This is a genomic window from Aquamicrobium sp., assembly GCF_023954335.1.
GTDB lineage: Bacteria > Pseudomonadota > Alphaproteobacteria > Rhizobiales > Rhizobiaceae > Aerobium.
The window spans coordinates 1-55,586 of record NZ_JAMLIE010000006.1 but is presented as its reverse complement, the minus strand read 5'-3'; the positions used below and the strand labels follow the sequence as shown (position 1 = coordinate 55,586).

General features: G+C 68.0%; 58 protein-coding genes and 1 pseudogene (1 of these 59 running past the window's edge). 49 read left to right on the top strand and 10 right to left on the bottom strand.

Annotated elements, in window-relative coordinates; genetic code table 11:
• The 5 genes in view from M9945_RS21595 to M9945_RS21575 are tightly spaced (each overlapping or abutting the next) and all read left to right on the top strand, a layout consistent with a single transcriptional unit that may run on beyond the window.
• Positions 1-589, top strand: the 3' portion of a protein-coding gene (locus M9945_RS21595) for a branched-chain amino acid ABC transporter permease (protein WP_367928581.1). 311 nt of this gene lie to the left of the window's left edge; only the last 589 of its 900 coding nucleotides appear in the window; its start codon lies off the left edge, out of view; the stop codon is at positions 587-589.
• Complete coding sequence (locus M9945_RS21590; RefSeq protein ID WP_367946181.1) at positions 589-1,542, top strand: branched-chain amino acid ABC transporter permease; 954 nt, start codon at positions 589-591, stop codon at positions 1,540-1,542. Before M9945_RS21595 ends, M9945_RS21590 begins: the two co-directional genes overlap by 1 nt.
• Positions 1,539-2,351: an ABC transporter ATP-binding protein gene (locus M9945_RS21585; protein ID WP_367946180.1), complete on the top strand. Its 813-nt coding sequence runs from the start codon at positions 1,539-1,541 to the stop codon at positions 2,349-2,351. Before M9945_RS21590 ends, M9945_RS21585 begins: the two co-directional genes overlap by 4 nt.
• Positions 2,338-3,078, top strand: coding sequence for an ABC transporter ATP-binding protein (locus M9945_RS21580; RefSeq protein ID WP_367946179.1), 741 nt, complete (start codon positions 2,338-2,340; stop codon positions 3,076-3,078). Before M9945_RS21585 ends, M9945_RS21580 begins: the two co-directional genes overlap by 14 nt.
• Positions 3,075-4,499 (top strand): amidohydrolase family protein, encoded by a 1,425-nt coding sequence (locus tag M9945_RS21575; protein WP_367946178.1) that lies wholly within the window; start codon positions 3,075-3,077, stop codon positions 4,497-4,499. The genes M9945_RS21580 and M9945_RS21575 overlap by 4 nt, the downstream gene beginning before the upstream one ends.
• 37 nt (positions 4,500-4,536) lie before the next feature.
• On the opposite strand, the gene M9945_RS21570 is transcribed toward M9945_RS21575, so the two are convergent.
• Genes M9945_RS21570 through M9945_RS21550 form a run of 5 tightly spaced genes read right to left on the bottom strand, consistent with a single transcriptional unit; the run spans position 4,537 to position 10,334 of the window.
• Positions 4,537-5,121, bottom strand: coding sequence for a maleylpyruvate isomerase N-terminal domain-containing protein (locus M9945_RS21570; RefSeq protein ID WP_367946177.1), 585 nt, complete (start codon positions 5,119-5,121; stop codon positions 4,537-4,539).
• Entirely contained in the window at positions 5,118-6,197 is a 1,080-nt protein-coding gene (locus M9945_RS21565; RefSeq protein ID WP_367946176.1) for a cupin domain-containing protein, read from the bottom strand. Before M9945_RS21565 ends, M9945_RS21570 begins: the two co-directional genes overlap by 4 nt.
• Positions 6,198-6,221: 24 nt before the next feature.
• Entirely contained in the window at positions 6,222-6,869 is a 648-nt protein-coding gene (gene maiA / locus M9945_RS21560) for a maleylacetoacetate isomerase (protein WP_367946175.1), read from the bottom strand.
• The gene (locus tag M9945_RS21555) at positions 6,866-7,561 is read right to left on the bottom strand and encodes a fumarylacetoacetate hydrolase family protein (RefSeq protein WP_367946174.1); all 696 of its coding nucleotides are present in this window, start codon (positions 7,559-7,561) and stop codon (positions 6,866-6,868) included. The genes maiA and M9945_RS21555 overlap by 4 nt, the downstream gene beginning before the upstream one ends.
• Positions 7,562-7,604: 43 nt before the next feature.
• Entirely contained in the window at positions 7,605-10,334 is a 2,730-nt protein-coding gene (locus M9945_RS21550) for a benzoate-CoA ligase family protein (protein WP_367946173.1), read from the bottom strand.
• 266 nt (positions 10,335-10,600) lie between these two features.
• Between M9945_RS21550 and M9945_RS21545 the strand changes: the two genes are divergently transcribed.
• Complete coding sequence (locus M9945_RS21545; protein ID WP_367946172.1) at positions 10,601-10,834, top strand: hypothetical protein; 234 nt, start codon at positions 10,601-10,603, stop codon at positions 10,832-10,834.
• Complete coding sequence (locus tag M9945_RS21540; protein ID WP_367946171.1) at positions 10,818-11,636, top strand: IclR family transcriptional regulator; 819 nt, start codon at positions 10,818-10,820, stop codon at positions 11,634-11,636. The genes M9945_RS21545 and M9945_RS21540 overlap by 17 nt, the downstream gene beginning before the upstream one ends.
• A 13-nt stretch (positions 11,637-11,649) precedes the next feature.
• Here the strand turns inward: M9945_RS21540 and M9945_RS21535 are convergent, their stop codons facing one another.
• Positions 11,650-11,823 carry a hypothetical protein gene (locus M9945_RS21535; protein WP_367946170.1) on the bottom strand — a complete coding sequence of 58 codons (174 nt, stop codon included), beginning with the start codon at positions 11,821-11,823 and terminating at the stop codon, positions 11,650-11,652.
• A gap of 110 nt (positions 11,824-11,933) precedes the next feature.
• Entirely contained in the window at positions 11,934-12,572 is a 639-nt protein-coding gene (locus M9945_RS21530; RefSeq protein ID WP_367946169.1) for a TetR/AcrR family transcriptional regulator, read from the bottom strand.
• Positions 12,573-12,865: 293 nt separating this feature from the next.
• Between M9945_RS21530 and M9945_RS21525 the strand changes: the two genes are divergently transcribed.
• The 17 genes from M9945_RS21525 (at position 12,866) to M9945_RS21445 (ending at position 30,172) form a co-directional block, all read left to right on the top strand.
• On the top strand, positions 12,866-13,360 hold the full coding sequence (locus tag M9945_RS21525) for a MaoC/PaaZ C-terminal domain-containing protein (RefSeq protein WP_367928557.1): 495 nt from the start codon (positions 12,866-12,868) through the stop codon (positions 13,358-13,360).
• 267 nt (positions 13,361-13,627) lie between these two features.
• Positions 13,628-14,563, top strand: a complete 936-nt coding sequence (locus M9945_RS21520) for a branched-chain amino acid ABC transporter permease (RefSeq protein ID WP_367928556.1) — start codon at positions 13,628-13,630, stop codon at positions 14,561-14,563.
• Position 14,564: 1 nt separating this feature from the next.
• Positions 14,565-16,313, top strand: a complete 1,749-nt coding sequence (locus tag M9945_RS21515) for an ATP-binding cassette domain-containing protein (protein WP_367928555.1) — start codon at positions 14,565-14,567, stop codon at positions 16,311-16,313.
• Complete coding sequence (locus tag M9945_RS21510) at positions 16,300-17,013, top strand: ABC transporter ATP-binding protein (RefSeq protein WP_367946168.1); 714 nt, start codon at positions 16,300-16,302, stop codon at positions 17,011-17,013. The genes M9945_RS21515 and M9945_RS21510 overlap by 14 nt, the downstream gene beginning before the upstream one ends.
• 32 nt (positions 17,014-17,045) lie before the next feature.
• Positions 17,046-18,257 (top strand): ABC transporter substrate-binding protein, encoded by a 1,212-nt coding sequence (locus M9945_RS21505; RefSeq protein WP_367946167.1) that lies wholly within the window; start codon positions 17,046-17,048, stop codon positions 18,255-18,257.
• Between the two features lie 283 nt (positions 18,258-18,540).
• Positions 18,541-19,722, top strand: coding sequence for an acyl-CoA dehydrogenase family protein (locus M9945_RS21500; RefSeq protein WP_367928552.1), 1,182 nt, complete (start codon positions 18,541-18,543; stop codon positions 19,720-19,722).
• Positions 19,719-20,543: a polysaccharide deacetylase gene (locus M9945_RS21495; protein WP_367928551.1), complete on the top strand. Its 825-nt coding sequence runs from the start codon at positions 19,719-19,721 to the stop codon at positions 20,541-20,543. Before M9945_RS21500 ends, M9945_RS21495 begins: the two co-directional genes overlap by 4 nt.
• A gap of 14 nt (positions 20,544-20,557) precedes the next feature.
• On the top strand, positions 20,558-21,478 hold the full coding sequence (locus M9945_RS21490) for a MaoC/PaaZ C-terminal domain-containing protein (protein ID WP_367928550.1): 921 nt from the start codon (positions 20,558-20,560) through the stop codon (positions 21,476-21,478).
• Positions 21,475-22,980 (top strand): class I adenylate-forming enzyme family protein, encoded by a 1,506-nt coding sequence (locus M9945_RS21485; RefSeq protein ID WP_367928549.1) that lies wholly within the window; start codon positions 21,475-21,477, stop codon positions 22,978-22,980. The genes M9945_RS21490 and M9945_RS21485 overlap by 4 nt, the downstream gene beginning before the upstream one ends.
• Before the next feature lie 10 nt (positions 22,981-22,990).
• On the top strand, positions 22,991-23,272 hold the full coding sequence (locus M9945_RS21480) for a hypothetical protein (RefSeq protein WP_367928548.1): 282 nt from the start codon (positions 22,991-22,993) through the stop codon (positions 23,270-23,272).
• A gap of 3 nt (positions 23,273-23,275) precedes the next feature.
• On the top strand, positions 23,276-24,436 hold the full coding sequence (locus M9945_RS21475; RefSeq protein ID WP_367928649.1) for an amidase: 1,161 nt from the start codon (positions 23,276-23,278) through the stop codon (positions 24,434-24,436).
• The gene (locus M9945_RS21470) at positions 24,433-25,443 is read left to right on the top strand and encodes an NAD(P)H-dependent flavin oxidoreductase (protein ID WP_367928547.1); all 1,011 of its coding nucleotides are present in this window, start codon (positions 24,433-24,435) and stop codon (positions 25,441-25,443) included. Before M9945_RS21475 ends, M9945_RS21470 begins: the two co-directional genes overlap by 4 nt.
• A gap of 23 nt (positions 25,444-25,466) precedes the next feature.
• A complete protein-coding gene (locus tag M9945_RS21465) occupies positions 25,467-26,150 on the top strand; it encodes a nitroreductase (protein WP_367928546.1) in 684 nt (227 codons plus the stop codon).
• Positions 26,151-26,181: 31 nt separating this feature from the next.
• Positions 26,182-27,672, top strand: a complete 1,491-nt coding sequence (locus tag M9945_RS21460) for a class I adenylate-forming enzyme family protein (RefSeq protein WP_367928545.1) — start codon at positions 26,182-26,184, stop codon at positions 27,670-27,672.
• A 4-nt stretch (positions 27,673-27,676) separates the two neighbouring features.
• Entirely contained in the window at positions 27,677-28,456 is a 780-nt protein-coding gene (locus M9945_RS21455; RefSeq protein WP_367928544.1) for an enoyl-CoA hydratase/isomerase family protein, read from the top strand.
• A 3-nt stretch (positions 28,457-28,459) separates the two neighbouring features.
• Entirely contained in the window at positions 28,460-29,146 is a 687-nt protein-coding gene (locus tag M9945_RS21450; protein WP_367928543.1) for an enoyl-CoA hydratase/isomerase family protein, read from the top strand.
• Between the two features lie 210 nt (positions 29,147-29,356).
• Positions 29,357-30,172, top strand: a complete 816-nt coding sequence (locus M9945_RS21445; RefSeq protein WP_367928542.1) for a citryl-CoA lyase — start codon at positions 29,357-29,359, stop codon at positions 30,170-30,172.
• Positions 30,173-30,225: 53 nt separating this feature from the next.
• Here M9945_RS21445 and M9945_RS21440 read toward each other — a convergent pair whose 3' ends face one another.
• Positions 30,226-31,335: a nitronate monooxygenase gene (locus M9945_RS21440; protein WP_367946166.1), complete on the bottom strand. Its 1,110-nt coding sequence runs from the start codon at positions 31,333-31,335 to the stop codon at positions 30,226-30,228.
• A 154-nt stretch (positions 31,336-31,489) separates the two neighbouring features.
• Here M9945_RS21440 and M9945_RS21435 point away from each other — a divergent pair, with 154 nt between their 5' ends.
• Positions 31,490-31,909, top strand: a complete 420-nt coding sequence (locus M9945_RS21435; protein WP_367928539.1) for an acyl-CoA thioesterase — start codon at positions 31,490-31,492, stop codon at positions 31,907-31,909.
• A gap of 109 nt (positions 31,910-32,018) precedes the next feature.
• Complete coding sequence (locus M9945_RS21430) at positions 32,019-33,836, top strand: DEAD/DEAH box helicase (RefSeq protein WP_367928538.1); 1,818 nt, start codon at positions 32,019-32,021, stop codon at positions 33,834-33,836.
• Between the two features lie 126 nt (positions 33,837-33,962).
• On the opposite strand, the gene M9945_RS21425 is transcribed toward M9945_RS21430, so the two are convergent.
• Positions 33,963-34,769 (bottom strand): IclR family transcriptional regulator, encoded by an 807-nt coding sequence (locus tag M9945_RS21425; protein WP_367946165.1) that lies wholly within the window; start codon positions 34,767-34,769, stop codon positions 33,963-33,965.
• Positions 34,770-34,914: 145 nt separating this feature from the next.
• Here M9945_RS21425 and M9945_RS21420 point away from each other — a divergent pair, with 145 nt between their 5' ends.
• The 5 genes from M9945_RS21420 (at position 34,915) to M9945_RS21400 (ending at position 38,940) form a co-directional block, all read left to right on the top strand.
• Complete coding sequence (locus M9945_RS21420; RefSeq protein ID WP_367946164.1) at positions 34,915-35,664, top strand: ABC transporter substrate-binding protein; 750 nt, start codon at positions 34,915-34,917, stop codon at positions 35,662-35,664.
• A 78-nt stretch (positions 35,665-35,742) separates the two neighbouring features.
• On the top strand, positions 35,743-36,648 hold the full coding sequence (locus M9945_RS21415; RefSeq protein ID WP_367946163.1) for a dihydrodipicolinate synthase family protein: 906 nt from the start codon (positions 35,743-35,745) through the stop codon (positions 36,646-36,648).
• An 11-nt stretch (positions 36,649-36,659) separates the two neighbouring features.
• Complete coding sequence (locus M9945_RS21410; protein ID WP_367946162.1) at positions 36,660-37,373, top strand: amino acid ABC transporter permease; 714 nt, start codon at positions 36,660-36,662, stop codon at positions 37,371-37,373.
• Positions 37,370-38,164 (top strand): amino acid ABC transporter ATP-binding protein, encoded by a 795-nt coding sequence (locus M9945_RS21405; protein ID WP_367946161.1) that lies wholly within the window; start codon positions 37,370-37,372, stop codon positions 38,162-38,164. Before M9945_RS21410 ends, M9945_RS21405 begins: the two co-directional genes overlap by 4 nt.
• Before the next feature lie 5 nt (positions 38,165-38,169).
• Entirely contained in the window at positions 38,170-38,940 is a 771-nt protein-coding gene (locus M9945_RS21400) for an NAD(P)-binding domain-containing protein (protein WP_367946160.1), read from the top strand.
• Positions 38,941-38,981: 41 nt separating this feature from the next.
• Here the strand turns inward: M9945_RS21400 and M9945_RS21395 are convergent, their stop codons facing one another.
• Entirely contained in the window at positions 38,982-39,767 is a 786-nt protein-coding gene (locus M9945_RS21395) for a DeoR/GlpR family DNA-binding transcription regulator (RefSeq protein ID WP_367946159.1), read from the bottom strand.
• 168 nt (positions 39,768-39,935) lie between these two features.
• Here M9945_RS21395 and M9945_RS21390 point away from each other — a divergent pair, with 168 nt between their 5' ends.
• The 18 genes and pseudogenes from M9945_RS21390 to M9945_RS21305 form a co-directional block, all read left to right on the top strand.
• A complete protein-coding gene (locus M9945_RS21390; RefSeq protein ID WP_367946158.1) occupies positions 39,936-41,216 on the top strand; it encodes an aspartate aminotransferase family protein in 1,281 nt (426 codons plus the stop codon).
• A 10-nt stretch (positions 41,217-41,226) separates the two neighbouring features.
• Positions 41,227-42,795: an aldehyde dehydrogenase family protein gene (locus M9945_RS21385; protein ID WP_367946157.1), complete on the top strand. Its 1,569-nt coding sequence runs from the start codon at positions 41,227-41,229 to the stop codon at positions 42,793-42,795.
• Positions 42,792-43,406, top strand: a complete 615-nt coding sequence (locus M9945_RS21380; protein WP_367946156.1) for a BMC domain-containing protein — start codon at positions 42,792-42,794, stop codon at positions 43,404-43,406. Before M9945_RS21385 ends, M9945_RS21380 begins: the two co-directional genes overlap by 4 nt.
• The gene (locus M9945_RS21375; protein WP_367946155.1) at positions 43,403-43,882 is read left to right on the top strand and encodes a hypothetical protein; all 480 of its coding nucleotides are present in this window, start codon (positions 43,403-43,405) and stop codon (positions 43,880-43,882) included. Before M9945_RS21380 ends, M9945_RS21375 begins: the two co-directional genes overlap by 4 nt.
• Positions 43,879-44,148, top strand: a complete 270-nt coding sequence (locus M9945_RS21370) for a EutN/CcmL family microcompartment protein (RefSeq protein WP_367946154.1) — start codon at positions 43,879-43,881, stop codon at positions 44,146-44,148. The genes M9945_RS21375 and M9945_RS21370 overlap by 4 nt, the downstream gene beginning before the upstream one ends.
• 13 nt (positions 44,149-44,161) lie before the next feature.
• A complete protein-coding gene (locus M9945_RS21365) occupies positions 44,162-44,443 on the top strand; it encodes a BMC domain-containing protein (protein WP_354151595.1) in 282 nt (93 codons plus the stop codon).
• Between the two features lie 37 nt (positions 44,444-44,480).
• A complete protein-coding gene (locus M9945_RS21360) occupies positions 44,481-45,101 on the top strand; it encodes a microcompartment protein (protein WP_367946153.1) in 621 nt (206 codons plus the stop codon).
• A 5-nt stretch (positions 45,102-45,106) separates the two neighbouring features.
• Positions 45,107-45,589: a hypothetical protein gene (locus M9945_RS21355; protein ID WP_367946152.1), complete on the top strand. Its 483-nt coding sequence runs from the start codon at positions 45,107-45,109 to the stop codon at positions 45,587-45,589.
• Positions 45,590-45,656: 67 nt separating this feature from the next.
• Positions 45,657-46,457, top strand: coding sequence for an ABC transporter ATP-binding protein (locus M9945_RS21350; RefSeq protein ID WP_367946151.1), 801 nt, complete (start codon positions 45,657-45,659; stop codon positions 46,455-46,457).
• Positions 46,454-47,170, top strand: coding sequence for an ABC transporter ATP-binding protein (locus M9945_RS21345; protein WP_367946150.1), 717 nt, complete (start codon positions 46,454-46,456; stop codon positions 47,168-47,170). Before M9945_RS21350 ends, M9945_RS21345 begins: the two co-directional genes overlap by 4 nt.
• Positions 47,171-47,173: 3 nt before the next feature.
• A complete protein-coding gene (locus tag M9945_RS21340; protein WP_367946149.1) occupies positions 47,174-48,058 on the top strand; it encodes a branched-chain amino acid ABC transporter permease in 885 nt (294 codons plus the stop codon).
• 70 nt (positions 48,059-48,128) lie between these two features.
• A complete protein-coding gene (locus M9945_RS21335) occupies positions 48,129-49,160 on the top strand; it encodes a branched-chain amino acid ABC transporter permease (RefSeq protein WP_367946148.1) in 1,032 nt (343 codons plus the stop codon).
• Positions 49,161-49,177: 17 nt separating this feature from the next.
• Positions 49,178-50,599 (top strand): amidase family protein, encoded by a 1,422-nt coding sequence (locus M9945_RS21330; protein ID WP_367946147.1) that lies wholly within the window; start codon positions 49,178-49,180, stop codon positions 50,597-50,599.
• 32 nt (positions 50,600-50,631) lie between these two features.
• Positions 50,632-51,567 (top strand): phosphotransferase family protein, encoded by a 936-nt coding sequence (locus M9945_RS21325; protein WP_367946146.1) that lies wholly within the window; start codon positions 50,632-50,634, stop codon positions 51,565-51,567.
• A gap of 13 nt (positions 51,568-51,580) precedes the next feature.
• Positions 51,581-52,504, top strand: a complete 924-nt coding sequence (locus M9945_RS21320) for a phosphotransferase (RefSeq protein WP_367946145.1) — start codon at positions 51,581-51,583, stop codon at positions 52,502-52,504.
• A 277-nt stretch (positions 52,505-52,781) separates the two neighbouring features.
• On the top strand, positions 52,782-54,092 hold the full coding sequence (ugpB, locus tag M9945_RS21315) for a sn-glycerol-3-phosphate ABC transporter substrate-binding protein UgpB (RefSeq protein ID WP_367946144.1): 1,311 nt from the start codon (positions 52,782-52,784) through the stop codon (positions 54,090-54,092).
• A 71-nt stretch (positions 54,093-54,163) separates the two neighbouring features.
• Positions 54,164-55,045: a sn-glycerol-3-phosphate ABC transporter permease UgpA gene (ugpA, locus tag M9945_RS21310; RefSeq protein ID WP_367946143.1), complete on the top strand. Its 882-nt coding sequence runs from the start codon at positions 54,164-54,166 to the stop codon at positions 55,043-55,045.
• Positions 55,045-55,586 (top strand): annotated as a pseudogene (locus M9945_RS21305) (glycerol-3-phosphate transporter); the annotation flags it as partial. The gene ugpA and the pseudogene M9945_RS21305, both read left to right, overlap by 1 nt.

The window sequence follows — 55,586 nt, the reverse complement described above, 5'->3', positions numbered from 1 at the left end:
CAGCCTTCTCGGCGTGCTGCTGGTTCTGATGGAGGTCGGCGCGCGCTTCGGTGGCACCGAGGCGCTGCCGACGGAGCCGCCCTTCGGCTTCCGCCGGGTCGAGTTCGGCCCGTTCGCCGGGACGCCCCAGAGCTTCTTCACCATCGCGCTGACGCTGATGGTCTTCGCGGCAGTCTGGTTCTTCTTCGAGCGTACGCTGTGGGGCCGGGCCTTCGAGGCCGTCGCCATCGACCGGCAGGCGGCGCAATTGATGGGGGTCGACCTGCGGATCGTCACCGTCGCCGCCTTCGCTTCGTCGGCCGTCGTCGCCGGCCTTGTCGGCGTGCTCATCAGCGGCAGCACCGGGGCGTTCTATCAGATCGGCATGCCGCTCACGGTGCAGGGTTTCACGGCGCTGGTGATCGGCGGGGTCGGCCGGGTGGACGGCGCGCTGATCGGCGGCATCCTCCTCGGGCTGATCGAGGCCTTCGTCATGCGCTACCTGCCGGTTCCCTCGGCGCTGGCGCTGGCGGTGCCGCTGGTCCTGCTGCTGGCCTTCCTCGTCGCGCGCCCGACCGGACTGCTCGCCAACAAGGGAGGGCACCATTGATGCAGTCGCGCCTGCTTTTCCTTGCCCTGGTGGTCGCGCTCTGCGTGGTCGGTTTCTACCTCAATTCCTATCAGGCTGACATCTACCGCAAGCTCCTGCTGTGGATCGCGCTGGGGATCGGGTTCAACTTCCTGTTCGGCATCTGCGGCCAGGTCGCGTTCTCGCATTTCGCCTTCTACGGCCTCGGCGCCTACTGGATCGTGATCGCGCTGTTCCAGTTCCACCTGCCGCTGCCGGTCGCCGTCCTGATCGGCATCGTGCTTGCCGGCGTGGTCGCGCTGCTGATCGCCATCCCCTCGACCCGGCTGGAGGGGCCGTATCTCGCCCTCGCGACGCTGGCGCTGGCCCAGCTCTTCCATCTCGGGATCGTGTCGGGGCGCGACTTCACCGGCGGCGACACCGGCGTCGGCGGCTACCGGCTGCCCGACATCCTCGGCTTCCAGGTGACGGGACCGTGGTACACGGCCTGCCTCGTGCTGCTGTGCGCGGGCACCTATGTCCTGCTCAACCGCATCGACAGGTCCTGGTTCGGCCGGGCGTGCCGCGCGGTGCGCGACAACCAGGCCGCGGCGCAGGCCATGGGCGTCAACGTGCCGCTCACCAAGGTCATCGCCTTCACCCTGACAAGCGTGCTGGCGAGCGTGGCCGGCTTCTTCTACGCCTTCGTGGACAATCTGGTCGCACCGGGCGCGTTCAGCCTCGAGAACATGTTCATCCTGCTGTTCATGATCATCGTCGGCGGCTCGGGCCGGCAGCTCGGCGCGGTGATCGGGGTGATCATCCTCTATGCGGCCCCGTTCTTCATCGAGCCGCTGATCGGGCATTTCCACTTCATGGCCTTCGGTGCGCTGGTCGTGGTGCTGATCATCTTCCAGCCCAAGGGGCTCGTCGCGTTGCTCGACACGGCGCTGGCCCGGGTGAACGGCGTCGCGAAGAAGGGGGCACAGCCATGAGCAACCCGACCCCGCTCCTGTCCGTGCGCGGGCTGACCAAGCGGTTCGGCGGCCTGACGGCCGTCTCCGACCTCGATTTCGACCTCGAGCCCGGCGAGATCCTCGCCATCATCGGGCCGAACGGCGCCGGGAAGTCGACCACCTTCAACCTGATCTGCGGCGCGATGCCGCCGACGGCGGGGACGGTGACGCTGGAAGGCCGCCGGATCGACGGATTGCAGCCGAACCGCATCGCCGAGCTCGGCATCTACCGTACCTTCCAGCACAACATGCCCTTCAAGGGCATGTCGGTGACCGACAACATCCTCGTCGGCCGCCACGCCCGGCGCGCCTCCAGCCTCTGGAGCGTCCTGCTCGGGCGCGCGAGCGTCGCCGAGGCCGAGCGGGCCGCGCGCGACAAGGTGCTGGACATCGCGCGCTTCGTCGGCATCGACACCCTGCTCGACGCGGACGTGACGACGCTGTCCTTCGGGCAGGGGCGTCTTCTGGAGATCGCCCGCGCGCTCGCCGGGGAGCCGAAGATCCTGCTGCTCGATGAGCCGGCGGCCGGGCTGACGCTCTCGGAATGCGCGCGCCTGTTCGATCTCATCAAGGATGTCGCGCGGCAGGGGATTTCGGTCCTGCTGATCGAGCACGACATGCATTTCCTGCTGCCGCTGACGGACAGGATCGTCGTGCTGAACTTCGGCGGCAAGATCGCGGAAGGCACGTCGAGCGAGGTGCGCGCCAACCCGGCCGTGGTCGACGCCTATCTCGGCAAGCTCGGCGCGGCGAGCGAGAATGTGGGGGCGTTCCATGCTTCGCGTTGAAGACCTGAGCGCCGGATACGGCGCGGCGTCGGTTCTCAAATCCGTCTCGCTCGATGTCGCGCAGGGCGAGGTCGTGGCGCTGCTCGGCCCCAACGGGGCCGGCAAGTCCACCCTGATGAGCTGCATCATCGGCCTCCTGACGCCGTCGGCGGGCACGATCACCATCGACGGCCATGTCGTGAACCGCGAGCCGACCTACCAGACCATAAAGCGCGGCGTCGCGCTGGTGCCGGAGGGGCGTCGCGTTTTCGGGCCGTTCACGGTGCGCGACAATCTCAGGATGGGCTCGCTGCGGCTGCGCACCAGCGGGGCCGTCAGCTTCGACGAGCGTCTCGACTACGTCTACGGCCTGTTCCCGCGGCTGAAGGAACGGCAGGGCCAGATGGCGGGGACGTTGTCGGGCGGCGAGCAGCAGATGCTGGCGATCGGACGCGCCCTGATGTCCAACCCGCGCCTTCTGCTGCTGGACGAGCCGTTTCTCGGCCTCGCGCCCAAGGTGGTCGACGAAATCCGCGCCGCCGTCGAAGCCCTGCGCGCGGCGGGATTGACCCTGCTCCTGGTCGAGCAGAAGCTCGACATCGCGCTCGGCATCGCCTCGCGCGCCTATGTGCTCATCAAAGGCAGGGTGGGGCTCAGCACGACGTCGCAGGAGCTGCTCGCGCGCGACGATCTCTCCGATCTCTACTTCTCGCTGGCGAGCCAGTCCGACACGATGGAGGAGGCATGATGTCCCGGCGGCAGATCATACGCGGCGCGTCGCTGCTGACGATGGACGCCGGTCTTGGCGAGATCGAAAGCGCCGACGTCCTGATCGAGGACGGCCGGATCGCGTCCATCGGAGCCGTCGCGGCAGAGGACGCCGAGATCATCGACGGCCGCGGCAGGATCCTGATGCCGGGCATGATCGACGGCCACAGGCACCTGTGGCAGGACATGGCCAAGAACTACCGCTTCGGCAACTTCATGTTCGAGACCAATGTCCGTTTCGGGCCGGTCTTCTCGGCCGAGGATTTCCACCTCGCCAACCTGATCGGGGGGCTCACCGCGCTCGACGCCGGCGTGACCACGGTGGTCGATTTCTGCCACCTCGTGGAGGATTACGAGCAGGCGCATGCCGCGGCGCTCGGCACCAGGGCCTCGGGCGTCGCCGGCTTCTTCTGCCCCCAGCTCCTGCCGCGGAGGCGCAGCTACGGCCCGGGATCGTCCATTCCCGCCGAGGAAGCCTGGGCCCAGACGATGGGCCCCGCCGATCCCGCCCTAGTCGACGACCTGCTGCGCGTGCGGACGGAGCTGTTCGCGGCTTCCGACGATCCGCTCCAGTTCGGCCTGTGCCTCACCGCCTTCGAATTCTCGCCCCGCCGTCCGCAGGACGTGTTGGCAGAGTTCGATCATGCGAAGCGCTTCGAGGTCTCGCTGCTGACCCAGCATCTCCTCGGCACGACCGGGGCATGGCGGATGGGGCTCGACCGCGAGTACCGCATCATTCCCGAGCTGGCGCGCGCGGGATTGATCGGCCCGGGCTATCTTGCCGCGCACGGCACCGGCCTGAGCGACGAGGAGCTGAAGATGATCGCCGATGCCGGCGGCGCGCTGGTCTCGACGGTGATGGGCGAGGCGGGCTATGCCCATCCGCCCGCGCATGCCCGCTTTCGCATGGCGGGCGGCGCGGCGGCCATCGGCGCCGACGGCACCGGGCGCGACACGCACGACTATTTCCAGCACATCCGCGCCGCGAAGCACACGCTGTTCCGGGACGAGCGCAACTTCATGCTCGGGCACAGCCTGCCGCCGGAGGTCCATCTCGGCCTCGCGACCATCGAAGGCGCGCGCGCCCTCGGCCTCGACGGGCAGATCGGCTCGATCAGCGTCGGCAAGCGCGCCGACCTCGTCCTCCTGCGCTGCGACCGTAGCTTCTTCCCGCGCATCGGCACGCTGGCCTCACGCGTGTTCGGCTATTCCAGCATCGAGGACGTCGAGAGCGTCTGGGTGGCGGGGCGCAGGGTCAAGGCGGACGGCAAGCTCGTCGGCCACGACTGGAACGATCTCTATGCGCTCTCGGCCAAGGCCTGGGAGCGTATCGAGAAGGACGCGCTCAGCATCACCTTCACCGGCGAGATGCGGCCCACCTTCCCGGCGAAGGATAGCTGAGCGGGAGCGGGCGAGAGCCCGCGCCCGGACCTTCCCATCACCGCTCGCGCGGGCCTGCCACGGCCGCGCGCAATTCGGCCGGCACGTCCGCAAGGCGCGCGCCGGCGCGCAGGTCGAGCGCCGCCGTCCACAGCGAGACGGCGCGGGCGCGGGGCAGGTCGCGGATCACGATCCCTGTGCCGGCGGCGTCGGCGACCCGCGCATCCCATGCGGCGTCCGGCAGGTCGCGCCATTCGACGTCGAGATGAACCGTCGAATGGAAGATCAGGTTGCGCAGGGCCGCCGGCGGCAGCGTCGCGCCGAGCGCGACGGCATCGGGGTCGGCCGCGGCATGGACCGGGAGCCGCCCGCCCTCCGCTTGGCCCTGCCGCACCGAGGCGAGGATTTCCGCCTGCGCGCGGGCGGCGAGCCCGACGCCGGCGACGACATGGGCGCGGGTGACGCCGGCTGCGGGCGCGGCCAGCGCCCTGTCGTCGATGCCGTTGAGTATCCTCGCGAAATAGGCGGTCGCGCCGCGCGCCAGCGCCAGATCGGCCGCCGGCGCGTTGGCGGCGTCGTAGCGGGCGCCAGCGCCCTGCCGCGCCCGCAGCGCCGCCCGCGCGGCATCGAGCGGGTCGCTCACGGCTCGCGCCCCTCGACCAGCACGCGGGCGAAGTTCAGCCTCTCGATGATCGGCGCGTCGGAGAAGCGGAACAGGTCGAACTGGGTTTCGGCCTGAAGGGACCACGGGACCCAGGACGGGACGACGAAGATGTCGCCGATGTCCAGCCGATGGGTCGTGCCGTCGAGCACCACCGAGCCGCGGCCCTCGAACACCTGGAACACCGAGGCGCCGACCTCGCGGCGCACCGGCGTCTCGGTTCCCGCGCGCAGGCGGTGGAACTCGCAGCGGATCGTCGACATCACGTCGCCGCCGGTGGTCGGGTTGACGTAGCGGATGGCGGCGTGGCCCTGTTCCACCGTGGCCGGCTGGCCCTCGTCCTCGAGCAGGAGCTGCTCGGTCAGGGCGCGGTCGGTGTGTTCCCACCGATAGGCGCCGATGGGCGAGGAGGGCGTGTCGCGCAGCCCCGAAAGCGGGCGCAATCCCGGATGGCACCACAGGCGTTCGCCGCGCGAATAGCGCGGCGTCGCGTAGTCCGTCACCCGGTCCGATCCGAACTCGAAGAACCCGACGTCGTTCTGGTAGCTGAACGGAATGTCCAGCCCGTCGATCCACGCCATCGGATGGTCGGTGTCGTTGTGGTGGCCATGGAAATGCCAGCCCGGCGTCAGCAGCAGGTCGCCCCGGCTCATCCGCACCGGGTCGCCGTTGACCACGGTCCAGACGCCGTCTCCCTCGACCACGAAGCGGAACGCGTTCTGGGAATGGCGGTGTTCCGGCGCGGTCTCGCGCGGGCCGAGATACTGGATCGCGCACCACAGGGTCGGCGTGATGTAGGTGTGCCCGCCGAGGCCGGGATTGGCGAGCCCGAGCGCCCGGCGCTCCCCGCCGCGCCCGACCGGAACCAGCTCGCCCGACTTGCGTGCCAGCGGCAGCAGGTCGGCCCATTTCCAGATATGGGGCAGCGCCCGCGGCGTCGGGTGCTGCGGCATCAGCCCGCCGATCTGCGTCCAGAGCGGCTTGATGTTCTGGGCTTCGAAGCCGGCATAGAGCGCGCGCAGCTCCGGCGTGTCCTCGGGTTGCATTGCATTGTCCATCGGCAACTCCTGAATCCGGGCGGCCTAGACCGCGTCGGGCTGGTTGGGCGGGGCGGCGTCACGAAAGGCCGGGATGGCGTCCAGCGCGGCGAAGATGCGCGCGATGGTCGGCCAGCCGGCGGTCTCGATGGAAAAGCGGCGGTTGTTCCAGACCTGGGCGTAGAGGCACAGGTCGGCCATGCCCGGCGCGTCGCCATGGCAGAAGGCGCCGGTCGCGGCGTCGCCCGCCAGCCGGGTCTCCAGCGCGTCGAAGGTGGTGCGCACCCAGTGGGTGAACCACTCCTTCTGGGCGTCCTCGTCCGCGCCGAACTGCTCGGCGAGCCGCCCCAGCACGCGCAAATTGTTCAGCGGATGGATCTCGCAGGCGATCATCTGCGCCAGCGAGCGCACCCGGGCGCGCCCGTCGGCGTCGGCCGGCAGCAAAGCGGGCTGCGGCCGGGTCTCGTCCAGCCACTCGATGATCGCCAGCGACTGGGTCAGGACGGTGCCGTCCTCGCGCTCCAGCGCCGGGACCAGCCCGGCCGGGTTCAGCGCCAGGAAATCGGGCCGCCGGGTGTCGCCGCGCCGCAACTGGTAGGCGACGTAATCGTACTCCAGCCCCTTGAGGTTCAGCGCGGCGCGCAGCCGCGCCGAGGTCGAGGAGCGGAAGAAATTATGCAGCCGCGGCGTCATTCGCGCGCCCCGATGGTGGTGGTGATCTCGCCCAGCCCGACGATGTGGACGGTGCAGACATCGCCCGGCGCCAGCGCGCCGACGCCTTCGGGCGTCCCGGTCATGATCAGGTCGCCGGGCCTGATCTCGACCGAGCGCGACAGGATCGAGATCACCTCGGGCACCGACCAGATCATCTTGGCGAGGTCGGAATCCTGCCGGACGGCACCGTTGACGCTCAGCCGTATCGTGCCTTCCAGCACGTGGCCGACCGCGGCCACCGGATGCACCGGGCCGATCACCGCCGACCGGTCGAACGCCTTGCCCCAGTCCCATGGGCGACCCTGCTCGCGGGCGGCAAGCTGGAGGTCGCGGCGCGTCAGGTCGTTGCCGATGGCGTAGCCCCAGACGTGGCCGAGCGCATCGGTTGCGGCGATGTCGCGCCCGCCCTTGCCGATGGCGACGACGAGCTCGCCCTCGTAATGGAAGTTCGAGGTCTCGGGCGGATAGGCGACGGTCTCGCCGTCATCCACCACCGCGTCGGCCGGCTTGGTGAAGAAGAAGGGCGGCTCGCGGTCCGGGTCGCGGCCCATCTCGCGGGCGTGGGCGGCGTAGTTGCGCCCGACGCAGAAGATGCGGCGCACCGGAAAGCGGTCTGTCGAACCGGCGACGGCTACGGTCGGGGTCGGCGGCGCGGCGAATACGAGGGTCATCTTCAGGCGTCTCCTTGGGGCGAGAGCGGCACGTTCATCGATGTCAGCCGCCTTTCAGCAGCGCCTGACGGTCGATCTTGCCGGTGCCCGTCTTGGGCAGCTCGGCGACATATTCGACGATGCGCGGATATTTGTGCGGCGTCAGGCGGGACTTGACGAAGGCCTGCAACCGGCGGGTCTGCTCCTCAGTGGCGTCCTCGCCGTCGCGCAGGCGGATCACCGCCTTGAGCGTCATGCGGCGGTCGGCGAGCTGGACGCCCAGCACGGCGCACTCATGCACCTGCGGGTGCTCGTTGAGGCATTTCTCCACCTCGAGAGGCCAGACCCATTGCCCGGACACCTTGATCAGGTCGTCGGCCCGGCCCTGGAAATAATAGTAGCCGTCCTTCTCGATGAAGCGGTCCCCGGTGTTCAGCCAGTCGCCGCGCATCGTCTCGCGGGTCTTGTCCGGGCGGTTCCAGTAGAGCGGCGCCGAGGAGTGGCCACGCACATGCATGATCCCTTCCTCGCCCGGCCCGACCGCCTTGCCGTCCGCGCCCTCCAGGCGGATCTCGTAGCCGGGCACGCGCGCGCCGGCGGCACCGATGCGGTGATCGTCATGCCGGTTGGAGAGGTAAATGTGCAGCGCCTCGGTCGAGCCGAGCCCCTCGGTCGGACCATGGCCGACCAGCGCCTTCCACGCGTCATAGACGTCCTGCGACAATATCTCGGCCGCCGACATCGACAGGCGCAGCGAGCTCAGGTCGCGCGCCTCGACGCCCGGATGGCGGGTCAGCGCGGTATAGAGCGTCGGCAGGCCGAAGAAGACCGTGGGGCGCCAGGTCTCGATGGCGTCCAGCACCGGCTCGGGTCGCGGCTGGCCGGGCAGCAGGAGCGATGAGGCGCCGACCGAGAAGGGGAAGATCAGCGAGTTCCCGAACCCGTAGGCGAAGAAGATCTTCGGCACCGAAAAGCACATGTCGTCCGGCCGCAGGCCGAGGATGTGCCGGCCGAACGAAGCCTGGATATAGGCCGCGTCGTGGTGCAGGTGCACGATGCCCTTGGGCCGGCCTGTCGAGCCGGACGAGTACATCCAGAACGCCATGTCGAACGGGGTGGTGTCGGCCACCTCCAGCGTGTCGGGCTGGCCGGCGAGAAAGGCCGCGGCCTCGACCTGTCCGGCGCGGGCCGGACCGTTGACCACGATCACCTGCTCGAGCGCCGTGTTCGCCAGCGCCTCGGGGCCGAACTGGTCGGCCAGATCCGCCTCGCACAGGGCAAAGCGCGCGCCGGTGTCCTGAAGGAAGAAGTTCAGATCGTCGGGCCGGCTCTGAATGTTCAGCAGCACCGGCACGAAACCCGCCCGCACCGCGCCGAAGAACGCCGCCGGATAGACCGGCGTATCGTCGAGGAAGAACGGAATCCGCTCGCCGCGCCGCAATCCCGCCGCCTTGAAGGCGTTGCCCCAGCGGGCCGCCTCGGCGATCAGCGCGGCATAGGTCAGCCGGCCGGCCGGGCCGGTGACGGCGGTGGCTTCGGGATTGCGGGCGAGGTTGTCCCACAGGATGGCGGAGCAATTGGGATGGGCGACGGGGTCGAAGCCGATCTCGGCCGCGCCGGGGGCGTCGTCGCCGACGGGGTCGACGATCGCGGCGGGCGAAGCCGCCTTGAAGGCGTCGTAGCGGCCCATGAATTGCGGCGCGATGCCGCGCAGCCGGTCCATGTCCATCCGCCCCGAACGCGTCATGTAGTCGAAGGCGAAATCAAGCGGCGGCAGGGCGAGCTTGGCCGCGAAGTCCTCGTACCAGCGGGCGGAGGTGTTGGCGGCGTCGACGATCTTGCGCGCGACCGGCAGCCGCTCGGCCTGCCAGACCCGCAGCGCCTCGTCGATGTCGTCATGCACGCCGAGCGCGCGGACGAGCGCGATCGCGTCCTCCAGCGCCAGCCGCGTTCCCGAGCCGATGGAGAAATGCGCGGTGTGCGCCGCATCGCCGAGGATCACGTGCCGGCCGGCGGCCCACCTGCCGCACCACAGCCGCGGAAACTGGCGCCAGCTCGACTTGTTGGTGATCAGCGGAGCGCCGTCCAGCACGTCGGAAAATATCTCGCCGCAGAGGCGCGCGCTCTCGGTCTCGTCCAGCCGGTCGAAGCCCCAGGCGTTGAACGTCGCGTCGTCGCATTCGACGATGAACGTGCTGCGGTCCGGCGCGAAGCGGTAGTGGTGGGCGTTGAGCGCGCCCCTGTCGGTCCGGACGAAGGTCTGGGTCAGGGTGTCGAAGCTGCGCTCCGCGCCGAACCAGGCGAAATGGTTGCTGAAGTGGTCCAGCGTCGGCGCGAACGCCTCCGGGTTCGACTGGCGCACCAAAGAGTTCAGCCCGTCGGCGCCGATGACGAGGTCTGCTTCCAGCTCCGACAGGTCGTCGATCCGGGTGTCGAAGCGGATTTCGACGCCGAGCTCCTCGGCGCGCTCGCGCAGGATCTCGATCAGGTCCAACCGCCCGATGGCCGAGAAGCCGACGCCGTCGAGGACGACCTGCCCGTCGGGATGGTTGAGCGTCATGTTCCGCCACCGCTCCATGCGCGGCACGACGAGGGCGTGGGTCTCGGGATCGTCGGCACGCAGGAAATCCAGCGCCTGGTCGGAAAACACCACGCCGAAGCCGAAGGTGGCGCCCCTGGGGTTCTGTTCCGTCACCCTGATCTTCAGCCCGGGCCGGGCAAGGCGCAGCAGGATCGCCGTGTAGAGGCCCGCGGGGCCTGCGCCGACAATCTCGACGCTGGTCAGATCGGGCATCGCATTCCTCCCTTGCCTGCTCGACAGCAACAGCCGTGATCGATACATACCTTTTTCATATGTCGCAATACTTATCGTGTAATAGAAAACTGGAAACCATGCACGCCCTAACGGTCAATGTCAGTTTCGGGGATTGCGATCCGGCAGGGATCGTATTTTATCCGAATTTTTTCAAATGGATGGATCATGCGTTCCACGGCTGACTGCGCCGCTTCGGCGGCCATTCCACCTTGTGCGCGACGCTGCAATCTGTCGGAATCGGCTTGATGGACGCCAGCATGCGGTTCCAGTCGCCGGCGCGGGACGGGGATGAAGTCCGGGTCGCGCTGGAGGCGGCCGAATGGGCGCCGAAAACCCTGACCCTGACCTATCGCCTGACCTGCGGGGCGCGGCCGGTGGCGTTGGGGCGGGAGGTCCGGGGGCTGTTCACCCGGACGGAAACTGGTATTCAGGCCGCAGACATGATGGCGTTGAGAGACCTGATTGCCCAGCGATCCTGACAATCCGCAAAAGCGCGTGTCCGGCGCCAGCTCCATCGACGCGGCGCTGCATCTCCTTTTGGCGATGTCGGCCTATCGCGAGCCGGTCGCCCTGTCCGAGCTTGCCCGCGGTTGCGGCATGCCGCCGAGCAAGGCCCATCGCTATCTCGCGGCGTTCATGGCGGCCGGCCTCGTCGAGCAGACCGGGCGGTCCGGGCGCTATTTCCTCGGCAAGATGGCGATGCAGATCGGGCTGGCCGCCATCGCGCGCCACGATTTCGTCAATGCCGCCGCCGATTCCCTTGCCGAACTGTGCGCCGACACCGGGCTGACGGCGCTGCTTTCGGTGTGGGGCAACAACGGGGCGACCGTGGTGCGCTGGGAGCGCGCCGCTTCTCCGACCGTCACCTCGATGGGGCTGGGCACGACGCTGCCGCTCCTGACCTCGGCCACCGGGCGCGCGTTTCTCGCCTGGGCGCCGCCCAACACGGTGCTGGCCCTGCGCGAGAGCGAGGTGCGCCGGATCAAGCGCAATCCGCAGCTCCAGATGGATTTCGACGTCAGCGCGCAGGGCATCGCCGCGATGATCGAAGGCATCCGCAAGGACGGCTTCGCCTCGGTCGACGGCCGGTTCATCCCGGGCCTGGTCGCTGCCGCCGCGCCGATCCTCGACTGGCAGGGCGAGGCGCAGGCGGTGGTGACGCTGGTCGGCACCGACCCGTGCCTGACCAATCCCGGCTCTGGAAAGCTCGAGGCGCTGATGGCCTATTGCCGCGAGCGCTCGATCGTCGCCCAAGGCGAGGGGTCTTCCGGCCAGCGGTGAGCCCGGCTTGCCGTCAGCCGGCCTGCTCGAGCAGCCAGGCCCGGAACGAGCGGAACGAGGAATAGGTCATGCGGTCGGCCGGATAGACGAAATAATATCCGCGCGGGGTGCGGAACTTCTCGCCATAGGCGATGACGAGCTGGCCGGTGTTGGGGCGCTTCGATGGGTGCCGCTCGCAGCGCCGCACGCTCAGGGCGATCAGGAAGCGGTTGCTTGTCGTCTTCGGCGATCTCCGAGGTGGAAGTCGAGGTCTTTGTCCGTCACGCTTCCTGCTTTGCGATCACGAGAGAGCGGGTATCACCCGCTCCTGGGCGCCTTGCAGGATCGTCCGACCAGCAGGCCGCCGAGCAGGAGCGCGACGTTGGCTTCGCTGACTTCCTCGATGGTCATCTTGCCGGTGTCGCGGAACCAGACGCGCAGGAAGTTGGACGCCCCGATGATGCCGCCGACGACGACGTAGGGGGGCATGGATTTGAAGACGCCCTTTTCGACGCCCTCGAGATAGACGTTTCTCAGGATGTTGTCGAAATGCTGCTTCCATTCGTAGAGCAGCTTCTGCTGCTCCCTGGTGAGTTCGCCCTCGTCGCGGAAGTAGATCGTCGTCCAGGCCCGGTTCTGCAGGACGTTGATGCCGTACTGGCGCGTCATCGCGGCGAGCTTGTCGGCCGGGGCGAGGTCCGTGCGGGTGTACAGCTCCTTCATCTGCCCGTCCCAGGCGGCGTGGATGCGCTCGAATATCTCCCACAGCAGCTGGTTCTTGTTCTTGAAGTAGTAGTAGACGACCGACTTCGTGTAGCCGAGGTTGTTGGCGATGTCGTCGATCGACACCGCGCGGATGCCCCGTTCCGCAAACAGGCGTTCGGCGGAGTTGAGAATCTCTTCCTGGACATAAGCCTGCTTCCGAGCCTTGAGTTCCTCGCGGACGGTTCGGGCCATGGAAACACCTCCTCTCTCTCGGCATTCGGCTCAAATGACGCATCGCTCCCCTCGGCGAGGCCGCCTCGTGTGGGGCCGGCCGCCGCGGGCCACGCTGCGAAAACATGCGCAATCTCAGGCTCTTTTGCCCGAGAAGATGGCTGGAGTACACAACTATCCGCGCTGCTTGACAAAATTGACCAATGAGTACAATAACGTTCTTATAGGTATCTTACGGCGCAGCAGCCGACCGCCCGGCGAAGGCGGCGGAGCGCGCGCGGGGAAGTTCGCAGGGACCGGATAGGAAAGCATCCATGGCAGCATTGATCGATCGCGCGGCACTTGGCGTCGGGCCGTCCGCACTGTTTTTCGAGGACCTGGTCGAGGGCCGGGAATGGGTGACGCCGCGGCGCACGATCACCGAGACGGACATCGTGATGTTCGCCGGCATGACCGGCGACTTCAACCCGGTCCATACCGACGAGGAGTTCGCCAGGACGACGCCGTTCGGCGGGCGGGTGCTGCACGGCCCGGCCGTCTTCGCCATCGCCACCGGGCTCGAGTTCCGCCTCGGCATCAAGGAGGGAACCGCGCTCGCCTTCCTCGGGATGGAGTGGAACCTGAAGGCGCCGGTGCGCATCGGCGACACGATCCACGTGTTCCAGAAAGTCCAGTCCGCGCGCCCGACGCGCAATCCCGAGCGCGGGATCGTCAATTTCTGGGTCGAGGTCCGCAATCAGGACGGAGACGTGTGCCAGGAAGGGGTGTGGAAGGTGATGTTCCGCACCCTGCCGCAGCCGGCTGGCTGATTTCCCGTCCTGCCGGCGCGCGTTGCGCGCGGGTGGGCCGCATGCGGGCAGGGCGGCTTAGCAGGCATGCTCCCGGACGACTTCCGGGGCGCTAGCCCCGTGCCACCCGTGCCGGAAATGCTTCTGCCGCCGCGGATCGAAGACGCCTTGCATGCAGATTTCGGATGACAGTCGCGTGCAAATATTATACTCTTCGGTATGCAAAAAGAATAATAAGTAAAAAAATATACCGATACGCATGGATGCGCCCCAGGGAGGGTTGTCGGGATGCTTGAAACGATACTGCAGGTCTTGACCGCCGGGCTGACGCTCGGCTGCCTGCTGGGGCTGATGTGCATGGGGCTGAGCATGATCTTCGGGGTCATGCGCATCATCAATTTCGCGCAGGGCGACTTCCTGATGATCGGCGCCTACACCGCGCTGTTCGTCACGACGCTGGTCCTCGGGCGCAGCGCATTCGGCCCGGCCACTCCCTTCGTCGCCACGCTGATGATCACGCCGCTGATGCTCGTCGTCGGTTACGGCATCTATCGCGTGTTCCTCGCGGACCTGACCGAGCGGCCCGGAATGTCCGACGACGTGCGCCACAGCGCGCAGCTGATGATCACGCTCGGCCTGTCGCTCATCCTCCAGAACGGCGGGCTGATGCTGCTCGGCACCGAGCCGCAGGCGGTCTACACCAGATGGTCCTCGCAGGCCTGGATCGTCGAGCTGAGCGGCGGCGACATCCTGTGGTTCTTCAACAAGGCGCGCACGGTTTCGGCGCTGATCGCGCTCGCCATTGTCGCCATCGTCCTCGTCATCATGAACCGCACGACGCTCGGCCGGGCGGTGCGCGCGGCGGCCGACGATCCGCAGGCCGCGCGATACTGCGGCATCTCGATCCGCACGGTCTATTGCATCGTCTTCGCGCTGGGCACGCTGGTGACCGCGCTGGCCGGCAGCATGATGGCCTCGTTCTATCCCTTCCAGCCCTTCATCGGCGGCGAGTTCGTCCTGATCATGTATGCCGGCGTCGTCCTCGGCGGCATGGGCTCGCTCGGCGGCGCGTTCTGGGGCGGGCTGATCATGGGCTCGCTGCAGCAGCTCTCCACGCTTGTCCTGCCGCAGCAGCTTCAGAATGCGACGATCTTCGTGGTGTTCCTGCTGCTCCTGATCCTGCGTCCGAACGGAATCTTCGGCCGCAACACGGAGCGCGCGTGACATGTGGAAACCGGTTTCCCGCCAGCTCGCCACCATCGGCATCATCGCCGTCCTTTATCTGGCATTCGCGGCCAGCGTGTCGAACGCGTACTACCAGACCATCCTGTCGAGCATCCCGATCTGGGCCTGCCTCGCCGTCGCCTGGAACCTGTTCTCCGGCTATACCGGGCTGACCTCTTTCGGGCATTCGGCGTTCTTCGGCCTCGGCGCCTTCGTCATCACCGTGCTGCAAATCCAGTTCGGCATCACACCCTGGGTCGGCCTCGGCATCGCGCTGGCGCTGGGCGCGGGCGCGGCGGTCCTCATCGGCATCCCGACATTCAGGCTGCGCGGGCATTATTTCGCCCTGGCGATGCTCGCCTATCCGCTGTGCCTGATGTACGTCTTCGAATGGCTCGGCTACACCGAGCTGTCGATCCCGATCCGGCGCGACAACCCCGTCGCCTTCATGCAATTCGCCCAGCCCTACGCCTATACGGTGCTCACCACCGTCGCGGTGGCGGCCTGCCTGGTGATCTCCGTCTTCGTCGAGCGCTCGCGCTGGGGCCTGATGCTCCAGGCCATCAAGCAGGACGAGATGGCGGCGCGCGCCGCCGGGATCAATCCGTTCGGCTGGAAGATGGTGATGCTGATGATCTCGGGCGCGCTCGCTTCGTTCGCCGGCGCGCTCTACGTCTCGGTCCTGCTCGTTACCACGCCGCGCGAGGTGTTCGGGGTGTTCGTCTCGGCCTCGGCGATCATCTTCACCATGTTCGGCGGCGTCGGCTCGATCTGGGGGCCGCTGATCGGCGTCGCGGTGCTGGTGCCGCTGGGCGAGACGCTGCATGCCGAGCTCGGGCACCATTTCCCCGGCCTCAACGGCATGGTCTACGGCCTCGCCATCATCCTCGTCATGCGCTGGATGCCCGAGGGCGTGTTCTGGCGGATCTACGATCGCCGGCGCAAAGGCGCGGCGAAGGAAGGGGCGCCGGCGTCGCAGGCCGCCGCCGCGCCCGTCGCGCAGCCCGAAATCGCCGGCGCGGCGCTCGAGGTGAAGGGCCTCAACCGCGCCTTCGGTCCGATCGTCGTTGCCAAGGATTTCAACTTCCGCATCGAGGCGGGCTCGATCACCGGCATCGTCGGCCCGAACGGCGCCGGTAAGACCACGCTGTTCAACATGATCAACGGCTACCTGACGCCCGACAGCGGCGACATCCTGTTCGACGGGCAAAGCCTCATCGGGCTGCCGGTGCACAAGCGCGCCGAGCGTGGTTTCGGCCGCACCTTCCAGGTGGCCCGCGTCTATTCGCGCCTTTCCGTCTTCGACAACGTCCTCGCCGGGGCGGCGGCCGCCACGCAGGACATGGACGAGGCGCGCAGCCGCGCCCTGTGGGCGTGCGAGGTCGCCGAGCTCGGCGGCAAGCTCGACGCGGCCGCGTCCGGCGTCTCGGCCTATGACGTGCGGCTGATCGAGATCGCCCGCGCGCTCGCCGCCCGGCCGCGCCTGCTGCTGCTCGACGAGACGCTTGCCGGCCTCTCCACCGACGAGGCGTTCGAGGTGGTGCGGGTCGTGCGCAAGCTCAACCGGCTGGGCATCACCATCGTCATCATCGAGCACACCATGGCCGCCATGGTCGACCTCGTGGAGCGGATGGTCGTGCTCGACCGCGGCATCGTCATCGCCGACGGCAAGCCGCGCGAGGTGCTGAAGGACAAGGGCGTGATCACGGCCTATCTCGGACCGAAGTGGACAGAACGTGCTGAAGGTTGACAACATCACGGTACGCTATGGCGGGCTGACGGCGCTGCGCGACGTTACCCTCGAACTCGACGAGGGCGGGTTCGTCGCCCTGGTCGGCGCCAACGGCGCGGGCAAGTCGAGCCTGTTCAAGGCGCTGCTGGGGACGGCGCCGCTCGCCGCGGGCCGGATCATGTTCGACGGCCGGGACCTTGCCGGCCTGCAGACCCACGAGCGCGCCCGGCTGGGCATCGGTCATGTCCCCGAGGGGCGGCATGTCTTCAAGAACATGTCCGTGTCCAAGAATCTCATGTGCGGCTTCTTCGCCGCCAGCCGCACGGTCGACAGGCAGCGCAGCCTCGACTTCGTGTTCTCGCTGTTTCCCCGGCTCGCCGAGCGCCGCGAGCAGCTTGCCGGCACGCTGTCCGGCGGCGAGCAGCAGATGGTGGCGATCGGTCGGGCGCTGACCGGCAACCCGCGGCTTCTGCTGCTGGACGAGCCCTCGATGGGGCTGGCGCCGGCCATCGTCGACGAGATCTTCGCCTGCATCGGCAGGCTGCACGACGAGCAGAGCATGTCGGTTCTCCTGGTCGAGCAGCGGGTGGGCGAAGCGCTGGAACTCTGCGACCGCGCCTACGTCCTGCAAAGCGGTGTCGTCACCGCCGAAGGCGCAGCCGAGGAGCTGACCCGTATGGGCCATATCAGCCGCGCCTATTCCGGCGGGCTGGAGTGACTGCGAAGTGAACATGATCAACAGGAGGTTCCATGTTTAAGAAGCTTATCGCGACGGCCCTGGTCGGAGCCGCTGCTCTCGGGTCCGCACCGGCCCAGGCAGCCGACGACATCCCGGTCGCCGTCATCGCGCCGCTGACCGGGCCGTGGGCCCGCACCGGCAAGATCCTCGCCAACGGCGCGCAGCTGGCGGTCGACGACATCAACGCGGCCGGCGGCATCAAGGCGCTCGGCGGGGCCAAGCTGCGCCTCGTCGTCGGCGATGCGGGCGACAGCCCCGACAAGGCGCGCAACGCCGCCCAGCGCCTGCTGGCCGACGAGCCGAACCTCGTCGCCGGGTCGGGCGCCTGGGCCTCGCACCTGACGCTCGCCGTGACCGAGGTCACCGAGCGCGCGAACCTGCCCTGGTTCACGCTGTCCTTCTCGGACCAGATCACCAGCCGCGGCTTCAAGTACATCTTCCAGATGTCGCCTCCCGGCCCGGCGCAGGCCGACATGATCCTGCCGGTGGTGATGGACATGGCCAAGGCGGCCGGCGACGCGCCCAAGACGGTCGGCGTCATCACCGACAACACCCCGGCGCCGACCTCGATCCTCAACAAGATGCGCGAGGAAGGGTTCAAGGCCAACGGGCTGGAGCTCGTCGCCGACGAGATCTTCACCCCGCCGCTGAGCGATGCGACGTCGATGGTCCAGCAGGTGCGGCGCGCGCGGCCGGACTGGCTGTTCATGCCGCCGACCGTCCTGCAGGACAACGTGCTGCTGCTGCAGAAGCTCAACGAGCTGGGGATGAGCCGGGATCAGCTGCCGGTCGTCGGCTCCGGCGCGCAGCTCGCCGTGCCCGAGGCGCTGAACGTCGCCGAGGCGGAAGAGCTCGAAGGGCTGATGTCGGTCCTGGTCTCCTGGCCGGCGGCCGAGCACGCCGACATCGTCAAGCGCTATTCCGAGCGGTTCAACGAGCCGTGGATGACGCAGGACGCCATCGCCGCCTATGGCGACATGATGGTGATTAAGGAGGCGCTGGAGGCCGCCGGCGCGGCCGACCGCGTCAAGGTCGCCGAGGCGGTCCGCAACATGGACGTCACCGGCGGCATCGGCAGCTTCTACGGCGGCAACACGATCAAGTTCGACGAGGCCGGACACCGTCTCGGCGCCAGCCTCGTCATCATCCAGTGGCAGAACGGACGCCCCGAGCTGATCTACCCGGCCGATCTGGCGAGCGCCGAGGCGCACTGGAAGAAATGATCCCTTGCCTTGCCCGGCGACATGTTTGGGGGCAAGGCATGACCATCGAAACAGGGCGGCATCGCGCGATGCCGCCCTGTTTCCGTTCCGGCCCGGCGGTAGGAGTGTACGAAGGACAGTTGATGATCATACCAATCGGTCTTGACACATACTGACCAGTCTAATTAGATACTAATAAGATCAACTCGCGTTGAAGAAGCGAAGTTTCGCGCGCGGAAGAAGGCAGCCCGGGCTCCGACGCCGACGGCCGATGCCCCGAGAATCCGCCGGATGGGATGGTGCGATGGATTACGACGATTTCAGCGACGACGAGAAGGATATCGTTTCGGCGGTGCGCCGCTTCGTGGAGGGCAGGGTGCGACCGGCGGTCATGCAGCACGAGCGCGACCGCACCTATCCCGCCGCGCTGGTCGCCGAGATGAAGGAGATGGGCCTTTACGGCCTCGTCGTCCCGCAGGAGTTCGGCGGCCTCGGCTTGCGCGTGCCGGTCTTTACCGCCGTGATGGAGGCGCTCGCCAGCGGCTGGTCGACGCTCTCGGCCTATGTCAACAGCCACGCCACCGTCGCCTACGCCATCGCGGCCTTCGGCACGCAGGAGCAGAAGGCACGCTACCTGCCGGCCATGGCCCGGGGCGAGCATCGCGGGGCGCTTTGCCTGACCGAGCCGCATTGCGGCTCGGACCTGAAGGCCGTGCGCACCACCGCGACGCCCGATGGCGACGGGTTCTGCGTGCGCGGCACCAAGATATTCATCACCAACGGCGGGACGGCGACCCTGCTTCTCGTCCTCTGCCGCGACGCCGGCCCGGGCGAGAACGGCAAGCCGGGCTTCTCGCTCCTTCTGGTGGAAAAGGGCTTCGCCGGTGTCGAGGTGACGTCCGTCTTCCACAAGATGGGTTTCGAGCTGGTCGATACCGTCCAGATCGAGCTGGGCGACGTGCCGGTTCCGGCCGCCAACGTGCTGTCCGGCGCGACCGGACGCGGGTTCCCGCAGCTGATGGACGCGCTCGAATGCGGGCGCATCGCCGTCGCCATCAGCGCGGTCGGCGTGGCGGCCGACGCGCTGTCCATCGCCCGGCGCTACGCGGCCGAGCGCGAGGCCTTCGGCGTGACCATCGACAAGCACCAGGCGATCCAGCTCAAGCTCGCCGACGCGGCCGCCAAGCTGATGGCCGCGCGGCTGATGACGATGGAGGCCGCCCGCGCCAAGGAGCGCGGCGAGCGGGCGGACATGCGCGGCGCCATGGCCAAGCTCTATGCCAGCGAGCGCGCGGTCGAGATCTGCCATATCGCCATGCAGATCATGGGCGGGGCGGGCTACATGCGCGACTGGCCGCTGGAGCGGCTGACGCGCGAGGCGACGCTCTACGTCACCGGCGAGGGCACCAACGACATCAACCGTCTGGTCATCGCCCGCCGGCTCGGCGATGATGGCGAGGCCGAAAGCATCGGTCTGCACACATGACGCTGGTCTGCCTCACCTTCGATTTCGACGCCGTGTCCCTGTGGTACACGTCGATGAAGGCCGCGACGCCGACGCCGCTGTCGCGCGGCGAGTTCGGCGCGCTGTTCGGGGTGCCGCGGCTGCTCGATCTGCTCGCGCGCCACGCCCTGCCGGCGACCTTCTTCGTCCCGGCCCACACCGCCGCTTCCTACCCCGAGCAGGTTCGCACCGTCCGCGCCGCGGGGCACGAGATCGGGCTGCACGGCTATCGCCACGAAACGCCGGTCGGCCTGCCGCGCGATGAGGAGGAGCGGCTGCTCGACGCGTCGATCGCGGGACTGAAGGCCGTGCTGGGAGACGACTACGTGCCGGCCGGTTATCGCTCGCCGGCATGGGATCTGTCGCCGAACTCCGTCGATCTCCTCCTGGAGCGCGGGCTCGTCTACGACAGCAGCATGATGGCCAGCGATTTCCTGCCCTATCGGGCGCGGCGCAATTCCCGCATCGACGACCATCGCTACGATCCCGGCGAGCCCACCGGCCTGATCGAGATCCCCGTGGCGTGGGAGCTCGACGATTTTCCCTATTTCACCTTCCTCAACAAGCCGCTCTATCCCGGCACCCGCGCGCCGGACGAGGTCTACGCGATCTGGCGGGACGAGTTCGATTTCTGCCATGAGCTCGACGGCGGTGTCTTCACCCTGACCATGCATCCGCAGTTCATCGGGCGCGGCCCGCGCCTGAAGATGCTCGAACGGTTGATCGCGCATATGGCGGCGCAGGAGGACGTGCGCTTCGTGACGGTGGCGGACGCCGCACGCCAGGCGGCGGCGAAGCTCTGAGGGCGAGGGCGGGGATGCCGGACGCTCGCCATCGGGACTCGATCGGGACCCGCGCGCTGTTCTGGGAGGACTATCGGCCCGGCATGGAATGGCTGACGCCGGGGCGCACGATCACCGCGACCGACATCGCCCTCTGGGGTCGCTATGCCGGCGGCTCGGCCTATCTGGCAGAGGCGGACGAAGGCGGCTGTCTCCTGCCGCAGGCGGCCTTCGCCATCGCCACCGGACTGGAGCAGCGGCTGGGCCTGAAGGAAGGCACCGGCATCGCCTTCCTCTCCGCCCGCTTCGACTGTCCGCGGCCGATTCAGGCGGGGGTGACGCTGCGGGTACGCCAGCGGCTTGTCGGGACGGTGCCGACGCGCAACCCCGGGTGCGGCCTCGTGCGTTTCGCCGTGCGGCTCGAGGATCGCGGCGGGGTCGCCTATCAGGAGGGCGAGTGGCTGCTGATGGTGCGGCGACGCCCCGGTGCGGCAGGAGGCGAGACCGGCGGGTCTAAAGCGCGAGCCTCCGAGGACGCCGCCTGTTCCGGCACTACCCTGTACAGCCCGTTTCGGGCCATCACGCAGGCCGACATCCTCTATGGCAGCCAGCTCGCCGCCGATTACAACCCCGTTCATACCGACGCGCTCTGCGCGCGCGCCGCCGGCTTTGCCGGTCCGATCCTGCAAGGCCCCGCGGGCGCGGCGATCGCCGCCGGCCTGCTCTCGCGCCTGCTCGCCGCGGAAGGCGAGCGGGCCGAGGTGCTGGCGATCGACTGGACCTTCCACAAGCCGATCCTCGCCGGCATGACCGTACGGCTCGAGGTCGGGCGCATTGCCGATCCGTCACGGTCGGGCCGTGAGACGTTCAATCTGGTTCTGGTCGACCGGGACCGCGAAAAACTCCAGTCCGGCAACTGGACGGTCCAGTTTCATCAGCAGGTTCCAAGGCCATGATTCAGTCCCCGCTGCGGTTCAATTCAGTCTACCAGGCCTTGCTGGATGCCTCGCAGGGGCGCGAGGCAGAGCCGGCTGTCTGGTTCGACGGCGTCTGGACCAGCCGCCGCGGGCTTCTCGACGGCATCGACCGCACCGTCCGCCATCTGCGCCGACTGGGGGTGGGCACCGGCGACCGCTTCGCCTTCTTCGGCCACAACTCGCTGCATCACCTGCTGCTCTATTACGCGGCGGCAAAGTTCGGCGCGGTCGTGGTGCCGCTCAACCCCAACCTGACCGGCTCCGAGATCGCCTATGCGGTCAACCACAGCCGTTCGAAGGTGCTTTTCCATGACGCGGCCGGGGCCGAGATCATCGATCCCGCGACTTGCAACGTGCCGAGGGTGCCGGTTGGAACCATCGATCAGGAGATAGAGGGCGACGCCTCGGCGGCGGCAGTGGCGGACGACGCCGATTTCCTCGACATCTATACGTCAGGCTCGACCGGGGTTCCCAAGGCAGTGATGCTCGGGCAGGGCGGGCAAGCCGGCGTGCCGCGCTCGCTCGCGCGGATGTGGGGGATCACCGAGGCGGACACGACCCTCGTCGCCCTGCCGATGGGCTATCTCTACGGGCTTTCGACGGCGGCGGCGGTGGCGCTGCAGACGGGCGGCAAGGTGGTGATCCTGCGCCGGTTCCATTCGCGCGACGTGCTCGAAGCGATGGCCGCGCACCGGATCACCGTCTTCCACGGCGTGCCGACCATGTACAACATGATGATATCCTATGCCGGGCAGAACGGGCTCGAATTCGATCTCTCGCACGTGCGGGTTCTGATCACCTCGGGCGCGCCGACCTCGGCGGAGGCCCTTGACGCGTTCGAGCGGATGTTCGGGGCAAGGCTCCAGAACTATTTCGCGCTGTCGGAGGCCACGCCGGCCTTCGGCAGGTTCCATGACGATCCGCGCCCGCTGCCGCCGGGTTCGGCGGGCCTGCTGGCTCCGGAGGCCGAGGCGAGCATTCGCCTGTCCGACGGAACCGAGACGCCGGAGGGTGGGATAGGCGAACTCTATCTGCGCACGGCGGGACTGATGCTGCGCTATGACGGCGCACCGGAAATGACGGCTGAAAACCTGCAAGACGGCTATTTCCGCACCGGCGATCTGGTGCGCCGCGATGCCGAGGGCTTCTACTACATCGTCGGCCGCAGCAAGGACATGATCATCCGCGGCGGCGCCAACATCTCGCCGATCGAGGTCGAGAACGTCCTGACCAGCGATCCCGCCGTGGACGAGGCCGCCGTCGTCGGCGCCGCAGACCCGATCTATGGCGAGGTCGCCGTCGGCTTCGTCACGCTCCACGCCGGAAAGCATGTCGATCCCGCCGCGTTGATCGCGCTGGTGGCCGGCCGGTTGTCGGATTTCAAGGTGCCGCGATCGGTCACGGTGCTGGCCGAGATGCCCTACGGCAAGACCGGCAAGATCGACAAGGCGGCGCTGCGCAAGCTGGCGAACGGCGGCTGAGGAGGCGGCGATGGATCAGGACCTCTACGCGCGCCTCGACGGCCTTGCCATCGCCGACCTGCTCCACAAGGGCGAGGTCACGCCGCTGGAGCTGATGGACTGCGCCATCGCGCTCGGCGAGGCCGTCGACGCGCGCTTCAACGCGCTGTGCGAGAAAGGCTACGACCGCGCCCGGGCAGCAGCGGCCTCGGCGCGGCTGCGCGGCCGCTTCGGGGCGCTGCCCTTCCTGCTCAAGGATTCCGGCCTCGCGGCGAGCGACTTCCCGTCCGCGGTCGGGTCGCGCCTGTTCTAGGGGCTGGGATCGCCCGTCGACGCCACCCTGACGGCGCGCTTCCGCGAGGACGGCTTCCTGCCCTTCGCGCGCACCACGGTGCCGGAATTCTGCATGGCCCCGACCACGGAGGCCGAGATCAACGGCGGCCCGACACGCAACCCGTGGGATCCGACCCGCTCGAGCGGCGGGTCGAGCGGCGGCGCGGCCGTGGCCGTGGCGACCGGCGTGGTGCCGATCGCCCATGGCAGTGACGGCGGCGGCTCGATCCGCATTCCCGCGAGCTGCTGCGGCGTCTTCGGCCTGAAGACCTCGCGCGGCCTGCTGCCGGTCGGGCCGGCGCGCGGCGAGGCCTGGGGCGGGCTCGCGGTCGAGGGCGTTCTGTCGCGCAGCGTGCGCGATACGGCCGCGGTGCTCGACCACGCGGCCGGCTTCGAGCCCGGCGCGCCCTATGCCGCGCCGCCGCGCCCCGCGTCCTATTCCGGCGAACTCGAACGTCCCTTCGCCCGGCCGCTGCGCGTCGGCGTCTGGACCCAGGCCTTCGACGGCATCGCCGTGCATGAAGACTGCCGCGCCGCCGTGGCCGGCGTCGCCGCCCTGCTCGAAGGGATGGGCCACGAGACGGTGCCGCTGGCCGCGCCCGCCTTCAGCTTCGCCAAGTTCCTCGAAGCCAACATCGAGGTGATGGCGGCGAGCGTCACCTTGACGGTGAACGGCCGGCTGCGCGGCATGGCCGGCGCGCGGGCCGAGGACCTGCTGGAGCCGGCGATCCTCGACGCCTATCGCCTTGGCGGCACGTTGAGCGCCGAACGCTACGCGCTGGCGATCAACCGCTTCCACGGCATCGCCCGGGCGATGGACGACTATGTCGGGCAGGTGGATTTCGTCCTGACCCCGACCCTGACGCGCCCGCCCGCGCCGCTGGGCGAGATCTCGATGCAAAACGATTTCCGCAGCTTCCGCAGGGCGATCGGCACCTACACCACCTTCCTCGCCATCATCAACGCCTCGGGCCAGCCCGCGGCGTCGCTGCCGATGGGCGAGAGCGCCGGGGGTCTGCCGATCGGCGTGCAACTGATCGGGCGTTTCGGCGCGGATGCCGATGTCCTGCGGCTGGCGCATCATCTGGAAACCGCAGCACCCTGGGCACACCGGCGTCCGCCCGCCGCGAGGGGGAGGGCATGACGACGAACGAACGTGACGGCACCCCGCGGGCGGCGAAAATCCGTGCCCTGCGCGCGGAGATGCGCCTGCCGCTGATCGCGGCGCCGATGCTGCTCGTGTCGGGGCCTGACCTGCTGATCGCCTGCTGCAAGGCGGGCGTCGTCGGCTCGGTGCCGTTGCAGGGCGCGCGCACGGCGCAGGTGCTGGAAGACTGGCTCACCCGGATCGACGACGAGCTGGCCGAGGCGCGGGAAACGGCCGCGCCGGGCCGGAAGATCGCGCCCTATGCGCTCAATCTGGTGGAATACAACATTCCGCCCGAGCGGATGGGGGCCAACCTGCGGCTCATCCGCCGGTTCAAGCCGCGTATCGTCATCACCAGCTTCGGCAAGCCGGGCGAGGTCGTGCAGCTGGTCCACGATTATGGCGGGCTGGTCTTCCACGACGTCGCTACCGTCCCGCATGCCGAGAAGGCGATCGAGGCCGGCGTCGACGGGTTGATCGCCCTGACGTCGGGCGCGGGCGGCCATTGCGGCCTCCTCAACCCGTTCGCCTTCGTCCCGCAGCTGCGCCGCGTCTTCGACGGCGCCATCCTGCTCGCCGGCTGCGTCTCCGACGGCCGCTCGCTGCGCGCGGCCGAGGTGCTCGGGGCCGATTTCGGCTATGTCGGGACGCGCTTCATCGCCACGCCGGAATCGCTGGCGCCGCCGGCCTATCGCGAGCTGATGGTGGCGCAGACCAGCACCGACGTGCTGACGACCGACCGAATCAGCGGCGTCAACGCGACGTTCCTGCGCGGCTCGCTGGCGCAGGCCGGCCTCGACCCCGACCGCCTGCCCGCGCTCAAGGGCGCGCGCCAGCCCGACCTGCCCGAGGGCGTCAGGCCGTGGCGCGACATCTGGAGCGCGGGGCAGGGCGTCGGCATGGTCGACCGGATGATGCCGGTCGCCGAGCTGGTGGCGGAATTCGAGCGAGGCTACCGCGCGGCCGCGACGGGAACGGAAACCCCGATGGCTGCCTCGGTCTGAACGCAAGCAAGGGGTGAAGTGCATTGGATTGCTCCATCGAAGCCGACCTCCTGGAGAAACTCTTCCGCGAGCGTCATTCGTGCCGCGCCTACCTTGCCGGACCCGTGCCGCACGGCGTGATCCGGCGCATCCTCGACATGGCCTCGCGGACGGCCTCGGACTGCAACTCGCAACCCTGGGAGGTGGTGCTGGTCGGCGGCGGGGCGCTGGAGCGGCTGCGCACGGCGATGTACGACCACGCGAGCGCCGGCGCGGCCTTCGTCGCCGACATCGCGCCGAACGGCTCCTATCACGGCCTTTATCAGGAACGCCGCCGCGCCTGCGGATGGGCGCTCTACGAAGCCGTCGGCATCGCGAAGGGGGATCGCTCGGCTTCGCAGCGGCAGGCGCTCGAGAATTTCCGTTTTTTCGGCGCGCCGCATCTCGCGATCATCTCGGCCGACGCCACGCTCGGGCCGCGCGCGGCGATCGATTGCGGCGCCTATCTGATGTCCTTCCTGCTGGCGGCGGAGGCGCTCGGGGTCGCCGCCGTACCGCAGGCCTCGCCCGCCTACTACGCGGACCTTCTTCGCGCGCATCTCGGCATTGCCGGAGACCGGGCGGTCTTCGCCGGGATCGCTTTCGGCTACGAAGATAAGGCGCACCCGGCGAATGCCTTCCGCACGGAACGGGCGTCCTTGAGCGAAATTGTCCGCTTCGTCGACTGACGAAGCTTGTCCGACAGAAAGGAGCGCGGCCGTGAAGCCCGGATCGATCTACGAAGCGTTGTCGAAGGTTGCCGACGAGCGCGGCGAGGCGATCGCCATCACCTTCGAAGGCGGGGACATCTCCTACCGGGAGATGATGGCGAGGGTAGACGTCTGCGCGGCCAACCTGAAGAGGCTGGGCATTGCCAGAGGCTCGGTCTTCGCGGTCCAGGCGCAGAACCGCCCCGAGACGATCTTCGCCCTGATCGCGGCGGCGCGCCTCGGCGCGGTCTTCGTGCCGATGCATTTCAGGCTGACCGCGAGGGAAACCGACTACATCGTTTCGAACGGCGATGTCCGGATCGTCTTTTGCGACGATGAGGCGCGCGCCGCGCCGTCCGGGCACGGACCGGGATGCGCCGTCCGCCACATCGATGAACTGACGGAGAGCATCGCCCTCGACGCCGCTCCCGAGGCCATGTCGCCTGACGACGATCTGATGATTGTCTATACGTCGGGATCGACGGGCGTACCCAAGGCAGTGGTGATCAGCCATGGCGCGCAGATTCGCGCCGCAAGATCGATCCGCGAGATGTGGGGCCTCTCGGCCTCCGACGTGACGGTCGCCGTCTCGCCGTTCGGCTTTCTCCTCGGATTGTCGACCTCGACTCTGCTTTCCCTGCTCAACGGCATGCGCGTGGTGATCCTGCGGCGGTTTCATCCGCAGGAGGCGCTGGAGGCTCTTGCCGTCCATCGCGCCACCATCTTCAACGCCGTGCCGACGATGTACGCGATGATGGCCGACTATGCCGGCGAGAGCGGCATTGATCCGGACCTGTCCTCGCTGCGGGCGATGATCTGTTCGGGAGCGCCGCTCTCGCCGCCCCTCCGCGCGCGGGTCGAGGAGAAATTCGGCGTCGAGGTCCAGGACTATTTCGGCATGACCGAAGCCTATCCGCTGGCCGGGCGACATGCCTCGGACACGGCCGCCTATCCGGCCGGCGCCATCGGCAGGGCCGCGCCGGGCGCGAAGCTGCGCTTCATCGACGAAGAGGGGCGCGACTGTCCGGACGGGGAGCCGGGAGAGATGCTGGTGCAGGGCCCGTCGATGCTGAGCCGATACCACAAGGACCCGGATCTCAGCGCGCAGGCCCTGCGCGACGGCTGGTTCAGGACGGGCGATATCGGCCTGCGGGACGCGCAGGGCTTCGTCCATATCGTCGGACGTCTGAAGGACCTGATCATCCGCGGCGGAAACAACATCGCGCCTTCCGAGATCGAATCCGCCCTCAACCGGCATCCGCGTGTCCGCCTGTCGGCCGTGTTCGGCGTCCCCGACGACGTGCAGGGAGAAATCCCGGTCGCCGCGATCGAGGCGAAGGGCGAGGTGACGCAGGAGGAGCTTCTGTCCTTCGTCGCCGCGGAACTGGCGAAGTTCAAGGTTCCGACCCGCATCCATTTCGTCGGCTCGATGCCGCTTGGCCCGACCGGCAAGATCGACAAGAAGGCTCTTCGCCAGGATTTTCTTTCCGTGACGGGGTAAGGCAATGGCATTGATCGTGGAACGGTCCGAGGCGATCGTCGAAATCCGGCTCGACAGGCCCGACAAGCACAACGCCCTCGATCTCGAATGCTTCGGCATTCTCGACAGGGCGACCGCCGAGATCGCCTCGGACCGGACGGTGCGGGCGGTTCTTGTCACGGCCTCGCCGGCAAAGGTGTTCTGCGCCGGCGCGGACATCGCCGATCTCCACGGGATCGACGATGCCGAGGCGGTGCGCCGGGCGGCGTATCGCCGGCAGGTCCTGCAACGCTTCTCGCAGCTTCCGGTGCCGAGCGTCGCCGTCGTCACCGGCGCGGCCCTCGGCGGCGGCGCGGAGCTGGCGCTGGCGGCGACGTTCAGGCTGGTCACGGCAAACGCCAGCTTCGCCTTTCCGGAGATCGACCTCGGGATGCTGCCGGGCGCCGGCGGAACCCAGAGGTTGCCGCGCCTGATCGGGGAAGCCCGGGCGATGGAGATGATCCTGTCGGGACGCCGCGTCGATGCGCGCGAAGCCATTGCGATCGGCCTCGCGGACAGGCTGGTCGAGGCCCCGGCAGCGGAGGCCCGCGCCTTCGTTGATCGCTGGATCGGGCAACCCTACGAAGCCGTCGCCGCCATCCTTGCCGCGATACGCGCGGCGCATGGCAGCCTGCAACCGGGGCTCGACAGGGAAGGGATCGAGCTGACCGGGCTGGTTTCCAGCGAGGCCGCGAAGCAGCGTGTTGCGGCCTTCCTGTCGAGGAAGACCCGGAGCGATCCGGGCCGGGACCAGGAAAGGTCCTGAGCCATGCCGCTCGATCTTCACCTCGGGGCCGTGACGACTATCCACATCAACCGGCCTGCCGCAGCCAACGCGTTTACCGGCGCGATGTGGAGCGAGCTGATCGGTCTTTGCCGCGACATCGGGGCGCGGCCGGATGTCAGGGTGGTGGTCCTTTCGGCCGAAGGGAAGCATTTCTCCTCCGGGGCGGATACGCGCGAATTCGCCGATGTCTATGCCGAGCCGGATTCCACGCAGCGCTACAACGCGCTCTATCGCGACGCGGTGAGGGCGGTCGCCGGGCTGACGATGCCGGTCATCGCCGCGGTGCGGGGGCTCGCGATCGGCGGCGGCGTCGCCCTCGCCACCGCGGCGGACCTGCGCTTCTGCGCCGCCGGTGCGGGTTTCCGTGTCACCGCCAGCAAGCTCGGCATCGCCTTTTCGCCGGACGACAGCGCGCGGCTGATCGCCCTGATCGGGCGGGCGCGGACCAAGGACATGCTGCTTTCCGCCCGGACGATCGCCGCGGATGAGGCCTTTCGCTGGGGCCTCGCGGATCGCGTCGTGCCGCAGGAGGCGCTTTGCGAGACGGTGAGGGCCTACGCGGAAGACCTCGCCGGCAAGCCCGCCCACTCGCTCGCCTGCTGCAAGCGCATAGCGGACGGACTCTCGGCGGTGCCGCAGGAGCAGGCGGAGCCGTTGTGGCAGGTCTAGGCGAGCGCCTTCCGCGCGCCGGACGTCTGACGGCGGCGGGGAGTGCATTCCGTTCGAGCAAGAATATTGACTTATAAGTATATTGATATACTTTTTAGTATGTAACCAGTCCGCCGGTTCGAATTGTGCGTTGCCGCCACCCCGGCGACGCGGTGCGAGGCGGGGTATAGACGGTGCCTGTCCGAGGGCCCAGCAGAGAGAAAGACAGCCATGAGCAAGAACACGCCCGGCCATTGGATGACCGGCATCAGCGCCATCGCACCGCAGGACATCTACATACGCGGCTTTCCCATGCAGTCGCTGCTGGGGCGGCTGCCGTTCTCGGCCATCGCCTACCTGATCCTTCGCGGCCGCGTCCCGACGCCGGCCGAGGCGCGGATGATGGACGTCATCTTCTCGTCGATCCTCGACTACGGGTTGCAGAAATCCGGGACGATCGCGGCGCGCGCCGTGGTCTCGGTCAACCCGCAGATGACGGCCGGCCTTTCGGCGGGGATGCTCGGCGCCGGCGAGTTCGCCGTCTCGCCCGAGCATGCCGGGCGCTTCATCCTCGAGAGCTACACCGGTTACAAGGAGTCGGGGCTGGCCATGCAGGAACAGGCGGCCGCGCTGGTCGCCCGGCTGCGGGCCGAGAAGAAGCGCGTGCCCGGCTTCGGCCATCAGGTGTTCCGCGGCGTCGACCCGCGGGCGCAGACGCTGAGGAACTTCGCCGTCGAGACCGGGGTCTGGGGCGAGGTCAACGAGTGGTACGGCGCCGTGCACGAGGCCTTCCGCGCCGCCACCGGCAAGCACGATCTCGTCATGAACGATATCGGCATGCTCGCCGGCATCATGATCCAGATGGGCTTCACGCCGCCGGAGATGACCGGGCTCGCGCTGCTCTCGACCTTCCCGGGCCTGATCGCCCATGTTTCGGAAGAGCTGCAGAGCGGTGTCGTCAACCGCATCATTCCCGACGAGAACGCCGACTACGACCGCAGCATCCACGACACCGACGCGACCCTTGCCGCAGCCGGCTGGAACTGAAAAGGAAAGCCCGCGCGAACCACGGTCCGCGCGGGCTTTCCTGCGGTCGCCTTCTAGTCGGAGAGGATGGCGTCGAGGCTTTCCATCGCGTCGGCATATTCGCTCAGCATGTCGTAGACCACCTGGCGCACCGAGGTCGGCCCGGTCATCTGGCCGACGACCTGCCCGGCCGAATAGGTCATCCAGTCCTTGCGATGGGCGCGCTCGGCCCTGCGGAAGGGACCGCCGGACAGGATCGACTGGTAGGGGACCTTGAGCGGGGCCGGCGCCTCCGGCGCGGCCCAGGCCTCGGTGAACTTGCTGCGCAGGACCCGGCAGGGCTTGCCGGTATAGCCGCGGGTGATGACCGCGTCGGTGCTGCCGGAGCCGTAGAGCACGTCGCGCAGATCCGGGTTCAGCTCGCTTTCGGTGGTGCCGAGCCAGATCGAGCCGCACCACACGCCCTGCGCGCCGAGCGCGAGCGCCGCCGCCATCTGGCGGCCGCGGCCGATGCCTCCGGCCGCCAGCACCGGCACCGGGGCGACCGCGTCCACCACCTCGGGCCACAGCACCATCGACCCGACGGTGCCGGTGTGGCCGCCGGCCTCGCTGCCCTGGGCGATGATCACGTCGATGCCGGCCGCGACCTGCTTGCGCGCCTGCTCGGCCGTGCCGACCAGCGCGCCGACCGGCAGGCCGGCCTGATGGACGCGCTCGATGATGCCGGCGGGCGGGATGCCGAGGGCGGAGACCACGAACTTGATGTCGTAGCGCAGCGCGACGTCCAGCAGCTCCTCGCTTTCCTTTGGCGTGAAGGCGAGGCTCTCCGAATAGTTCCTGTAGCAGCTCTCGAACTCGCCCGGGGGGAGCTCCGGCACGCCGTCGCGGGTCATCAGGCCGTTGATGTAGGCGACATGCTCGGGCGGCAGCAGCTTCACAGGGTCCTTTTCCGGACCCAGATCGACCGCCGTCGGCGAGAAGACGAGGTCGACGCCGAACGGCATCCCGTCGATATGCTGCTCAATCCAGCGCAGCTCCTGGTCGAGATGCTCGGGCGTGGTCCACGCCGCGCCCAGCACGCCGAAGCCGCCGGCCTTCGAGGCCGCGACCACCACGTCGCGGCAGTGGCTGAAGGCGAAGATCGGTGCCTCTATCCCGAACATTTCCGTCAGGCTCGTCTTCATGCTCCTATCCCTTCCAGCGCTCGGGCGTTGCCATTCACATACTTATTCGTGTAAAAATATGCGTATAAGTATGAAAAAGTCCATCGCTGTTTTTCGCCTTGTCCGTGCGCGCGGATAAGGCGACGATGCGTCTCGGGCAGAACGGGGAAATCCGATGAAGAGCTATAACGGTCTGGTCTATCCCGCCATGGCGGACGCCATGGGGCACATGAACGTCCAGCACTATGTCGCGGCTTTCGACCAGGCGATGTGGCAGGCCGTTGCCGCGCTGGGCTACGACACCGGCTGGCAGCGGTCCCGGGGGCAGGGGTGGGCGGACGTGCTGCACGAGACGCATTTCATGCAGGAGCTGGAGGTCGGCGCGCTGTTCGAGGTGCATACGGACGTCGAGGCGGTCGGCACGTCTTCCCTGACCCTGCGCCACACGATGAAGAACCGGCAGGGCGACACGGTGGCGACCATGAAGATGAAGACCGTCTATTTCGACCTGAACGCCCGCAAGTCCATCCCGCTGCCGGATGATCTGAGGAACAGCGCGCAGGCGCATCTCCTTTCCGGCGGTGAGCCGGCCTGAGCGGCCGGGGAAAGCCGGCACCATACCGGAAATTCTCGTGCGGTCGGCGAGCGAGCATTAGGTCCCGGGAGGCTGGCGTGGTATGCGGCGTCGAAACAGAGACCCGATCATGACGCCGACCGACGACCCGACCGCCCTGCCGGACACCATTCACCCCGCCCTCGCTTCCGCCCTCGGCGCGAAGGGCTACGACCGGCTGACGCCGGTGCAGAGCGAGATGGCGAGCGGCGGCCATGGCGAGGCCGACCTTCTGGTTTCGGCGCAGACGGGATCGGGCAAGACGGTGGCCTTCGGCATCGCGATCGCGTCGACACTGCTCGGCGACGCGGGGCAGTTCGGGCCGGCCGGGCGGCCGCTCGGCCTCGTCATCGCGCCGACGCGCGAGCTGGCGATCCAGGTGCAGCGCGAGCTCGACTGGCTCTACGCGGGAACGCGCATCCAGACCGCGACCTGCGTCGGCGGCATGGACATGCGCACGGAGCGCCGCGTGCTGGAGCGCGGCGCGCACCTCGTCGTCGGCACGCCGGGACGGCTGCGCGACCACATCACCAAGGGCGCGCTGGACCTCGGCGCGTTGCGCGCCGTGGTGCTCGACGAGGCCGACGAGATGCTGGACCTCGGCTTCCGCGACGACCTCGAATTCATCCTCGGCGCGGCGCCGGAAGGGCGGCGCACGCTGCTGTTCTCGGCGACGGTGCCGCGCGGCATCGCCGAGCTGGCCAAGACCTTCCAGAAGGACGCGGTGCGCATCGCGGCGAGCGCCGCCAGCGAACAGCACGCCGACATCGAATACCAGATGGTGCTGGTGCGGCGCGACGAGCGCGAGCATGCCGTCATCAACACGCTGCTCGATTCCGACAGCGCCGGCGCGCTGGTGTTCTGCCACACGCGCGAGGCGGTGCGGCACCTCACCGCGCGGCTGGCCAATCGCGGCTTCTCGGTCGTCTCGCTGTCGGGCGAGATGGCGCAGTCCGAGCGCTCCAGCGCCCTGCAATCGATGCGCGACGGGCGCGCCCGCGTCTGCGTCGCCACCGACGTTGCGGCGCGCGGCATCGACCTGCCGAACCTCGACCTCGTCATCCATGCCGACGTGCCGAGCAACCCGGCGACGCTGCTTCACCGCTCCGGCCGGACGGGCCGCGCGGGACGCAAGGGCGTGTGCGTGCTCATCGTTCCCGAGACCAGGCGCGGCGCGGCCCAGCGCGTGCTGGCGCTGGCGAGGCTGACGGCCACCGTGCGCGCCGCGCCCGGCATCGGCGAGATCGAGGCGCGCTACCGCAGGCAGATCCTCGACACCGCGCTCGCCGCCGCCGAACCCGACACGGCCGAAGCGGCCTTCGTGGTCGAACTGCTGGCGAAGGCGAGCCCGGAGCGCATCGCCGCCGCCTTCCTGCGCCAGCAGCTCTCGGCCCGGCCGGTGCCGGAGGACCTTTCCCCGCTGCCGGTCGCCGAGATGCAGGCGCGGAAGCCGCGGCGCGACAGGGGAAGCGAGGACGAGCACAGCGGGCCGCTTCCCGCGCGCGAGCCGCGCAAGCCGGACATGGAGGGCGGCGTCTGGTTCACGCTGTCGCTCGGCCGCAAGCAGCGGGCCGACCCGAAATGGCTGCTGCCGATGATCTGCAAGGCCGGCGGCGTGTCGAAGCGCGACGTCGGCTCGATCCGGATCGACGACACCGAAACCCGCTTCGAGATCTCCGCCGACAAGGCGGCGGGCTTCGCGGCGCAGATTGAACGGCCGGGCAGCCTCGAGCGGGGGATCGTCATCGCGCCGGCCGGGGAGGGGCGCGCAAGCCCGCGGCCGGCGAAGCCGAAATTCGGCAAGGGCGGAAAGCCGCCGAAGAAGCCGGCGCATCGCGGCAAGGCCGCGCCCGCCGACCGCGACCCCGCCCGCAAGCACAAGGGCAAGGCGAAGCGGCCGAAAGGCTAGAGCATTTTGCAGCCGGACTGAATCGTCTGACGTCGCATAGAGGCGGCCAAAGGTAAGAAGCTGGAGCAGCAGCGGAAACCGCGTTCGTCAGAACGCCCGCTGCTCCAGCCCCGCCGGCCGGGCGCCTCAGGTGCTGCGCTGTGAAAGGCTGGCGGCGGCGGCGGAGACCAGCGTGGCGTAGTTCTCCTCGACGAATTGCGGCGTCGTGACGAGGGTCGAGGTGGAGATCGTCAGGGCTGCGGTTGCGCGGCCGAACCCGTTGAGGATCGCCGCCGCGACCGAGATGTCGCCGAGATAGGTCTCCTGATGCGCGATGGCGTAGCCCGTCTCGCGCACCGCGTCCAGCCGCCGGCGGATCGCGTCGGGGTCGGTCTGGGTGAAGGCGGTATAGGCCTTCAGCGTCGAGCGGGAGAGAATGTCCTCCACCTCCTCGTCGGTCATGCGGGCCATCATCACGAGGCCCGATGCGGTCGCGAACATCGGCAGCCGCGCGCCGACCATGATCTCGGGATTGATCAGGTGCCGGCTGTGCAGCCGGTGGATGTAGACGATGTCCGTGTCGTCCTGGACCATCAGGTTGACGGCCGCCTCCGTGGTCTTGCTCAGGTGCAGCATCATCGGCATCGCGCGTTCGATGGTCTCGTGGCCCTGCAGGTAGCGGAACCCGAGCGTCATCATCTTCAGCGTCAGCTCGTAGAGCCGCGTCGCCTTGTCCTTCCTCAGCAGCCCTAGCCGCTCCAGCGTGAAGGCGAAGCGCTGCGCCGTGCTCAGATCTGTCTGCGCGCGCTCGGCGAGCTGCGACAGCGACAGCTGGCGATGGCCGGCGTCGAACGTCGCCAAGAGGCCGAGCGCCTTCTCGACCGAGCGCACGAAGAGCGGCGATTCCCGCTGCTGCGGGGCTTCCGTCGCAGGATCCTTCTGCTTTCGCGCCAATGTTCGTCCCCCTTCGTTCAAGGTCGCTTGACTCAGAATCAATATGGTGAAATCCTATTACAATAATTACTATTGCAATAAAATAGCCAAGGGGCAAATGGAAATGGGAAAGCTGATTTCTAACGTGATGGCATCGGTGATTGTCGTGGCTTCCGCATCCGCGGCCTGTGCGCAAGAGGTGCCGGAGAAGCTGATCATCGGCAGCTCCTTCAGCCAGACCCCGTGGGGGTTCTTCGACGACAACCAGCAGCCCACCGGCATCGACGTCTCGATGTGCGGCGCGCTGGCGAAGGAGATGGGAGCAACGGATGTCGAGTACGTGAATCTCGACTTCAAGGGCCTCATCCCGGCCCTGCAGGCGGATCGCTTCAACATGGTCTGCGCCGGTGTCTACATCACCGAGGAGCGCGAGAAGGTGGTGACGATGGTGCCTTATGTCCGCAGCAGCCAGGCGATTCTGGCGAAGGCGGATTCCGGCATCGCCGGGCTCGACGATCTGTGCGGAAAGAGCGTCAGCGTGTTGCAGGGCTCGGCCCAGCTCAAGGTCGTCGCCGAGCAGAGCGAGAAGTGCGTCGCCGAGAGCAAGCCGCAGGTGAACATCCAGTCGTTCGACACGCAGCCGATCGCGGTGCGGGCGCTGGAGAACGGCAATGTCGAGGCCTTCGTCGCCTCCGACCAGCTCGTCTCCTACTACCTGCTGAAGAATCCGAGCCTTGAAAAGGCCGCCGCCAACATCAATCCGGTCACGCTGGGCATCGTCGTCAAGAAGGACGACGAGGCGCTGGCGAAGGCCGTTCGCGACGGGCTCGTGCGCATGAAGGAGAACGGCACCTACGACGCCGTGCTCAAGGAGTGGGGCATCGAAACCGCCGCCGTCGACTCCTTCGACCGCTAGTCCGGCCGAAATGCCGATCCTTGCCTGAAACCCGTGTGCAGTGCGCGCCGCGCACTGCCATTTCATCGAGAGCATAGCATGCAGACCGAACTCGCAGGTATCATCAGCGCGCTTTTCACACCCATGAATGCCGACGGGACGGAGATCGATGAGGCGAAGTTCGCCGCGCTCGTCCGGTCCCAGGTCGCGCTCGGCATCCATGGCATCGTCGTCGCCGGCACGACGGGCGAGCACTCCACGCTGACCGCGGCGGAGCGCAAGCGCCTCTGCGAGGTGGCGGTGGCCGAGGCGAAGGGCAAGATACCCGTCATCGCCCAGATCGGGGCGCCGGGGTCGCGCGAGGCGTTCGACCTCGCGCGGCACGCCGTGGCGGCCGGCGCCGACCGCCTGATGGCGGTCGCGCCCTATTACGACCGGCTGCGCTGGGCCGATCTGCAACGCTTCCTCGGGCAGTGCGCCGAGATCGCCGGCGGGCCGGTCGTCTACTACCACACGCCGCGCGTGACCGGGCTCGACCTGACGGAGGACGAGCTCGTCAGCCTGACCCGGTCGGGCTACATCTCGCACATCAAGGACAGCGCCGCGAACTACACCGCCACCATGCGGCTGATGCTCAATCCGGATGCGCCGAAGATCATTGCCGGGTCCGATCCGGCGATGATGGCGACGATCGCCAGCGGTGCGCCCGGCTCCATCTTGGGGGCTTCGACTTTCATCCCCGAGATCTGCATCGAGCTCTACGATGCCATCGCCGTCAGGAAGAACCTCGTCGAGGCGCAGGATGTGTGGAAGCGGCTGTGGCCGGTCCTCAACTTCCTGCTTCTCAACGGCTACGTCGCCATGACCAAGGCCGGCGCCGAGCTGCGCGGCATGCCCGTCGGCGCGCCGCGCGAGCCGCTGCTGCCCGCGGACGAGCGGGCGCGCGCCGCCCTGAAGCAGGTGCTCGATGCCGCCGGCATCGGCGCCCTGCCGCCCACCCCCTGAGGGGAGAACAGATGCAGGTCTGGGACTGGTCCGTCTTCTTCAACACGCTGATTAACCCCGGCATATTGCAGGGCGTCTGGACGACGATCTGGCTGACGATGGTCACGCTCGTCCTGGCGATCATCGTCGGCACCATCGTCGCCCTGATCGGCAGGATCGAACGCCTGCCCGCCCAGTGGTTCTATCAGGGCTATGTCGCGTTCTTCCGGGCGACGCCGCTGCTGGTGCAGCTGGTGTTCCTCTACAGCGCGCTGCCGCAGATGGACATTCGCCTGACGGTGATCCAGGCCGCCATCATCGGCCTTACCCTGTCGGAAAGCCCGTATGTCGCGGAAATCGTCCGCTCGGCGATCTCCGCCGTGCCGCCCTCGCAATGGGAGGCGTCGCGCGCCATCGGCATGCGGCCCTTCACCATCATGCGGACGATCGTCTTTCCCCAGGCGCTGCGGATCGCGATCCCGCCGCTGGGCAACGAGTTCGTCCGGCAGCTGAAGAACACGTCGCTGGTGTCGGTGATCTCGATGACAGAGCTTTTCCGCGCGACCGACAACGTCATCCAGAACAATTTCCGGGTGCTCGAGGCGCTGACGGTCGCCACCATCTACTACCTGCTGCTGACCGCGCTCTGGACCTTCCTCCAGCGCGCCTTCGAGAAGCGGAACTCGCGCTGGTTCGCGGAAACGGCGCCCGTCTCGACCAAGCGCGCCGCCGGGGCGCCGGCATGAGCGCCCCGCAGGGTGCCGCGCCCTTCATCCGGGTCGTCAACGCGGTGAAGCGCTTCGGCGACTTCGTCGCGCTCGGCGGCGTGTCGCTGGAGGTCGAAAAGGGGCAGGCCGTCGCCCTCATCGGGCCGAGCGGCTCCGGCAAGAGCACGCTGCTGCGCTGCATCAACGCGCTGGAGCAGATCAACGAGGGCACGATCGTCGTCGACGGCGAGGAGATCGGGGCGCGGGTCGATGCCGCCGGCGCGCGCCGGCCGCTCTCGGTGCGGCATCAGGCGCGGCAGCGCGAGGCGATCGGCATGGTGTTCCAGAGCTTCAACCTGTTCCCGCACATGACGGCGCTGGAGAACGTCGCCTCCGGGCCGCGCCTCGTGCGCGGCGTGGCGCGACAGGCGGCCGAGAAGAGCGCGCTCGCGCTGCTCGACCGCGTCGGCCTCGCCGACAAGGCGCAGTCCTATCCGCGGCAATTGTCCGGCGGGCAGCAGCAGCGCGTTGCCATCGCCCGCGCGCTGGCGATGGAGCCGCGGCTCATGCTGTTCGACGAGCCGACCTCGGCCCTCGATCCGGAGACCGTGCAGGAAGTGCTCAACGTCATCCGCGAGGTGCGCAACTCGGGCATGACGATGCTGATCGCCACCCATGAGATGGAATTCGCGCGGCATGCCTCCGACCGGACCATCTTCATGGAGCGCGGGCTGATCGTCGAGCAGGGGCCGTCGGCCGAGGTGCTGGTTTCGCCGAAGACCGAGCGCTGCCGGCGCTTCCTGTCCGGCCTCACCGGCGCCGAGGCGTGAGACCCATGAAGACGCTCGGCTTCATCGGGACGGGTACGATAACCGGCGCCTTCATCGAGGGGCTGGTCGCCAGCGGCCGGCGCAACCCCGTCCTCGTCTCGCCGCGGTCGGCGCAAAGAGCCGAAGCGCTGGCGGCGCGGTTCGAAACCGTGAGCCGCGCGGCGTCCAACGCCGAGGTCGCGCGGGACAGCGACATCGTCTTCCTGGCGATGCGCCCCGCTCAGGTGGAGGAGGCGCTGACGGGGATCGACTTCCGGCCGGGCCAGATCGTCTGCTCCTTCGTGACGGGGCTGACAGTGCCGGAAATCAGCGCGTATGCGCCGGGCGCCGTCGTCTGCCGCGTCCTGCCGCTGCCGGCGGTCGCCATGTGCAAGGGGCCGATCATCCACTATCCGCGCGTCGATGCCGTCGCCGATCTGCTCCACGGCATGGGGCAGGTGATCGTGCCGCAAACGGAGCGCGAACTCGTCGCCATGGGCGGCGTCAGCGGCTTCATGTCGACGTTCTTCGCGCTTCAGGCCGGGCTCGTGACCTGGCTGGAGGGGCGCGGGGTCGCGGGCGAGGCGGCGGAAACCTATGTGCGGGCGATCTTCTCCGGCCTTGCCGAGACCGCGCTCCGCTCGCCGGAGCCGCTGCCCGACCTCGTGCGTGAGCACGAGACGAAAGGCGGCCTCAACGAGCGCACCCGCAAGCACCTCGTGTCGAGAGGCTGGGTCGAGGAGACCTTCGCCGCCCTCGATTCGGTCCAGCAGTTTTCGCGGACCGATCTGGACTAGGATCGCAGATCCGGCCCGGGCGCGCGTGAGTTGCGCACGCCTCAGGCGGACTTGGGAAGCGACAGCGTGGCGCCGCCCTTGCGGATCGCGGCCATGAGCGCGCCTTCAGGCTCCCGGTCGGTCACCAGAGTCATGGCGTCGTGCCACGGGGTCAGCAGCACCAGCGCGCGTTTGTCGAACTTGCCGTGGTCAGCGAGGATGAACGAGCGCTCGGCGCTGCGCAGCATCGCCGCATAGACCTCGCCCGCGCCGAGCATCGCCTCGCTGACGCCCTCGCCCGAAACGCCCGACGCGCCCATCAGCACCACCGGCGCGCGGTAGCGTTCCAGCGCGCGGATGGTCTCGGGGCCGCAGACGATGCGCTCCTGCGCCTCGAGGGTGCCGGGCAGCAGGACGATCTCGATCAGCGGGTTCGACGACAGCTCCAGCGCGATCGCCCAGGCCGGGGTGATGACGGTCAGCCGGCGGTCGATGCCGCGCAGGGCGCGGGCGAATTGCAGCAGGGTGGCGCCGCCGCCGAGAAGCAGGGCCTCCTCGTCGGCGATCTCCTCCAGCGCGCGCCGGGCGATGGCGCGGCGTTCCGGGACCTTCAGCAGCAGCCGGTCGTTCAGCAGCGGCTCGAAGCGGTTCGAGGAGGCCGCCACCGCGCCGCCATAGGTGCGGCTGAGGCGGCCCGCCTGGTCGAGCTCGGCGAGGTCGCGGCGGATGGTCTCGGTCGAGACGGCAAGGGATTCGGCAAGCTGGTTGACCCGCAGCGCCGGATTGCCTTCGAGCGCGGCGAGGATGCTGTCCTGCCGTAGCTCCTTGCGGGATTTGGTCGGTTTCACGAAGCGAGCCTTTTATTTTCAAGGGCCTGAAAGACGGCGGCGGGCGGGGCGCTCCAGCATCGCAGCGGGCGTGTGAAACTTCAACATCTGTTTTGCCCGTCTACCAACATTTTCCTGTTGCCGAACACGAATTTTCGTGACAGTCTTCGGTCAAATAGAGGTGCGCTCGTGTTCAATTACGGATATTTCAGCTTCGATTCGAAGGCCGAGATGCTCGAGAAATCGATCGAGTACTGGAACCCCGGCAAGACGAAATTCTGGCTCGACGCCGGGATCGACATGGTCATCGACCGGCGTGAGGGCTACTTCCTCTACGACATGTCCGGCCGCCGGCTGATCGACCTGCATCTCAATGGCGGGACATACAATTTCGGCCACAGGAACCCCGAGCTGGTGGCGACGCTGAAGTCGGCGCTGGACTATTTCGACATGGGCAACCACTGGTTTCCCTCGGTGGCGCGCGCCGCCTTCGCCGAGAAGCTGGTGAAGACCGCGGACGGGATGAAGTACGCGATCTTTGGCGCCGGCGGGGCCGAGGCTGTGGAGATCGCACTCAAGACTGCCCGATATACAACAAAGCGCCGGAAGATCGTTTCGATCATCAAGGGCTATCACGGCCATTCCGGCCTGTCGGTCGCCACCGGCGACGAGCGCTTCTCGACGATCTTCCTCGCCGACCGGCCCGAGGAATTCATCCAGGTGCCGTTCAATGACATCGACGCGCTGGACCGCGCGCTTCGCGGCCGCGACGTGGCGGGCTTCATCATCGAGACCATCCCGGCGACCTACGGCTTCCCGCTGCCGGACGAGGGCTACCTGAAGGCCTGCCAGGATTTGTGCCGCCGTTACGGCACGCTCTATATCGCCGACGAGGTCCAGACCGGGCTGATGCGCTGCGGCACGATGTGGGGCTGGCAGTCCTACGGGCTGGAGCCGGACATGTTCGTCACTGGCAAGGGGCTCGGCGGCGGCATCTACCCGATCTCGGCCTGCGTGGTGACCGAGAAATGCGGCGGCTGGCTGCACGAGGACGGCGCGGCGCATATCTCGACCTCGGGCGGCTCGGAGCTGGGCTGCATCGTCGGCCATCAGGTGATCGACATCCTCCAGCGCCCCGAAGTCATCGCGAACGTGCAGTCCGTCGCGGAGTTCTTCCGCCGCAGCCTCGCCGACATGATGGCGGTGCATTCCGACATCTTCGTCGGCATCCGCCAGCGCGGCGTGATCCTCGGGCTGGAGTTCAACCATCCCGAAGGCGCGGTGGCGGTCTCGCGCGCTCTTTACGAGCACGGGGTCTGGGCGATCTTCTCCTCGCTCGACAAGCGCGTCCTGCAATTCAAGCCGGGCGTGCTGCTCGACGCGGCGACCTGCCAGGAGATCATCGACCGGATGGAAGCGGCCATGCCGCGGGCGCGGGCGCTGCTGGGCGGCCTGAAGCGCGCGGCCTGAGGGGGGAGTCATGCCGATGCACGCTCACGACGACGCCCCCCGCCTCGCGATGCCGGACCGGGCCGAATCCATCGCCCGGATGAAGCTCGACCGCGCCACCTGGGCGGGGCGGGCCTTCGCGAGATACGACCGCGCGGCGGTGATGAGGATCGCCCGCGCCGTGGCCGAGGCCGCGCATCAGGCGGCCGGGCGCTATGCCGAGGCCGCGGTGGCCGAGACCGGCATGGGCGTGGTCGAGCACAAGAAGCTCAAGAACGAGCTGTCCGCCCATCCGCTGGTGGATTTCTACGAGAACCAGGATCTGGTGAACCCGAAGGTCGATCCCGCCCGCAAGATGGTCGAGATCCCGAAGCCCGCCGGCGTGATCCTCGCGCTGACGCCGGCGACCAATCCGGTCTCGACGCTCTATTACAAGACGATCCTCGCGCTTCTGTCGCGCAACGCCATCATCTTCAGCCCGCATCCGCTGGCCAAAGCCTGCTGCAACGACGCGGCGGCGACGCTCGAGGCGGCGGCGGTGGCAGCGGGCGCGCCGGCCGGGCTGATCCAGTGCATCGAGGAGCCTTCGGTGCCGCTGGTGCAGGCGCTGATGGCGTCTCCGACGGTGCAGGTGATCCTCGCCACCGGCGGCGGGCCGATGGTGCGCGCGGCCTATTCCTCGGGCAATCCGGCGATCGGCGTCGGGCCGGGCAACGCGCCGGTCTATATCGACCCCGACACCGACCAGAACGCGGCGGCGAAGCGGCTGATCGATTCGAAAAGCTTCGACAATTCCGTGCTTTGCACCAATGAGAGCGTGCTGATCTCGCAGGATCGCGGCCGCAGCCAGCTCGAGCGGGCGCTGCGCGCCAACGGCGCCCACATCTGCAATCCCGACGAGGTCGCGAAGCTCAGGGCCTGGCTCTTCCCCGAAGGGCACCTCAACACGGGCGCGGTCGGGAAATCGGCGGTCTGGATCGCGGCGCAGTCCGGCTTCCGGGTCGCGCCCTCGATCCGCGTCCTGATCGCGCCGGTCGATACGGTCGGGCTCGACGAGCCGCTGACGAAGGAGAAGCTGTCTCCGGTCCTCGCCTGGGCCATGGCGGGCTCGTTCGAGCGCGCGACCGGGATCGCCCAGATGATCCTGCGGATGACCGGTGCCGGCCATTCGGCGGCCCTGCATTGCGACGATCCGCAAAAGGCGATGGAATTCGCCGCCGCGCTTTCGGTCTACCGGGTGGTCGTCAACGCGCCGTGCTCGCAAGGCGCGGCCGGCTTCGCCACCCATCTGGCGCCCTCCTTCATGATCGGCACCGGCTATTTCGGCCGCTCGTCGGTGGGCGAGAACATCGGCCCGCAGCATCTGGTGCACTGGACGCGGCTGGCCTGGAATTCCGACGCCTCGGTGCCGATGGGCGACTTCAGCGCGGTGCGCGCGCCGTTCGAGGGACCGGATTCGTCCTCGCGCCCCGCCGCCGCGCCGCGCCCGGTGACGCTCGCGCCCGCCGCGTCGGCGCAGGATACGGGCGGGGTGGATCGCGACATGCTGCGCCAGCTCATCCTTCAGGAACTTCGTGAACTGACCAGGGGCCAGTCGTGACCGATCTCCGCGCCTTCATCTTCATCGACCAGCTCCAGCCGCAGACGCTCGCCTATACCTCGACCTGGATGCGCGGCACGCTGCCGCGCGCCCGGATGGCGGCGCAGATCATCGAGATCGCGCCGGGTCTCGACGTCGAGGCCCTGACCGACACGGTCCTGAAAAGCGCCGAGGTGCGGGCCGGCTTCCTCGTGGTCGAGCGCCAGTTCGGCACGTTGCAGTTCCATGCCTACTCCACCGCCGAGGTCCAGGCCGGCGCGGAGGCCGCGCTTTCGGCCATGGGCAAGACGCGCGCGGACGCCGAGAAGCCGAAGATCATGGCCTCGAAGATCGTCACCCGGGTCGACGACCAGCACGCCTTCCTGATGAACCGCAACAAGACCGGCTCGATGGTGCTGGGCGGCGAGAGCATCTACCTGCTCGAATGCCAGCCCGCCGCCTACGCCATTCTCGCCTGCAACGAGGCCGAGAAGGAGGCTGACATCAAGGTCATCGACATGCGGATGATCGGGGCGAACGGGCGGCTCTATCTCGCCGGGACCGAGGCCGACGTGCGCAACGCCCGCGACGCGGCCGAGCGCGCCCTGCGCGAGGCGGGGGCGACGGGATGAGCGATCTGCGCGCCCTGATCCGCGAGCTGCTCTCGGAAGAGATCGCCGCGCTGCGCGCCGAGGTCCTCGGCGGGTCAGTGGCGGAGCGGGTTTGCGTCGGCACGGAAAGGGAGCTGACCGATTTCGCGCTGACCGTAGCGCGGCGCGCGCGGGAGCCGGGCTTTCTCGCCGCGCTGGAGGCGGGGCGCGTCCGCTATGTGCCGGTGGCCGTCCCGGTCGCGGCCGCGCCCGGCGCGACCCCGGCTGCGGGAAGGCGCGCGACTCCTTCGCCGTCCGCGCCGCAGCCGGCCACTCTGGTCACCACCGTGCCGGCCCCGGTGCCGGAGTTGCGCAAGGGGCTCGTCACCGAACGCGACATCGCCGCTCTCGGCGAGGGCGAGATCCGGCTCAGGGTCGCGAAGAACGCGCGGCTGACGCCTCTCGCCAGCGACGAGGCCCGGCGCCGCGGCATCAGGATCGAAAGGACACTGGCATGATAAGGGCACGCGTCAGCGGCAGGCTCTGGTCCACCCGCCATATCGGCACGCTTCCCACCGGGGCGCTGCTGGAGGTCGAGACCGAGACCGGCGCGAAACTGATCGCCTTCGACCCGCTCGGCTGCGCCGATGGCGAGGCGGTCCTCGTCACGCAGGGCTCCGTCGCCGCCTCATGGTTCACCGACCGTTCGGCGCCGATCGACGCGCTGATCATCGGTTCCATCGACGAAGAACCCGCTGCCAGGCCGGCAGCGAAACGCAAGTAAGGGAGTTCATCAAATGGCTAATCTTGCAATCGGAATGATCGAAACCAAGGGCTACGTGCCCGCGCTCTCGGCGGCGGACGCCATGGTCAAGGCCGCCAATGTCGAGATCGTCGCCCGCAACGAAGTCGGCGGCGGCCTCGTCTCGGTGGTGGTGCGCGGCGATGTCGGCGCGGTGAAGGCCGCGACCGAGGCTGGCGCCGAAGCCGCGGCCCAGGTCGGCGAAGTCACCGCCGTCCACGTGATCCCGCGCCCGCACGCCGATCTCGCGAAGCATTTCGAGGCGCTGAAGGGCTGATCCGGCCCGGCCCGACGCAAAGGACAAGGACTGAGGTATGACAGAGCTTCGCGTCTATCTTCCCATCGAGGACCTTCAGCCCCAGTTCGCGGCCTATCTTTCCTCGCCCACGCGGGCGAGGGGGTATCCGCCCTTCGCCGGCCAGCACTCGCTGATCATCGAGGTGGCGCCGGCGCTGGCGATCCACCGGATCACCGATCTCGCGCTCAAATCCGCGCCGGCGATGGAGCCGGGGATTCTCTATACCGAGCGGCAGTTCGGCCTTCTCGAGCTGCATTCCGACCGGATGGAGGACCTGAACTCGGCCGGCGCGGCGATCCTGAAGGGGATCGGCGCGAAGCCGCAGGACCAGCTCAGGCCCCAGATCCTCTACCACGACATCATCGAGGACCTGTCGGACCAGCACGCCATCATCCTCAACCGCTCGCGCGACGCGTCCATCCTGGTGCCGGGCGTCGCGCTGCTGATCTACGAGATGGCGCCGGCGCTCTTCGCCTGCGTCGCGGCGAACGAGGCAGAGAAGGCCGCCCCCAACGCCGTCATCAACGACGTGCAGATGATGGGCGCGACGGGCAGGCTCTTCATCTCGGGCACCCTCGAGGACATGAAAATCGCGCGGGACACCATCACCGCGAAGCTGGAGGCCATCCAAGCCTGATCTACATGCAGTACGGGCCGTCGCTGCCGGTCTTCCGCGAGATCGGCGGCGAGTCGATCAACGGCGTGATCTATTCGACGGTGATCGGCGGCCTGCCCGACGAGTTCGCGGCGAACTACCGCGAGGCCTACAAGGCCAAGTTCGGCGCGACCGCCTCGTGGCTGACCGGGTCGCAGACCTACGACGCGCTGTGGATGTACTCGATCGCGGCGGCGGTCGCCGGCGGTCCGGGCGAGCCCTTCGACGGCGAGCAGGCCCGCAAGATCGCCGCGATCCTCAAGCGGATGGTCTATCGCGGCGCCAGCGGCTCCTTCCGCTTCGATCAGGAAGGGCTGGTCGCGCTCAGCTATCCGACGCAGGTCAAGGACCCCTCGCTCGGCCTGCCGCACCAGTTCCTGCAGCATCAGGACTACAGGACCGAGCCGCGGATGATCGGCCCGGCGCTCTACGCGACGGACGAGTTCCTGCTGCCGCCCTGGCTCTCGTGATCTGGCGATCCGGGACAGGCACGGGCGCCCGCAAGCGCCCGTGCCGCGCCAGAATGGGAAGCAAGCGATGACAGAGAGCAAACCTCTGCTGATCTGCGAAGACGTCACCCGGCGTTTCGGCTCGCTGGTCGCCGTGGACAGGATGTCGATGAGCGTGGAGAAGGGCGAGATCCTCGGGATCGGCGGCCCGAACGGCGCCGGCAAGACCACGTTCTTCGACGTGATCACCGGCATCACCCCCGCCTCGGGCGGGCGGATCGTCTTCGACGGCCACGACGTGACGCGGATGAGCGCCGACCGGCTCTGCCAGATCGGCATGGCGCGGACGTTCCAGCTCAACGCCGCCTTCGACCACATGACCGTGCTCGAGAATGTCGAGATCGCCGCCTATTACGGCCGCGCGCCGCGCCTGTTCCCGGGCCTGCGAATGGGAAGCGAGACGCGCAAGGCCGCCACCGACGCGCTGGATCTCGTCGGGCTATCGGGCAAGGCGGGCAAGCTGGTGGCGGAGCTCCCCGTTCTCGACCGCAAGCTGCTGATGATTGCCGGCGCGATGGCGACGCAGCCGAAGATCCTGTTCCTCGACGAGCCGGTCGGCGGCCTCAACTCCGACGAGATCGACTTCGTGATCGACCTCGTGCGGCGGCTGATGGCGGGCGGGCTGACCGTCGTCCTGATCGAGCATGTGATGCGCTTCCTGCTCGCGCTGTCGAGCCGCGTGCTGATCATGCATCACGGCAGCCTGCTTTTCGAAGGTCCGCCCGCGCAGGTGGCCGAGAACGACCGCGTGGTCGAGGTCTATCTCGGGCAGGGCACCCGCGAACGGCTCAAGAAGCATTTCGCCGTCAGCGTGGAGGCAACGCCATGAGCGCGGCCCCGGTTCTGCAACTCAGCGACGTGCGCTCGGGCTATGAAGGCATCGAGGTGCTGCGCGGCATCTCCCTCTCGATCGCGGCCGGGGAGCTCGTCACCGTGGTCGGGCCGAACGGCCATGGCAAGTCGACGCTGCTGCGGACGATCTCCGGCCTCGTGCCGCTGCGCTCGGGCGAGATCCGGCTCGACGGCGTGCCGCTCGACCGGCATGTCCATCACACGGCGGCGCGCGGCATCGCCCATGTGCCGCAGGGCGACCTGCTGTTTCCCGGCATGACCGTGCACGAGAACCTGCTGATGGGCGCGTTCCTCTGCACCGACCGGGCCGAGCGCAACCGCCGCCTCGACGAGGTCCACAGCCTGCTGCCGAAGCTGGCCGAGCGGCGCAACCAGTTCGTCTCGACCCTTTCGGGCGGCGAGCGGCGGATGGTCGGAGTCGGGCGCGGGCTGATGATGGGCGCGCGGATCATGATGATCGACGAGCCCTCGCTCGGCCTCGCGCCGCTGGTGATCGAACAGATCTACGAAGTGATCGCGGCGCTCGGCAAATCGGGGCGCACGATCCTCCTGATCGAGGAAAACCCGGCCCGGGTCGCGGATATCGCCGACCGGCTGTTCCTGCTCGACAACGGCGCGTTCATCTGGTCGGGGCCGCCCGCGGAACTGCTCGCCAGCGACGAGCTCATCTCGGCTTATCTCGGGGGGTAGGCGATGAACACCTTCTATTCCGTCCTCGTCTCGGGCCTGACGGTCGGCGCGCTCTACGCCATCGCGAGCATCGGCCTGTCGCTGGTCTGGGGCGCGCTCGGCGTGCTGAACATGGCCCATGGCGCGCTGCTGACGCTCGGCGGCTACGTCGCCTACGGCGTCATCACCTCGGCCGGCCTGCCGATGCCGGTCGGCATCCTCGCCTCGGTTCTCGTCGGCGCCCTGGCGGGTGGGCTGATCTATGTGCTCATCGTGCGCAACGTGCTGCGCCAGTCCGGCGCGGATTTCGAGGCCAATGTGATGATCGCCACCGTCGGCGTCGCCATCGCGCTGGAGAACGGCATCCTCCTGTGGTTCGGCGGCAAGCCGCTGAAGCAGCCGGTGACGGTGACGGGCTCGTTCTCGATCGGCGGCATGCACGTGCCCTGGCAGAACTTCATCATCATGGTCGCGGCCGTGATCGCCATGGCGCTGATCGCCTCGGTGCTGAACTACACCCGCATGGGCCGCGCGATCCGCGCCACCGCACAGAACCGCGACGCCGCCCGGCTGCTCGGGGTCGCGGTGAGCCGGGTCTATCTCTACGTGCTGATGCTTTCGGGCGCGGTGGCCGGAATTTGCGGCCTGCTGCTTTCGGCCCTCGTCCAGCTTTCGCCCTCGCTCGGCAATGACCCGATGCTCAAGGCCTTCATCATGTGCGTGGTCGCCGGCCTCGGCACGCTGCCGGGCGCGGTGCTGGTCTCGTTCGCGCTCGCGCTGCTCGAGGCCTGGGTCCAGTACGCGTTCGGCGCCCGCTGGGGCTTCCCGATGCTGCTCTGCGCGGTGGTCCTGGTGCTGATCTGGCGGCCGGGCGGATTGCTGGGCCGCGTCCAGCCGAGGCGGATGTGATGCGCGCCGCCCCGCCTTTCCAGCAGTGCTCGCCCGCTCTCCTCGCTGCCGAACGGAAGGAGCTTCACAGATGACATCCATGGCTCCCCCTTCGGGCAGGGCGGACCTGATCATCGCGCTGGCGCTGGTCGCGGCCGCCACGACGCTGCCCTTCGTGGTCGAAAGCCGCTACGTGCTGGGTCAGGTGGTGCTTGCCCTGTTCTATGCCTGCATCGCCTCGCAATGGAACCTCGTCTTCGGTTTCGCCGGCATCTTCTCGCTGGCGCCGCTCGCGATCTTCGCGGTCGGCGGCTACGCCACGGCGATGTTGTGCTTCTTCCTCGGCTGGTCGGTCTGGGCGGCGCTGCTGCCGGCGGCGTTCGTCGCGGCGCTGTTCTCGATCGTGATCGGGCTGGCCTGCCTGCGGCTCACCGGCGTCTATGTCGCGCTGCTGACGCTCGCGGTCACGCAGGTGATGTACCTGCTGATCGTCACCGACACCGACTGCTTCGTGATGGTCGGCACCGTCTGCCGCCAGCTGACCGGCGGGCCGAGCGGCTTCTCGCGCTTCGGCGATCTCGGCATGCGCGAATTGCTGCGCGGAAGCTGGATGATCGGCAATTACGCGGTGGTCTGCACCTTGTTCGCCCTCATCATGGCCATGACCTGGGTGATCCTGAAAAGTCCGATGGGCCATGCCTTCCGCGCCATCCGCGACAATCCCGGCTATGCAGTGGCGCGCGGCATCAACCGCTTCCGCGTCCAGATGCTGGTCTTCGGCATCTCGGCCTTCTTCATGGGCCTCGCCGGCGGCGTCTATGCCGCGCATTTCCAGGTGATCGGCCCGACCATCCTGCAACTGCCGCAGCTGATGTTCATCATCGCCATCGTGGTGATCGGCGGGGTGGGCACCTTCTGGGGGCCGCTGGTCGGCACGTTCGTCCTCGTCGGCGCCGACGAGCTGATGCGCGAGGCGGGCGAGTTCCGCACGCTGGGCCTCGGTGTCATCATCGCCGCCGCCATCGTGCTGATGCCCAACGGGCTGGTCGGCAGGTTCCGCCAGCTCAGGCGCTATCTCGGCGCCGGCCGCAAGACCCCGCACTCCGAAGCAAACGGATCCTGAGCACCGGACATATGACGATGAGCTACCTGACCGAAATCTCCCGCCTCGCGACCCTCAGCCTCGCCGACCTGCGCGCCGCCTATCGCGAGGGCAGGACCGATCCCGTCGCGGTGACGCGCGCCATGCTCGATCAGGCCGAGCGGGTCAACGGCACGATCAACGCGCTCTACGGCATCCGCCGCGACGAGGCGCTGACCGAGGCCGAGGCCGCCCGCGCGCGCTGGAAGGCCGGCAAGCCGCTCTCGGATGTCGACGGCGTGCCGGTCTCGATCAAGGACAGCGTTCCGGCGGTCGGCATGCGCTGGCATCACGGCTCGGCGCTGCATGGCGACGGCATCCTGGGCAAGGCCGACGGCATCCCGACCCGCAAGCTGAAGGCGGCCGGGGCGATCATCCTCGGCAAGGGCACGATGCCCGATTTCGGGCTGAGCGGCTCGGGCGTCTCCGGCTCGCACGGGATCGTGCGCAATCCGTGGGGCACCGCCTGGAACACCGGGGGTTCGAGCGCCGGCGGCGGCGCCTCCATCGCGGCGGGGATCGGCATGATGTCGGTCGGCTCGGACATCGCCGGATCAGTGCGGCTTCCCGCCTCGCATTGCGGGCTGGCGGCGCTGAAGCCCACGCAAGGGGTGATCCCCCACGCGCCAGCCTCGACCGTGCGCTCGGCCGGCCCGATCACGCGCCGCGCCGCTGATCTCATCGAGTGGGCCCGGCTGCTGAGCGGGCCGGACGAGGACGACCGGTATTCGCTGCTGCTTCTCGGCCAGCCCCAGCCGGCAGGCTGGACGAATGGGATAACCGTAGGCACCTGCGCCGATTTCGGCTTCGGCCCCGCGGTCGAGCCCGAGGTCATCGCCTGCTTCGACGCGGCCGTGGAGGCCATGGGCCGCATCGCCGGGCGTGTAGAGCCGGTCAGCGCCGATTACGGCTTCGACGCCTATCTGCCGATCGACGATTCCCTCAAGCTGCGCGGCTGGTACGAATATGCCGCCGCCGATGCGGTGCACCGGGCGCGGGCGCCGAAGGAGCTGGTCGACTGGTTCGCCGAGGCCGAGGCGTGGACCCCGGCCCGCATCCGCGAGTTCGAGAGCGGCATCGAGCGCGGCGTCGCCGGCACGGTGGCGCTGATGCGGGGCGTCGATTTCCTGCTCACCCCGGTCATGCCTCTGGTGAACTGGCCGGCCGACCGGCGTGGCCCGGTCTTCGGCATGCCGCTGCGCCACACGACCTTCACCGCGCCCTTCAACCAATCGGGCCATCCGGCGGTGTCGCTCTGCGGCGGCTTCGACGGCCGCGGCCTGCCGATCGGCATCCAGATCGTCGGTCACCGGCTCGACGACCTGCGGCTGATGGAGCTCGCGGCCGCGCTGGAGACCGAGCTCGACGTGATGAACCGCTCGGGCCGGTCGTGGCCGGTCGAGCCGGTCGTCGCCCACTGAAGAACCAACACGGGAAGGGAGGATCGACCGAAATGTCCGACAGGGAAACCGAGGCCCGCGCGATCGCCGGGAAAGCACTGGGTGCCGCCCCCGAAGACTTCGCCAGCCCCTTCACGGTGCTGGCCTCGCCGGCCTGGCGCGGGATCGAGAGCGATATCCGCCGCGCCTCGGCGGGCGACAGGGCCGTGATCGTGAAGCACTATCTTCCCGATACCGCTTTCTATGCCGATCCGGCCCGCGCCATCGAAGCCGCGCATCATGCCGCGGCTGTCGGCGCGGGGCCGAAGGTGCTCGGCGACGACGCGGCGAGGGGCCTCGTGGTGTTCGAGGCGCTCGGCGACGGCTGGCGCTGCGGCGGGTTGCAGGACGTGGTGGTGCCCGAATTGCGCCGCGCCGTCATCGCGGCCAAGAAAGCCTTTCAGAACGGACCGAAGCTCAACCGCGACGCCTCGATCTTCGCCGAGATCCGCGAGCTGGCGGCGCTGGCCGCGCAGAAGGGCGCGCGGGGCCACCGCCATCTCGACACGTTCCTTGCGGTGATCGGCGAGGCGGGCGCGAAGATCGAAGCCGCCGGCTTCGACCTGAAGCCCTGCCATCGCGACGGCAACAGCGCCAATCTGATGATCGGGCCGGACAACCGCGTTCTGCTGGTCGATTTCGACCTTTCCGCCAATGCCGATCCCTATGAGGAGCTCGGCTGCTGGCTGATCGAATTCTTCGACTGCGAGCCCGAGGCGCGCGCGGGGTTCGAGGAGTGGGAAGGGCGGTTCGACGAGGGGCTGTTCCAGCGGGCGATGCTGTACGGCATGGCCGACGATCTGCGCTGGGGACTGATCGGCTCGATCCTGGCGGCGACCTCGCCGCGCCGCTCGCTGGAATTCGCCAAATACGCGTCCTGGCGCTTCATGCGCCTCGAAACCATGGCGCTCGGCGCGCAGGCCGCAGACCGCCTGCGCCGCGCCGTCTGAGGGAGGTCGAGAGATGAGTGCAGCAACACAGGAACAGGTCGCCCGCGCCATCGACTCCGTGCCGGGGTGGAGCCGCGACAGCGTCCGCGCCCGCCCGCTGATCGGCGGATTGCTGAATTCCAACTGGCTGGCCGAGCATGAGGGCGAGACCTACTTCATGAAGGTCTACGGCGTCGGGTCGGAGAATTTCGTCAACCGCGACCTGTCGATCGAGGCCGCGCGCGCGGCCCATGCCATGGGGATCGCCCCGGCGGTCATCCACTACGACGTCGCGGCGGGGGTCGAGGTGTGCCAATTCCTGCACGGCTACCGCGCGTCCACCAATGCCGATTTCGTCCGGCGCGACTTTCAGGAGCGGGTGATCGACCTCTACGCGACGTTCAACGCCGGCCCGAAACTCTCGGTGACCAAGGACGTGTTCGAGATGACGGACGAGCACATCGAGCAGGGGGCCGAGGTCGGCGCCATCCGGCCGGCCGATTTCGACTGGCTCTGCAAGGAATATGGCCGCGCGAAGGAAGCCTTCCACGCGTCGGGCCTCGATATCGTGCCCTGCCACAACGATCCGATGCCGGGAAATTTCCTCGTGCCCGACGGGCAGGAGGAGGTCTCCGACATGAAGCTCGTCGACTACGAGTTCGCCTCGAACAACGAGCGCGCCTACGAGATCGGCGTCTTCCTCGGCGAGATGTTCATCGACCCCGCCACCTCGCAGGAGCTGATCGAGCGCTATTACGGCGAGATGCGCCGCGACCTCCTCGCGCGGGTGACGGTGGCGCGGGCGGTGGCGGACATGAAATGGGGCTCCTGGGCGGTGCAGCAGCGCCAGCTCTCCGGCTGGGATTTCGACTACCAGAAATACGGCATCTGGAAATACGCCCGCGCGCGGATGCTGTTCAACCATCCCGACTGGAACGACTGGCTGTCCTGGATCTGAGGCGGCGATCCATGATTTCCGGGTCGAGGTGATGCCCAAAACTGGAGGATGTTTCGCCAGTTGCGCATGCGGATTTTCGTCTTGATTTCGGTTTCCGTTTAATCGTCTGTGGATTAGCGGATACGAAATTTCACGAAGACGAAACAAAACTGTTGTGTAACTGTCATGGAGCGTCAATACTTCCGACTGCGGAACCGGGTCGCGGCTGCGCAAAGGCGTCTGTCCAGGCGCAAAGCCGCGAGTCGGCCCTTTCGCCAACTAGATTCGGGAGCGTAACATGAAGACCCAGGGCTTCGCGGCCGGCATCGCCGCAACGTTTACCATTTTGTCGACTTCCGCCGCTTTCGCCGTTACCGAGATTTCCTGGTGGCATGCGATGACCGGCGCCAACAACGAAGTCGTCGAGACACTCTCCAAGGAATTCAACGAAAGCCAGAGCGACTACAAGGTCTCGCCCGTGTTCAAGGGCACCTATCCCGAGACGCTGAACGCCGGCATCGCCGCGTTCCGGGCGAACCAGGCGCCGCACATCATCCAGGTGTTCGACGTCGGAACCGGCGTGATGATGGCCGCGGAAGGCGCGGTGAAGCCGGTGGCCGAAGTGCTCTCGATGGGCGGCACCGAGTTCGACAAGAGCCAGTACCTGCCGGGCATCGTCGCCTACTATTCGAAGCCGGACGGCACCATGCTGTCCTTCCCCTACAATTCCTCGTCGCCGATCCTCTACTACAACAAGGACGCCTTCGAGAAAGCCGGCCTCGACGCCGGGAACCCGCCCAAGACCTGGCCCGAGGTTTTCGAGGCGGCGAAGAAGATCAAGCAGAGCGGCGCGGCCCCGTGCGGCCTCACCTCGACCTGGCTGACCTGGATCGGCCTCGAGAACTTCACGGCCTGGAACAACCTCCAGTACGGCACGCAGGAAAACGGCCTCGCCTCGACCGATGTCGAGCTGACGTTCAACACCGAGCCGTTCGTCCGCCACTTCCAGAACTTCGCCGACCTCGCCAAGGACGACACCTTCCGCTATGGCGGTCGCACGTCCGAAGCCAAGCAGCTCTTCCTGTCGGGCGAGTGCGCGATTATGACGGAATCGTCCGGCGGCCTCGGCGACGTGATCAAGTCGGGCCTCAACTACGGCCTCGGCCAGCTGCCCTACTATGACGACCTCGAGGGCGCGCCGCAGAACACCATCCCCGGCGGCGCCAGCCTCTGGGTCTTCGGCGGCAAATCCGACGACGAGTACAAGGCCGTCGCGGCCTTCTTCGAATTTCTGTCGCAGACGGATATCCAGCAGCGTCTGCATCAGGTCTCCGGCTACCTGCCGGTGACGCTCGCCGCCTACGAGGCGACCAAGTCCTCCGGGTTCTACGACGAGAATCCGGGCCGCGAGATCCCGATCCAGCAGATGATGGGCAAGGAGCCGACGGCCAACTCCAAGGGCGTGCGGCTCGTCAACCTGCCGCAGGTCCGCGACATCCAGAACGAGGAGTTCGAGAAGATGTTGGCCGGCGACCAGAGCGCGCAAGCCGCGCTCGACAACGCCGTGGAACGCGGCAACGCCGCCATCCAGCAGGCCATCGGCAACTAGAAGGCGGCTTCCGCCCGACGACCATCCGCGCCTTTTCGCGCGGATGGTCGCAGCCATGTCGAGGAGGCCACTTGTCGCCGCGCGTCGTCTTCCCCAACAAACTGCTGCCCTACCTGTTGCTGGCGCCCCAGCTCGCCATCACGCTCGTCTTCTTCTACTGGCCGGCAAGCCAGGCGCTCTACCAGTCGGTGCTGCGCGAGGATCCGTTCGGGCTCAACAGCGCCTTCGTCGGCCTCGCCAACTTCCGCCGGGTGCTGAGCCAGCCGAGCTATATCGACAGCGTCCAGACCACGGCGATCTTCTCCGTCGCCACCGCGCTGCTTGCGATGGTGGTGGCGCTGCTGCTCGCGGTGATGGTCGACAAGATCATCAAGGGGCGCGGCTTCTACCGCACGCTGATGATCTGGCCCTACGCGGTCGCCCCGGCGATCGCGGGCATGCTGTGGCTGTTCATGTTCAACCCGACGATGGGCACCTTCGCCTACATGCTGCGCTCGGCCGGCTATTCGTGGGACCCGCTGCTCAACGGCCCGCAGGCCATGACGCTGGTCATCGCCGCCGCCGCATGGAAGCAGATCAGCTACAACTTCCTGTTCTTCGTGGCGGGGCTTCAGGCGATCCCGAAGACGCTGATCGAAGCGGCGGCCATCGACGGCGCCGGGGAGACCAAGCGGTTCTGGACCATCGTCTTCCCGCTGCTCGCGCCGACGACCTTCTTCCTCGTCGTCGTCAACATCGTCTACGTCTTCTTCGACACGCTCGGCATCATCGACGCCGTGACCGGCGGCGGCCCGGCCAAGGCGACGGAGACGCTCGTCTACAAGGTCTTCCAGGACGGCAAGCTCGGCGGCGACCTCGGCGGCTCCAACGCGCAATCCGTGATCCTCATGATCATCGTGATCGCGCTGACCTCGATCCAGTTCCGCTACGTCGAACGCAAGGTGACGTACTGATGGTCGAGAATCGCCCCTTCGGAAACATCCTCGCGCATCTCATCCTCATCGCCGGCGTGCTGGTGATCGTCTTTCCCGTCTACATGGCTTTCGTCGCCTCGACCTGGGATCCGGCGACCATCGCCAACGGCAAGCTCGGTCTGTTGCCCGGACCCTACCTCGTCGAGAACTACAGCCGCATCCTGTTCGAGGGCACGGGTCGCACGACGCGCGCGCATGTCGACGTCATGCTGCTCAATTCCTTCGTCTCGGCCATGATAATCGCGACCGGCAAGATCGCGATCTCGCTGATCTCGTCCTACGCCATCGTCTATTTTCGTTTTCCCTTCCGCATGGTCGCCTTCTGGCTGATTTTCCTCACGCTGATGTTCCCGGTCGAGGTGCGCATCTACCCGACCTACAAGATCGTCGCCGATCTCGGCCTGCTCGACACCTACGCCGGCCTGTCCGTTCCGCTGATCGCATCGGCGACCGCGACGCTGCTTTTCCGCCAGTTCTTCATGACCGTGCCGGATGAATTGCTCGAAGCCGCCAAGATCGA

Excerpts from the sequence above, each read along its gene's own strand:
- M9945_RS21590 (WP_367946181.1), top strand. The coding sequence starts at position 589 with ATGCAGTCGCGCCTGCTTTTCCTTGCCCTGGTGGTCGCGCTCTGCGTG.
- M9945_RS21585 (WP_367946180.1), top strand. The coding sequence starts at position 1,539 with ATGAGCAACCCGACCCCGCTCCTGTCCGTGCGCGGGCTGACCAAGCGG.
- M9945_RS21580 (WP_367946179.1), top strand. The coding sequence starts at position 2,338 with ATGCTTCGCGTTGAAGACCTGAGCGCCGGATACGGCGCGGCGTCGGTT.
- M9945_RS21575 (WP_367946178.1), top strand. The coding sequence starts at position 3,075 with ATGATGTCCCGGCGGCAGATCATACGCGGCGCGTCGCTGCTGACGATG.
- M9945_RS21565 (WP_367946176.1), bottom strand. The coding sequence starts at position 6,197 with ATGGACAATGCAATGCAACCCGAGGACACGCCGGAGCTGCGCGCGCTC.
- maiA (WP_367946175.1), bottom strand. The coding sequence starts at position 6,869 with ATGACGCCGCGGCTGCATAATTTCTTCCGCTCCTCGACCTCGGCGCGG.
- M9945_RS21555 (WP_367946174.1), bottom strand. The coding sequence starts at position 7,561 with ATGACCCTCGTATTCGCCGCGCCGCCGACCCCGACCGTAGCCGTCGCC.
- M9945_RS21550 (WP_367946173.1), bottom strand. The coding sequence starts at position 10,334 with ATGCCCGATCTGACCAGCGTCGAGATTGTCGGCGCAGGCCCCGCGGGC.
- M9945_RS21545 (WP_367946172.1), top strand. The coding sequence starts at position 10,601 with ATGGACGCCAGCATGCGGTTCCAGTCGCCGGCGCGGGACGGGGATGAA.
- M9945_RS21530 (WP_367946169.1), bottom strand. The coding sequence starts at position 12,572 with ATGGCCCGAACCGTCCGCGAGGAACTCAAGGCTCGGAAGCAGGCTTAT.
- M9945_RS21525 (WP_367928557.1), top strand. The coding sequence starts at position 12,866 with ATGGCAGCATTGATCGATCGCGCGGCACTTGGCGTCGGGCCGTCCGCA.
- M9945_RS21520 (WP_367928556.1), top strand. The coding sequence starts at position 13,628 with ATGCTTGAAACGATACTGCAGGTCTTGACCGCCGGGCTGACGCTCGGC.
- M9945_RS21515 (WP_367928555.1), top strand. The coding sequence starts at position 14,565 with ATGTGGAAACCGGTTTCCCGCCAGCTCGCCACCATCGGCATCATCGCC.
- M9945_RS21505 (WP_367946167.1), top strand. The coding sequence starts at position 17,046 with ATGTTTAAGAAGCTTATCGCGACGGCCCTGGTCGGAGCCGCTGCTCTC.
- M9945_RS21500 (WP_367928552.1), top strand. The coding sequence starts at position 18,541 with ATGGATTACGACGATTTCAGCGACGACGAGAAGGATATCGTTTCGGCG.
- M9945_RS21495 (WP_367928551.1), top strand. The coding sequence starts at position 19,719 with ATGACGCTGGTCTGCCTCACCTTCGATTTCGACGCCGTGTCCCTGTGG.
- M9945_RS21490 (WP_367928550.1), top strand. The coding sequence starts at position 20,558 with ATGCCGGACGCTCGCCATCGGGACTCGATCGGGACCCGCGCGCTGTTC.
- M9945_RS21485 (WP_367928549.1), top strand. The coding sequence starts at position 21,475 with ATGATTCAGTCCCCGCTGCGGTTCAATTCAGTCTACCAGGCCTTGCTG.
- M9945_RS21480 (WP_367928548.1), top strand. The coding sequence starts at position 22,991 with ATGGATCAGGACCTCTACGCGCGCCTCGACGGCCTTGCCATCGCCGAC.
- M9945_RS21470 (WP_367928547.1), top strand. The coding sequence starts at position 24,433 with ATGACGACGAACGAACGTGACGGCACCCCGCGGGCGGCGAAAATCCGT.
- M9945_RS21455 (WP_367928544.1), top strand. The coding sequence starts at position 27,677 with ATGGCATTGATCGTGGAACGGTCCGAGGCGATCGTCGAAATCCGGCTC.
- M9945_RS21450 (WP_367928543.1), top strand. The coding sequence starts at position 28,460 with ATGCCGCTCGATCTTCACCTCGGGGCCGTGACGACTATCCACATCAAC.
- M9945_RS21445 (WP_367928542.1), top strand. The coding sequence starts at position 29,357 with ATGAGCAAGAACACGCCCGGCCATTGGATGACCGGCATCAGCGCCATC.
- M9945_RS21440 (WP_367946166.1), bottom strand. The coding sequence starts at position 31,335 with ATGAAGACGAGCCTGACGGAAATGTTCGGGATAGAGGCACCGATCTTC.
- M9945_RS21435 (WP_367928539.1), top strand. The coding sequence starts at position 31,490 with ATGAAGAGCTATAACGGTCTGGTCTATCCCGCCATGGCGGACGCCATG.
- M9945_RS21430 (WP_367928538.1), top strand. The coding sequence starts at position 32,019 with ATGACGCCGACCGACGACCCGACCGCCCTGCCGGACACCATTCACCCC.
- M9945_RS21415 (WP_367946163.1), top strand. The coding sequence starts at position 35,743 with ATGCAGACCGAACTCGCAGGTATCATCAGCGCGCTTTTCACACCCATG.
- M9945_RS21410 (WP_367946162.1), top strand. The coding sequence starts at position 36,660 with ATGCAGGTCTGGGACTGGTCCGTCTTCTTCAACACGCTGATTAACCCC.
- M9945_RS21405 (WP_367946161.1), top strand. The coding sequence starts at position 37,370 with ATGAGCGCCCCGCAGGGTGCCGCGCCCTTCATCCGGGTCGTCAACGCG.
- M9945_RS21400 (WP_367946160.1), top strand. The coding sequence starts at position 38,170 with ATGAAGACGCTCGGCTTCATCGGGACGGGTACGATAACCGGCGCCTTC.
- M9945_RS21385 (WP_367946157.1), top strand. The coding sequence starts at position 41,227 with ATGCCGATGCACGCTCACGACGACGCCCCCCGCCTCGCGATGCCGGAC.
- M9945_RS21375 (WP_367946155.1), top strand. The coding sequence starts at position 43,403 with ATGAGCGATCTGCGCGCCCTGATCCGCGAGCTGCTCTCGGAAGAGATC.
- M9945_RS21370 (WP_367946154.1), top strand. The coding sequence starts at position 43,879 with ATGATAAGGGCACGCGTCAGCGGCAGGCTCTGGTCCACCCGCCATATC.
- M9945_RS21365 (WP_354151595.1), top strand. The coding sequence starts at position 44,162 with ATGGCTAATCTTGCAATCGGAATGATCGAAACCAAGGGCTACGTGCCC.
- M9945_RS21360 (WP_367946153.1), top strand. The coding sequence starts at position 44,481 with ATGACAGAGCTTCGCGTCTATCTTCCCATCGAGGACCTTCAGCCCCAG.
- M9945_RS21355 (WP_367946152.1), top strand. The coding sequence starts at position 45,107 with ATGCAGTACGGGCCGTCGCTGCCGGTCTTCCGCGAGATCGGCGGCGAG.
- M9945_RS21350 (WP_367946151.1), top strand. The coding sequence starts at position 45,657 with ATGACAGAGAGCAAACCTCTGCTGATCTGCGAAGACGTCACCCGGCGT.
- M9945_RS21345 (WP_367946150.1), top strand. The coding sequence starts at position 46,454 with ATGAGCGCGGCCCCGGTTCTGCAACTCAGCGACGTGCGCTCGGGCTAT.
- M9945_RS21340 (WP_367946149.1), top strand. The coding sequence starts at position 47,174 with ATGAACACCTTCTATTCCGTCCTCGTCTCGGGCCTGACGGTCGGCGCG.
- M9945_RS21335 (WP_367946148.1), top strand. The coding sequence starts at position 48,129 with ATGACATCCATGGCTCCCCCTTCGGGCAGGGCGGACCTGATCATCGCG.
- M9945_RS21330 (WP_367946147.1), top strand. The coding sequence starts at position 49,178 with ATGAGCTACCTGACCGAAATCTCCCGCCTCGCGACCCTCAGCCTCGCC.
- M9945_RS21325 (WP_367946146.1), top strand. The coding sequence starts at position 50,632 with ATGTCCGACAGGGAAACCGAGGCCCGCGCGATCGCCGGGAAAGCACTG.
- M9945_RS21320 (WP_367946145.1), top strand. The coding sequence starts at position 51,581 with ATGAGTGCAGCAACACAGGAACAGGTCGCCCGCGCCATCGACTCCGTG.
- ugpB (WP_367946144.1), top strand. The coding sequence starts at position 52,782 with ATGAAGACCCAGGGCTTCGCGGCCGGCATCGCCGCAACGTTTACCATT.